Here is a 55595-nt window from a genome sequence, read left to right on the forward strand (position 1 = left end):
GCTCGGGCGGCGACGGCGAGGACGGCGACGGCAAGGGCTCGGCCGCCGACCCGCAGTCGAAGCTGATGGAGCTGGCGTCCGGCACGCACACGCTGCGCGTCGCGGCCGATGGCCCCGACAAGCAGAAGCTGTCCGTCCTGGACGACGCCGCCGAGTACAGCCTGATCCACAACGGCGACGACGTGTGGGCGTACGACAGCAAGTCGAACGAGGTCTACCACTCCGAGTCGGCGGGCAAGGCCGCGGACTCCGGCAAGGGCTCCGGCAAGAAGGACCTCCCCAAGGACGTCCCGTCCACGCCCAAGGAGCTGGCCGAGGAAGCACTGAAGGCGGTCGACGGCACGACGTCGGTGAAGGTGGACGGCACCGCGCAGGTCGCGGGCCGTGACGCCTACCGCCTGGTCATCAAGCCCAAGCAGTCCGGTTCGACGATCGGCCAGATCACGGTCGCGGTGGACTCCAAGACCGGTACGCCGTTGAAGTTCACGCTCACCCCGGCGAGCGGCGGCAGCGCGGTCGTCGACGCGGGCTTCACGAAGGTCGACTTCGGCAAGCCGGCCGCGTCGACGTTCGACTTCACGCCGCCCAAGGGCGCGAAGGTCACGGAGGAGGGCGACGAGGCCAAGGCCGAGAAGCACGGCTTCACGGACGGCGGCAAGGAGTTCGGGGGCAAGGAGTTCGGCGGCAAGGAGTTCAAGGGCGAGGAGGACCTGAACGGCCTGAACGTCATCGGCGAGGGCTGGAACTCCATCGCCGAGCTGAAGCTGCCGGGCGGCCAGGGCCTCCCGACGGGCGGCTCCGGTGATGTCCCGCCGGACGCGCAGCGGCTGCTCGACTCGCTCGGCGACAAGGTGACGGGCGAGTTCGGCTCGGGCACGGTCTTCAAGACCCGCCTGGTCAACGCCCTGATCACCGACGACGGCAAGGTCTACGCGGGCGCGGTCACCAAGGACGCCCTCGTGAAGGCGGCGAACGACGCGAAGTAGCGTGCCGATGCAAGGCGACTGAGCGGCGGGTCCGAGGTGCCGGGCAGGCACCTCGGACCCGCCGTCACGGCTGAATGCGGCTAAGAGCGGCTGAGAGCGGTTGAGAGCGGGGAGGACGAAGGTGCCGGGAAGCAGTGCCGGGGCCACGGCGGAGAGCGTGATCGAGACCGACGTGCTGACCAAGCGCTACGGCAAGCAGCTGGCCGTGGACCGCCTCAGCCTCACCGTCCCCGCCGGAAGCGTCTTCGGGTTCCTCGGGCCGAACGGCTCGGGCAAGACGACCACCATCCGGATGCTGATGGGCCTGATCGAGCCGACTTCGGGCCGGGCCAAGGTCCTTGGCCGCCCGATGCCGCGCGAGACCCGTACGGTGCTCCCGCACGTGGGCGCGCTCATCGAGGGCCCGGCTCTCTACGGCTTCCTCTCCGGCCGCGACAACCTCCTGCGGTACGACGCCGCCGACCCGACCGCCGACCCGCGCACCCGCCGTGTCCGCGCCGAATCGGCCCTGGACCGGGTGGGTCTTACGGCCGCCGCGGGCAAGAAGGCGAAGGCGTACTCGCTCGGGATGAAGCAGCGCCTCGGTCTCGCGGCGGCGCTGCTCCAGCCGCGCAGGCTCCTCGTGCTCGACGAGCCGACCAACGGCCTCGATCCGCAGGGCATGCGCGAGATCCGGTCGCTGGTGCGGGAGTTGGCGTCGGAGGGCACGACGGTCTTCCTCTCCTCGCACCTCCTGGACGAGATCGAGCAGGTCTGCACGCATGCCGCGGTGATGGCCCAGGGCCGCCTGATCACCCAGGGCCCGGTCGCCGAACTCGCCGCCGGTGCGCGCGGACGTCTGGTCGTGACGACACCGGACACGGGCGACGCGGTCCGCGTCCTGAAGGAGCTCGGCGTGCCGGATCTCGTGGTGACGGAGGACCGCGTGACGGGCGAACCGCCGGGCGCGGACACCGGCACGGACCTCGCGGAGCTGAACGCCGCCTTGGTCGGCGCGGGCGTCCGGGTACGCGGCTTCGGCGTCGAACGGGCCTCGCTGGAGGATGCGTTCGTGGCACTGACGGGGGAGGGGTTCGATGTCGCGGGCTGAGGTCGACGACGTACACGACGCAAGCGACGCACAGGGCGCACGCGACGCACAGGACGCACGCGACACACGCGACGACGTGCGGGAGAGCGGTGAAGCGCGTGAGGTGCGTGAGGTGCGGCGGATCTGGACCCTCGGGCTCTTCCGGAGCGAGCTGGGGATCACCTTCCGCCGCTGGCGCACCCTCGCCCTGCTCGGTGTGCTCGCCGCCGTGCCGATCCTGGTGGGCGTGGCCGTCAAGATCGAGACCAGCGACGGCTCGACGGTGGGCGGGGGCGGCGAGGCCGGCGGCCCCGCGTTCATCGCGCAGGTCACGAACAACGGCCTGTTCCTGGTCTTCACCGCGCTCGCCGCGACGCTCCCCTTCTTCCTGCCCATGGCGGTCGGTGTCGTCGCGGGCGACTCCATAGCGGGCGAGTCCAGCGCGGGGACGCTGCGCTATCTCCTGGTCGCCCCGGCGGGACGTACCCGCCTGCTGCTCGTCAAGTACGCGACGACGATGACGTTCTGCCTGGTCGCGACGCTCGTCGTGGCCCTGTCGGCGCTCGCCGTCGGGGCGTTGCTCTTCCCGGTCGGCGAGGTCACCACGATCTCCGGCACCCGGATCGGCTTCGGCGAGGGGCTGCTGCGCGCCCTGCTCATCGCCCTCGTGGTCGCCGCGTCACTGATCGGTGTGGCGGCGCTCGGTCTCTTCGTGTCGACGCTGACCAGCAGCGGCATCGCGGCGATGGCGACGACCGTCGGCCTGCTCATCACGGTCCAGATCCTCGACCAGATCCCGCAACTGCACGCCATCCAGCCGTACTTCTTCTCGCACTACTGGCTGTCCTTCGCGGACCTCATGCGCGAGCCCGTCTACTGGGACGAGCTGGTCAAGAACCTCGGCCTCCAGGGCCTGTACGCGGTGCTGTTCGGCTCGGCGGCGTGGGCGCGGTTCGGGGCGAAGGACATCACGGCGTAGGACGTCATGGCGCGCCCGGCAGCACGGCGTGGTCGGCGTCAGCTGTCGTACGGGAAGCGCGCGAGCGGCGGCTCCTGCGCGAAGAACGTCTTGGCCTCGGTCAGCGCCCGCTCGTCCTTCAGTACGTCGCCGGGCTTGCTGCCGTTGCCGAGCAGTACGCCGCCGAAGCGCATCCCGAGGTACGCGGCGGAGTTGCGCAGGGTGCCGACGAGCGGATCGGCGACGACCCCCTCCTCGTGGGCGAGCGCCGTCACGCCCCACAGATTGCGCCCGGCCATCGTGGCCTTGAAGTCGACGCCGGGGGTGCGCAGCCAGCCCGACCAGTAGTCGAGGTAGCGCTTGGTGGTGGCCGAGACCGAGTACCAGTACAGGGGCGAGGCGATGACGATGTCGGTCGCCTCGACGGTCGCGTCGAGCAGGACCGCGGCACTGTCGCCGCTCGGGCGGACGTGATCGCTGTCGTGGCGGAGGTCCTCGAAGTCCGGCAGCGGGTGGTCGGCCAGGTTCAGCCAGCGCTGCCCGACGTCCGAGGGGAGCTGCTCGGCGGCCCGGCGGGCCAGGATCTCCGTGTTGCCCTCGGGGCGGGAGCTGCCGAGGACGAAGAGGAAGTTGCGGGTCATGGTGGGCCCCCTGGATCAGTGGCGTGGTCGCGCACGGCCGCTCAAGGCCGCGCAATTACCTGCGCATGCACTATATGCACGCGCAGGTAATTGCGTCCAGGGGGTGCTCGGCCGCCCTCGGGCCCCAGGGGGCTACGAGGAGAGCCCCCACACCGCGTACGCCACGGCGTCGCTGTTGTGGTTGAGCGCGGTCCCGTCGACGTTCGACTCCGTGTCGCAGGCGGAGTGGTAGCACTTGTCGAACGGCTCACCGGCCGTGCCGCCCCAGTTCTGGGCCTGCTCGGCGGTCTTCTTGTAGTCGGCGCCGCTGAACAGACCGCCGACCGGGACGCCCGCGTCCTTGAACGGGGCGTGGTCCGAGCGGCCGTCGCCCTCCTCGTCGGGCTCCGTGGCGAGGTCCAGGCCGCCGTAGAAGTCCTTGAAGGTCTTCTCGATCGTGGGGTCGTCGTCGTAGACGAAGTAGCCCGGGTTCGGGGAGCCGATCATGTCGAAGTTCAGATAGCCCTTGATCTTCGAGCGCTCGCCGGCGGGCAGCTTGTCGACGTAGTGCGAGGAGCCGACGAGCCCCAGCTCCTCGGCACCCCACCAGGCGAACCGCAGGTGCTTGGTGGGCTTGTACTGCTCGCGCGCCACGGTGAGCGCGGTCTCCAGGATCGCGGCGGAGCCCGAGCCGTTGTCGTTGATGCCGGGGCCCGAGTCGACGCTGTCGAGGTGCGAGCCCGCCATGACGACCTCGTCGGCGTTGCCGCCGGGCCAGTCGGCGATCAGGTTGTAGCCGGTCTTGCCGTTGGAGGTGAACTCCTGGAGGGACGTGGTGAATCCGGCCTCGTCCAGCTTGCCCTTCACGTAGTCGACGGAGGCCTTGTAGCCCGCGCTGCCGTGGGCGCGGTTGCCGCCGTTGGACGAGGCGATGGACTGGAGCTGCGAGAGGTGGCCCTGGACGTTGGCCACGGAGATGTCGGGGGCGGCCGCCGTGGGGGCGGGGGCCGCGGAGGATATCGCGCTGGTGGTCAGCAGTCCGGTGACGGCTATGACGGCCGCGGCCGTGGCGCGTCCGGGAACGGAGAGCTTCATGTGGGGGGCTCCGTGTTCTGTTGGATCGTTCGGTGGGGGGGTTGGGGGTACGCCAATACCGTGAACGTCGAACAGAATTGGCGTGCCTGATGGTGCTGCTGAGCTTGACCGTGCGTCAAGAGCGCATATCGGGCGCCGTGTTCCGCAGGGCGGTCGAACGGCTCGACTCGGCGGCAGGGGGCGGCAGGAACACCGTCCAGCCGGGCGCGTAGGTGTCCGGCACGGGGTGGCGCCGCCAGTCGCGGGCCCAGCGCGGGGGTTCCTTCTCGCGCAGGACCAGGGCGGCGGGCCGGTGCCGGTCGTCCCGGTGAGCGGCCGAGCATCCGGACACGTACGCGATGGGGATCACCGAAGTGTTGCCCTTCAGGAGGCACGGGGCGCGGACCCCCTGCGCGTACAGGACGTCGGTGATGCGGGCCCAGTCGCCGCGGGCGCCCGTCTGGATACGGGCGTTGCCGAAGGTGAGGGGGAGCTGGACCGCCAGGTGGGCGACGAGGAGGACGGCGAGGGCGACGGTGAGGGCGCGCCGCGCGCGGTCGGCGACGGCGAGGACGCCGACGGCCGCGGGGACGGCGAGGAGGGCGTGGGCGGGCAGGAGGAAGCGCGGGGCGCCGTAGGGGACGAGGAGGAGATAGGGGAGGGCGGCGGCCAGCGCGACGGCCACGGCCAGCCAGAGGGCCCGGCGGGTCGCCCGCTCGGAGCCGTCGACCGCCCTTCGCACGGCCCACAGCCCCGCGGCCACGAGCAGCGGCAGCAGGATCCACCACTCCGCGGCCGGGACCCTGAGCCGGTCGGCGTCGCAGGGGCGGCAGAGCAACGGACCGTCGAGCGCGGTGAACTGGGCCTCGATGGCCGCGAGGGGACGCAGCCCGCCCTGCACGTCGCTCGCGTCGGTGAGCCGCTCGCGTACGCCGCCGAAGCGGACGTACGCCTCGACGATCCACGGCAGCAGACCGGCCGCGACGCCGCCCGCCACGGCGATGATGCGCCCCCGCGTCCGCCAGACGGGCACGGCCAGGGCGGCGAGGAGCAGCGCGGCGGCGACGGCGGCACCGTCGTTGGGACGCATGAGGGCGGCGAGGGCGAGCCCCGCCGCGATCCCCGCGAGGGCGAGGCGCCCGGGGCCCGCCCCGAGGAAGAGCCCGACCGCGGCCGTGACCCCCATGGCGGTGTAGTGGTTCGGCATCGCGGCGTTCGCGTAGAACAGCGCGAACCAGAGGCTTCCGTAGAGCCCGGCGGCCACGCCGACGGCGGCGGGACGGTGCGCGAGGACGCGCAGCCAGGGACGGAAGCCCAGGTAGAGGGCGGCGGTCGCGAGCAGCGTCAGCCAGACCCTGAGCAGGACGACCGAGTCGCTCCAGGCCGCCACGGGGGCGATGAGCACCGGGACGCCACGGGTGCGGGGCGCGCTGAAGGGGGTGGCGGGCGCGTACGGCGGGAAGCGGCTCGCGTAGACGATCTCGTCCCAGCCGAGGGAGAGGGTGAACGGGACGAGGGCCGCGGAGAGGAGGGCGAAGGCGGCGCAGGCGGCGAGGAGGGGGCGGCGGCCACTCGGACGCGGCTTCCGCGGCTTCCGCGGCTTCCACGGCTTCGTCGGTTTCCGCAGCGTCTGCAGTGTCGGCAGTGTCTGCGGCTTCTGCGGCGTCCGCGGCTTCTCGGGCACGAGGGTCTCGACCTCCCGCCGGCCTCGGTCAGGTCATGTCGCTTTCGATCACTTCTGTTCCCTTATGGGGAAGGTAGCGACGATGACGCCGAAATCGCAGGAGGTGGGGCCGACGTGTTCCGCCGGCCGGCCGTCGTGCAGACCACGGCGGCGTCACCCTCCCGCAGGACGCGCGGCTCGCCCGACGCGGCGGTGATCCGCGTGCATCCGACGTCCCCGATGACGCGGCCCGCGCCCTCGCGGACGTCCTGGCCTGGCTGGCGGGGGGCCACAACGCGAAGCCCACGCCGGGCGTACGAGATGTCCTGGGCCGAGAGCCGCGCGATTTCGGCGTCTACGCGAAGGCCGCGGCGAAGGCGAAGGCGAAGGCATGGGGCTGATCTTGCTGCCGGGGGCGCCCCAAAGGGGCGCGGGGAACCGCGCGCCCAGCCACAACGCACTCGCGGCCGCAAGCGGAAAGACCTCGCGACGTCAGACCGCGGACCCCTCCCGCCCCGCAGCGGGAGTCATCGGCTCGGTCTCCCGCCCGGCGGCGGAGGCCGAAGTCGCCGCAACAGCAGCCTGACGCCCCGCGGCGAGCCGCACCGCGTTGCGCCGCGCGGTGCGCAACGCGTCCCACGTCAGCAGCGTCAGCGCCAGCCACACGAGACCGAACCCGGCCCACCGCTCGGGCGGCATCGCCTCATGGAAGTACAGGATGCCGAGCAGGAACTGGAAGACGGGAGCGAGGTACTGGAGCAGCCCGAGCGTCGACAGCGGCACCCGGATCGCGGCGGCGCCGAAGCAGACCAGGGGAAGGGCGGTGACCACACCGGTCGCCGCGAGGAGCGCCGCGTGCCCGAGGCCCTCCGCGCCGAACGTGGCGTCGCCCCGCGCCCCCAGCCACACCAGGAACCCGACCGCGGGCAGGAACTGGATGGCGGTCTCGGCGGCGAGGGACTCCAGACCGCTGAGCCCGACCTTCTTCTTCGCCAGGCCGTACGTGGCGAAGGAGAAGGCGAGGCAGAGCGAGATCCACGGCGGCTGCCCGTACCCGAAGGCCAGCACGAGGACCGCCGCGAGGCCGACGGCGACGGCCGCCCACTGCACGGGACGCAGCCGTTCGCCCAGGAGCAGGACGCCCATGGCGATGGTGACCAGGGGGTTGATGAAGTAGCCGAGGGAGGCCTCCACGACGTGGCCGGAGTTCACGGCCCAGATGTAGACGCCCCAGTTGACGGTGATGACCGCCGACGCGATCGTCACCAGGCCCAGCTTGCGCGGCTGGCGGATCAGTTCGCCCGCCCAGGCCCAGCGCCGCACGATCAGCAGCGCGACGCCGACCACGACGAGGGACCACGCCATGCGGTGCGCGAGGATCTCGCCCGCTCCGGCCGGCTTGAGCAGGGGCCAGAAGAGGGGCACGAGGCCCCACATCCCGTAGGCGGCGAAGCCGTTCAGCAGGCCTATGCGCTGCTCGCTCTTCGACTGCTCAGCTGCGGCAGCGTCCACGGCCCCTCCTTGGTGCACGGCAGCCCCACGCTGCATCCAAGAAGGTAGCGGCCCGGACGCCCCCGTGTCATGCCCGTCTCACGAAAACGGTCATGACCTCCGTCTCGCCCGCAGTCAGTCCCGCGAGCCGCCCGCCGACAGCCCCGTGAGCCGCCCGGCGTCAGCCCTTGAGCGCCACCGCGACCGCATCGGCGAGCGGCGTCGTGGGCCGCCCGATCAGCCGGGCCAGATCGCCGCTCGTACCGGCGAGCAGCCCCCGCTCGATCGCCGAGTCCACGTCGACGAGGATCGCGGCGAACGGCTCGGGAAGACCGGCGCCGGTCAGGATCGCGAGGTTCTGCTCGGCGGAGACGTTCGCGTACGAGATGTCCTTGCCGGTCTGCCGGGCGATCTCGGCTGCGTACTCGGACAGGCTCCAGGCGACGTCACCGCTCAGCTCGTAGACCTTGCCCTCGTGGCCGTCGCCGGTCAGGACGGCGACGGCGGCCGCCGCGTAGTCGGCGCGCGCCGCGGAGGCGACCCGGCCCTCGCCCGCGGAGGCGACGACGGCGCCGTGCTCCAGGACGGGGGCGAGGTTGGCCGTGTAGTTCTCGTGGTACCAGCCGTTGCGCAGGAACGTGTGCGGAAGGCCGGAGTCGAGGACGAGCCGCTCGGTCTCCTTGTGCTCGGCCGCCAGGTCGAAGTCGGCGTCCGGTCCGCCCAGGACGCCGGTGTACGCCAGGAGCGCGACGCCCGCGCCGCGCGCCGCGTCGATCACCGCCGCGTGCTGCGGCACGCGCTGCCCGACCTCGCTGCCGGAGATCAGCAGGACCCTGTCGCCCGCGGCGAAGGCGCCGGCGAGGGTCTCGGGCGCGCTGTAGTCCGCGATCCGCAGCTCGATGCCGCGCGCGGCGAGATCGGCTGCCTTCTCCTTGTCGCGGACGACGGCGGCAATCTGCCCGGCGGGCACCCGCGCGTCGAGCAGCCCGTCGATGACGAGACGGCCGAGGTGTCCGGTGGCTCCGGTGACGACGATGCTCATGTCTGGAATCTCCCTTTGGTGTGGTTCTGGCAACGATCCTACGTCTAGCGCTAACTTCTGGAAAGTACCCACTTTGAAGTAAGGTACTGACATGGCAGTAAGTAACTGGAACCTCGGGGACGAGGGGATGTGCCCGCAGCGCCTCGTCCTGGAACACGTCACGAGCCGCTGGGGCGTGCTCGTCCTGATCGCCCTGGACGAGCGCTCGTACCGCTTCAGTGAGCTGCGCCGGGCCCTCGGCCGGGTCAGCGAGAAGATGCTGACGCAGACCCTCCAGACCCTGGAGCGCGACGGCCTCGTGCACCGCGACGCCAAGCCGGTCATCCCGCCGCGCGTCGACTACTCGCTCACCGACCTCGGGCGCGAGGTAGGCGGGCAGGTCCGTGGCCTCGCCGAGTGGACCGAGCGGCGCCTCGCCGACGTGCAGCAAGCGCGGCAGGCGTACGACGAAGCGCGTCAGGCGTACGACGAGGCCCGGTCCTGAAGGATCAGGACCGGGCCTCGGGACGAGCCGGTCGAGCTAGCCGACGACCGTCCAGGTGTCGCCGCCCGCGAGCAGCGCGGCCAGGTCGCCCTTGCCGTTCTGCTCGATGGCGGTGTCGAGCTGGTCGGACATCAGCGTGTCGTAGACCGGGCGCTCGATGCTGCGGAAGACGCCGATCGGGGTGTGGTGCAGGGTGTCGGGGTCCGCGAGCCGCGACAGCGCGAAGGCCAGCGTCGGCGAGGTCGAGTGCGCGTCGTGGACCAGAATCTGCGACTCGGTCTCAGGCGTGACCGGGACGACTTTGAGGTCGCCGGTGGCCGGGTCGCGCACCACGCCCTTGCCGCCGTCCGCCCCGAAGCGGATGGGCTGCCCGTGTTCGAGGCGGATGACGGCTTCCTCGGCCTGCTGCTTGTCCTTGAGGACCTCGAAGGCGCCGTCGTTGAAGATGTTGCAGTTCTGGTAGATCTCCACCAGGGCGGTGCCGGGGTGTTCGGCGGCCTCGCGCAGCACCGAGGTGAGGTGCTTGCGGTCGGAGTCCACGGTGCGGGCCACGAAGCTCGCCTCCGCGCCGATCGCGAGGGAGACCGGGTTGAAGGGCGCGTCCAGCGAGCCCATCGGCGTCGACTTGGTGATCTTGCCGACCTCGGAGGTCGGGGAGTACTGGCCCTTGGTGAGTCCGTAGATGCGGTTGTTGAAGAGCAGGATCTTCAGGTTCACGTTGCGGCGCAGGGCGTGGATGAGGTGGTTGCCGCCGATGGAGAGCGCGTCGCCGTCGCCGGTGACCACCCAGACGCTCAGATCCCGCCGGGACGAGGCGAGTCCGGTGGCGATGGCGGGGGCGCGGCCGTGGATGGAGTGCATCCCGTAGGTGTTCATGTAGTACGGGAAGCGGCTGGAGCAGCCGATGCCCGAGACAAAGACGATGTTCTCCTTGGCCAGGCCGAGTTCGGGCATGAAGCCCTGCACGGCCGCCAGGACCGCGTAGTCACCGCAGCCGGGGCACCAACGCACCTCCTGGTCGGACTTGAAGTCCTTCATGGACTGCTTGGCCTCGGCCTTGGGCACCAGCGAAAGCGCTTCGATCGTGCTCCCGGTGCCTTCGGTCTTCGTGTCAGCCATTGATGGCCTCCTTGAGAGCCGTGGCGAGCTGCTCGGCCTTGAACGGCATTCCATTGACCTGGTTGTACGAGACCGCGTCCACGAGGTACTTGGCGCGGAGGAGCGTGGCGAGCTGCCCGAGGTTCATCTCGGGAATCACCACCTTGTCGTAACGCTTCAGGACCTCGCCCAGATTCCGCGGGAAGGGGTTGAGGTGGCGCAGATGGGCCTGCGCGACGCTCTCGCCGACCGCCCGCAGCCGGCGCACCGCCGCGGTGATGGGGCCGTAGGTCGAACCCCAGCCCAGGACCAGGAGCTTGGCGTCGCCGGTCGCGTCGTCGACCTCCAGGTCGGGGACCTGGATGCCGTCGATCTTGGCCTGGCGGGTGCGGACCATGAAGTCGTGGTTGGCGGGGTCGTAGGAGATGTTGCCGGTGCCGTCCTGCTTCTCGATGCCGCCGATGCGGTGTTCGAGACCCGGCGTTCCGGGGATCGCCCACGGGCGGGCCAGCGTCTGCGGGTCGCGTTTGTAGGGCCAGAACACCTCGGTGCCGTCGTCCTCGGTGTGGTTGGTCCCCGAGGCGAACTGCACGCGCAGGTCCGGGAGTTCGTCGGTGTCCGGGATGCGCCAGGGCTCGGAGCCGTTGGCCAGGTAGCCGTCGGACAGCAGGAAGACGGGCGTGCGGTAGGTGACCGCGATGCGGGCCGCCTCGATCGCCGCGTCGAAGCAGTCGGCCGGCGTCATCGGCGCCACGATCGGCACCGGTGCCTCGCCGTTGCGCCCGAACATCGCCTGGAGCAGGTCCGCCTGCTCGGTCTTGGTCGGCAGACCGGTCGAGGGTCCGCCGCGCTGGATGTCCACCACCAGCAGCGGCAGCTCCAGCGACACCGCGAGCCCGATGGTCTCCGACTTCAGCGCCACTCCCGGCCCCGAGGTCGTCGTCACCGCGAGCGAGCCGCCGAAGGCCGCGCCCAGCGCGGCGCCGATCCCCGCGATCTCGTCCTCGGCCTGGAAGGTGCGCACACCGAAGTTCTTGTGCTTGGACAGCTCGTGCAGGATGTCGGAGGCCGGAGTGATGGGGTACGAGCCCAGATACAGCGGCAGATCCGCCTGCCGGCCCGCGGCGATCAGTCCGTACGACAGGGCCAGGTTCCCCGAGATGTTGCGGTACGTGCCGGTCGGGAAGGCCGAGGCGGCGGGGGCGACCTCGTACGAGACCGCGAAGTCCTCGGTCGTCTCGCCGAAGTTCCAGCCCGCGTGGAAGGCGGCGATGTTCGCCTCCGCGATCTCCGGCTTCTTGGCGAACTTCGTGCGCAGGAACTTCTCGGTGCCCTCCGTCGGGCGGTGATACATCCACGAGAGCAGCCCCAGCGCGAACATGTTCTTGCTGCGGCCCGCGTCCTTGCGCGAGAGGTCGAACTCCTTGAGCGCCTCGACGGTGAGCGTCGTCAGCGGCACCGGATGGACGCTGTAGCCGTCCAGTGAGCCGTCCTCCAGCGGCGAGACGTCGTAGCCGACCTTCTGCATCGCCCGTTTGGAGAACTCGTCCGTGTTGACGATGATCTCCGCGCCGCGCGGCACATCGGCGATGTTCGCCTTCAGCGCGGCCGGGTTCATCGCCACCAGAACGTTCGGCGCGTCACCCGGCGTGAGGATGTCGTGATCGGCGAAGTGCAGCTGAAAGGAGGAGACGCCCGGCAGGGTCCCGGCAGGAGCACGGATCTCGGCGGGGAAGTTCGGCAGAGTCGAGAGGTCGTTCCCGAAGGACGCCGTCTCCGAAGTGAAACGGTCACCGGTGAGCTGCATACCGTCACCGGAGTCACCCGCGAAGCGGATGATCACCCGGTCCAGACGGCGTACATCCTTCTCACCAGCAGGCTTGCGCTGTTCTCCGACGACTGCCCCATCGGCCTGCTCGGCTGGGCTACTGACCTGGCTGGTCACTGAACTGGACCTCCCTCGGGCGGCTGAGCGGGAAGGGCCGGGCGAGCGACCTCCCCAAGGCCCACCCTACGTCGGTAAGGGTCGCCTACCTGTGGTAGATCGCATGACGGACGCGCTTTTGAGACGCAACGATGCCCCGATTTGTCACGGTGTGCCTCGCCCCCCGGCCCGTCATGGAAGACGCCCCCACTCATCCTTTGGTTCTAGGACTGTTCTCCGTACTCGTGCTGATGCTCGTGCTCGTGCTCGTGCTGGTGCGATCGTGGCGCGATCGCCTCTACGGACACTCAATAGCTGACGAAGTGTCAGATTGCTAGGAGTTCAGATAGGTGAGAACCGCCAACACGCGCCGGTGATCCCCGTCGCTCTGGGAAAGCCCCAGCTTCAGGAAGATGTTGCTGACGTGCTTCTCGACGGCACCGTCGCTCACCACCAGTTGCCGGGCGACCGCGGAGTTCGTCCGCCCCTCGGCCATCAGACCGAGTACCTCGCGTTCGCGCGGTGTAAGCCCCGCGAGGACGTCCTGCTTGCGGCTGCGGCCGAGCAGCTGCGCCACGACCTCCGGGTCGAGCGCGGTGCCGCCCTGCGCGACACGCACCACCGCGTCCACGAACTCGCGCACCTCGGCGACGCGGTCCTTGAGCAGATAACCGACGCCACGGCTCGATCCGGCGAGCAGCTCGGTGGCGTACTGCTCCTCCACGTACTGCGACAGGACGAGCACCCCGAGCCCGGGGAACTGGTGGCGCAGGTGCACAGCGGCCCGCACCCCCTCGTCCGTGTGCGTCGGCGGCATCCGCACGTCGGCGACGACCACGTCGGGCAGCGCGCCCTCCGAGGAGAGTTCGTTGATCGTCTTGATCAGCGCGTCCGCGTCGCCCACCCCCGCGACGACGTCGTGCCCGCGGTCGGTCAGCAACCGGGTCAGGCCCTCCCTCAGCAGCACTGAATCCTCGGCGATGACGACCCGCACTTTGTCCTCCACGTTCACGGCCCCCCGGCATATTCGGTTCTGGTTGTCCCCCGGCACCTCAGTATCGCGCGTACGGAGGGGCGTTACCGCGTTCGTGGACAGTTGGTGGACAGACCCCTTGTCCGCCAGAGGACGGACCCCTCGTCCGCGCCCGCGCATCTGCGGCATGGCGGAACCCACCCGATCCCCCGTGCCGCGGGGTGAACGGGTGGGTGAACGGGTGAGTGAGCGCGCGAAGATCCGCGGCCGCGCCCGCCAGGCGACTAGGCCCGCCAGGGCAGCTCGGCCGTCACCGTCGTGGGCCCGCCCACCGGCGAGTTCACGACCAGGATTCCGTCGACGGCGTCGAGCCGCTCGGCGAGCCCCGCGAGACCCGAGCCGCCGGTCACGTCCGCGCCCCCGGCCCCGTCGTCGGAGACCTGGAGCATCAGCCGGTCCTCGACCTGCCAGACGTCGACCGAACCACGCGACGCCCGCGCGTGCTTGCTGATGTTCTGCAGGAGCTCGGAGACCGTGAAGTACGCGATGCCCTCGATCGCGGCGGCGGGCCGCGCGGGCAGGTCCACCTCGACCTGGACCGGGACCGTGCACCGGGCGGCGAGCGAGGAGAGCGCCGCGTCCAGGCCGCGGTCGGTCAGGACCGCCGGGTGGATGCCCCGGGCCAGGTCGCGCAGCTCCTGGAGGGCGACCTTCACCTCGCCGTGCGCCTCGCCCACCATGCGCGCCGCGGCCTCCGGGTCCTCGGTCAGCTTCTCCTTGGCCAGACCCAGGTCCATGGCGAGCGCCACCAGACGGGCCTGCGCGCCGTCGTGCAGGTCGCGCTCGATGCGGCGCAGGTCGGCCGCCGCCGTGTCGACCACGACACCGCGGTCCGACTCCAGCTCGACGACGCGCGTCGCCAGGCTGGAGGGGCCGAGCAGCCCGACGACCATGACGCGGTCGACGGTGGTCAGGGCCCGGATGATCCAGGGGGTGGCGAGCGTGATCAGCAGGCCGGTGAGGGCGGTGACGCCGATCTCGAAGGGGTTGTCCACGTAGATGCGGTGTCCGTCGTCGCCGTAGAGCTGGATACCGTCCTGACCTGCGTAGACCGGGAAGATCCAGTGCCACAGCGGGTACGTGAGCATCGCCCAGCCGTACGTCCAGAAGATCACCGACACGGTGAAGGAGAAGACCGCCCACGGCATGTGGAGCACGGAGTAGAGGACGTGCCGCCAAGAGACGCCGCTCTTGAGCACGGCCCCCATCCACCCCGTCGGGCCGCCGCTCTTGGGCCGCAGCGGCTCCGGGTCCGCCACCTCCACGTCGAGCAGCGCCCGCGCCCGCACCCGCTCCAGCGAGCCGATGCCGCGGCAGGCGGCGAGCCCGGCGGCGAGCACCGGGATGCCGATGAACGTGATCAGCAGGCCGGCGCCGAGCGACAGCATCGTGACCGCGAACACGAACGTGACCAGGCTGATCGGCAGGCTCAGCAGCACATAGCCGAATTCCTTCCAGGCGCGGGCCTCGATCGGCGCGCGAAGACCGGCGGGGAGACGCCGCCGCCGCTCGTCGAGGTCGGACCCCCGGAACTCCGAACGCTCCATGTGCCCGTACTCCTGTCCGTACTCCGTGGCCATCGGTGTCGTCCGTTTCTGCTCGGTCTGCTCGGGCCGCTCGGCCGTTGTATCTCCAGAGTGTCGGCCGCGGCTGATCGGGACCATGCGGTGCGTAGGTGTCTTCGACCGGGGGTTTTCCCTACCTCGCGTGTCGGCCTGCGTGTCGGCCCGCGTGTCGGCCCGCGTGCCGGCCCGTGTGTCACGCCGCGCGTCGCCCAGCCCGTCATGCCTGGGCGGCGCGGTCGCGGTCCCGCCACGGCAGCTCCGCCGTGATCGTCGTGGGACCGCCCTGCGGAGACTCGATCACGAACAGGCCGTCGACCGCGCCCAGCCGGTCCGCGAGCCCCGCCATGCCCGTGCCCCCGTCCAGGCTCGCGCCGCCCCGGCCGTCGTCCCCCACCTGGATGAGCAGCCGCTGATCGGCACGCCACACGTCCACGGACGCCGAGCGCGCCCCGCTGTGCTTGCTGACGTTCTGCAGCAGCTCGGAGACGGTGAAGTACGCGATGCCCTCGATCGCGGCGGCCGGGCGGTGCGGAAGATCCGCCGTCACCTTCACCGGGACCGTGCACCGGGCGGCGAGCGAGGAGAGCGCCGCGTCCAGGCCGCGGTCGGTCAGGACCGCCGGGTGGATGCCGCGGGCGAGATCGCGCAGCTCCTGGAGGGCGAGCTTCACCTCGCCGTGCGCCTCGTCGACCATCGCCGCCACCGTGTCGTCGGCCTGGCCCTCCAGGAGCTTCTCCTTGGCCAGACCGAGCCCCATGGCGAGCGCCACCAGGCGGGCCTGTGCCCCGTCGTGCAGGTCGCGCTCGATGCGGCGCAGGTCGGCCGCCGCCGTGTCGACCACGACTCCGCGGTCCGACTCCAACTCGACGATGCGCCGCTCCAGTTCGTCGGAGGGCGAGAGCAGGCCGCGCACCATCGCGCGGTCGGCGTTGGTCAGGCCGCGCACGAGGTAGGGGAGCACGGGCCAGAGCACGAAGAGCCCGACCAGGGTGACGGCGAACGTCAGCACGCCCCAGGGCAGCCGCATGAACGAGTACAGCATCGTGCGCCAGCCGACCGGATCCTTCAGGCTCGACCACAGCCAGCTGAAGAAGCCGTGGCCGCGCTGCTTCGGCATCGGGCTCGGTTCGTCGATCCGCAGCCCGAGCAGCTTGCGCGCGCGGGCCCGCTCCGCCCTGCCGAGCAGCCGCGCGCCGAGCAGCGCGCCCGCGAGCAGCGGCAGGCCGACGACCGTCACGGCGAGGGCGCCGCCGGTCGCGAGCGTCGCGACCACGTAGACGAAACCGGCCACTCCCAGCGGGAGGTTGACGAGAAGGTGCGCGATCTCCTTCCAGGTCTGCCGGTCGTATCCCGCGAAGCGCGCGGGCGGCAGCGGGGACGTGGATGAGGACATGGCGCGTGCGGTCATACGCGCTAGGGTGCACGGCTCGCCGCCGTGATGCCATGAGGAGGGCCGCCCGGAGACCCGGGGGATAACCCCACCGCCAGTGGTCCGGCACGGGCGATCAGTCCTTGCCGATGCGTGACGCTCTGCTTACCTCGTCTTTAGCAGGCCCTAGACTCCCGTGCGTACAGATCGTCGAACAGTGCTGAGTGTCAGAGGCGGTCAGGGAGTGAGGGGCTGACGTGCACGTGACGAACGTCGCGGCGAGCTACTACCAGTCGTACTCCGTCGTCGGACTGCTCGCCGTCGTCGGCGTGCTGTTCGTCGCCGTCGCCTTCGGCGCGGGGCGGCTGCTGCGGCCCGTCGTGCCGACACCCGAGAAGCTCCTGACGTACGAGTGCGGCGTCGACCCGGTCGGCGACGGCTGGGCGCACACCCAGGTCCGCTACTACGTCTACGCGTTCCTCTATGTCATCTTCGCCGTCGACTCGATCTTCCTCTTTCCATGGGCGACGGTCTTCGCCGCGCCCGGCTACGGTGCGACGACGCTGGTGGAGATGTTCGTCTTCCTCGGCTTCCTGACCGTGGGCCTGCTGTACGCATACAAGAAGGGCGTCCTCACATGGACGTGACCCCCGCTTCCGCCTCCTCCGCTGCCGCCTCGGTGGACCTGCCGGCGCCGGTGCTGCGTGCCGAGCCCCAGAAGCTCGGCGTGCTGTCCCGTCTCGCGCCCGAGCCGATGAAGGTGGTCCTCAACTGGGGCCGCCGGTACTCGCTGTGGGTCTTCAACTTCGGCCTCGCCTGTTGCGCCATCGAGTTCATCGCGGCCTCCATGGCCCGGCACGACTTCATCCGGCTCGGCGTGATCCCGTTCGCGCCGGGGCCGCGCCAGGCCGACCTGATGGTCGTCTCCGGCACGGTCACGGACAAGATGGCCCCGGCCGTGAAGCGCCTGTACGAGCAGATGCCCGAGCCCAAGTACGTCATCTCCTTCGGCGCCTGCTCCAACTGCGGCGGCCCGTACTGGGATTCGTACGCGGTGACCAAGGGCGTCGACCAGATCATTCCGGTCGATGTGTACGTACCCGGCTGCCCGCCCCGTCCCGAAGCGCTGCTCCAGGGCATCCTCAAGCTCCAGGAGAAGATCGCGCGGGAGTCGCTGGCCGAGCGGTACGGCAACGCCAGCGGCAGCCGTCCCTCGACGGCGGCTCTCCAGAGCGGACTCGTGAAGCCGCCGGCGCCGGCGTCCGGGGCCGCGGCGGGGGAGGGGAAGGCATGACCGGCTGGCTGCCGAGCCCCGTCGATGAGCTCTTCGGCGCGGAGGTGACGGCGGACGAGTCGTACGACCTCCTGACGGTCGACGTCCCGCCCGGCTCGTGGATCGCGGCGCTCGAAACCGCGCGCACGACCCTGGCCTGCACCTACTTCGACTGGCTGAGCGCCGTCGACGAACCGGGCACGGGCTTTCTCGTCTCGGCCCACGTCGTCGCCCTCTCTCCGGTACGTCGCCTCCTCATCCGTACGACCGTTCCGCACGACGCCCCGGTCCTGCCGACCGCGATCGACGTCTACGCGGGCGCGGCGTGGCACGAGCGCGAGACGCACGAGATGTTCGGCGTCGCCTTCGAAGGCCACCCGAACCTGGTGCCGCTGCTGCTCCCGGAGACCTTCGAGGGGCACCCGCTGCGCAAGGACTTCGTCCTGGCGGCCCGGGTCGCGAAGGCGTGGCCCGGCGCGAAGGAGCCGGGGGAGTCGGAGCACGGCGGCCCCAAGCGCCGCCAGATGCTGCCTCCCGGCGTGCCCGACCCGAACGAATGGGGCCCCCTGAAGGGCCAGCTCCCCGCGGCCCCGGCCCGCCCGGCCCGCGGCGCCGCCCGCGCGGCAGGCGACCGCCCGGCCCGCCGGACCCGCACGGCGGGCGAGGGCTCGGCCGGCCAGAGGCCTGCCGGCCCAACGACCGAGGGCACCCAGCCGGAGGCACCGGCTCCGCGCCGCTCCCGCAGTGTGAGCCAGGGCTCGGCCTCGCAGCAGGTGACGGCAGAGCCTGCGGCGGCAGGGCCCGCGGCGGCAGGGGAGACGCGGCCGGAGGCGAAGCCCGGGGGCGCTCTGGCACCCGAGGCGAAGCCTGAGGCCGCTACGGCACCTGAGGCCGCTCCGGTACCTGAGGTCGCTCCGGTACCTGAGGCGAAGCCTGAGGCTGCTCTGGCACCTGAGGTCGCTCCGGTACCTGAGGCTGCTCCGGTACCCGAGACCGCTCCGGCACCCGAGGCGAAGCCCGAGGCCGCTCCGGCACCCGTAGCCGCCCCGCCCGAGCCGAAGCGTGCGAGGCCCGCGGCCGGTTCCGATGCGCCCTGGCACCAGGCCCGCCCGGCGTTCGAGGAAACCGAGAAGCCCGCTCCGGACGCCCCCGAGCAGCCCGCCGACACCCCCGCCGACCCCCCTGTCGACCCCCCGGCCGACAGCCCCGAAGACAACGACCGCCCAGGAGGCACGGAGTGACCGACGCGCTCGACGTCGCCCTGCGTCTCCTCATCGTCTTCGCCGTCTTCCTCGTCCTGCCCCTGGTCGTCGGCCAGACCGAGCACAAGGTGATGGCCCACATGCAGGGCCGCCTCGGCCCCATGCACGCGGGCGGCTTCCACGGCTGGGCCCAGCTCGTCGCCGACGGAGTCAAGTTCGCGCAGAAGGAAGACGTCGTGCCGGCCGATGCCGACCGCCGCATCTTCCAGCTCGCCCCCGCCGTCGCCCTGCTGCCCTATCTCCTCGTCCTGGTCGCCATCCCCATCGGCCCCAGCGAAGGCGCCGTCGGCCAACTCGTCGACGCGGGCATCTTCTTCGTCCTCGCGGTCATGGGCGTGGGCGTACTCGGCTCGCTCATGGCGGGCTGGGCCAGCGCCAACAAGTTCTCCCTCCTGGGCGGCCTGCGCACCGCCGCCCAGCTCCTGGCGTACGAACTCCCGATGCTGCTAGCCGCGGCATCGGTGGCGATGGCGGCCGGCACGGTCTCGCTGCCCGGCATCCTCAACGCCTTCGAGTGGTGGTGGCTGCCCTGGCAGATCGTCGGCGCCCTCGTCTTCTTCGTCGCGGGCCTCGCCGAACTCCAGCGCCCGCCCTTCGACATGCCGGTCGCCGACTCGGAGATCATCTTCGGCGCGTACACCGAGTACACGGGCCTGCGCTTCGCCCTCTTCCTCCTCGCCGAGTACGCCGGAATCGTCGTCCTCTGCGGCCTCACCACCGTCCTTTTCCTCGGCGGCTGGCACGGCCCCTGGGGAGCCGACGGCCTCGGCTGGGTCTGGACCCTCCTGAAGACGGGTGTGCTCGCCTTCCTCGTGATCTGGCTGCGCGTCAGCTACCCCCGTCTCCGCGAGGACCAGCTCCAGAAGCTCTCCTGGACCCTCCTCGTCCCGCTCGCCCTCGCGCAGATCGCGCTCACCGGAATCGTGAAGGTGGCGATCAACTGATGCCTCCGATCCCCGGGTCCGGCCTGGCCAAGGGCCTCGCCGTCACCCTCCGCACGATGACGAAGAAGACCGTCACCGAGCAGTACCCGGAGCACCAGCCCGATCTCCCGCCCCGCACCCGGGGCGTCATCGGGCTCTTCGAGGAGAACTGCACGGTCTGCATGCTCTGCGCCCGGGAGTGCCCGGACTGGTGCATCTACATCGACTCCCACAAGGAGACGGTCCCGGCGGCCGTCGAGGGCGGCCGCGAGCGCAGCCGCAACGTCCTCGACCGCTTCGCCATCGACTTCTCCCTCTGCATGTACTGCGGCATCTGCATCGAGGTCTGCCCCTTCGACGCGCTGTTCTGGTCCCCGGAGTTCGAGTACGCCGAGACCGACATCCACGAACTCACCCACGAGCGCGACAAGCTCCGCGACTGGATGTGGACGGTTCCCGCCCCGCCGGCCCTGGACCCCGCGGCCGAGGACCCCAAGGAGATCGCCACCGCCCGCAAGGCGGCGGAGAAGCTGGCCGCGGCCCAGGAAGCCAAAGCCCAGGAAGCCGAAGCCGCCGGACCGGAGGGATCCGCGTGAACCTCCTCGCAGCCCACGCCCCTCTGGCGGCCAACGCCCCTCTGGCAGCCGACGCCCCCCAGGGCTTCCTCTCCCCGACCGGCGTGGAGATCGCCTTCCTGCTGGTCGGCCTCGTCACCCTCGGCTCGGCGATCGTCACCGTCACCACCAAGCAGCTGGTGCACGCCGCCCTGTGGCTGGTGGCGACGCTCGGCGGCCTGGCCGTCGAGTACCTCCTGCTCACCGCCGAGTTCATCGCCTGGGTGCAGGTCCTGATCTATGTCGGCTCCGTCGTCGTACTCCTCCTCTTCGGTCTGATGCTCACCCGCGCTCCCATCGGCCGCTCCCCGGACGCCGATTCGGGCAACCGCCCGGTGGCGCTCGCGGTGGCCGTCCTCGCCGCGGCCTCCCTGGTCTGGGTGGTCGTCGACGCGTTCCGCACCGAATGGATCGACCTCGACCGCGCCGCCGACGAGGCCCAGGGCTCCACCGCCGTGACCGGCGAGTTCCTCTTCAAGCACTGGGTGCTGCCCTTCGAGGCCCTCTCGGTCCTGCTCCTCGCCGCCCTGGTCGGCGCGATCGTCCTCTCCCGCAGGAACGCCCGCATGACCCGCCTGAACGACGCCCCCGGCGACACCCGAACGACCGGTGCCCGCAGCGACGCCCCCAGCGACAAGGAGCAGCGCTGATGCACCTCGCCTATCCCGCCGTCCTGGCCGTCCTCCTCTTCTGCGTAGGCCTGTACGGAGTGCTCGCCCGCCGCAACGCGATCCTGGTCCTGATGTCCGTCGAGCTGATGCTCAACGCCGTCAACCTCAACCTGGTCGCCTTCGACGTCTGGCTCCGCGACGCCCTCCACTCCGGCCAGGCCCTGACCCTCTTCACCATCGCCATCGCCGCGGCGGAGATCGGCATCGGCCTCGCGATCGTCCTGGCGGTCTACCGCAACCGCGGCTCCTCCGCCGTCGACGAACTCCGCGACACCGCCGAGGGCCCCGACGACGACACCGAGGCCGCCGAGGCCGCCGAGGACACAGCCGGCGAAGAGCCCGCCCCGGCACAGAAGGCTGAGGCCACCGCGTGACCACGACCACCCTCGCCGTACTCGTCCCCCTCCTGCCGTTCCTCGGCGCGGTCGCCGGCCTGCTGCTCGGCCGCACCGCCCCGGGTCTCGTACGCCCCCTCGCCGTGCTGCCCACCCTGGCGGCGCTGGTCATCGCCGTCCTGGTCGCGGCCCGCCACGGCGGCGGCACCGACATCGACTCCGCCACCGAGCTCACCCCGACCGGCTCGGTCCCCATCGAGCTCGCCCTGCACATCGACGGCTTCGCCGCCCTGGTCGCCGTCCTGGTCGGCGTCGTCGCCTCCTGTGTGCAGATCTACTCGACGGGCTACCTGCGCGACGACCCGCGCTACCCCTCGTACGCCGCTCTCGTCTCCCTCTTCACCTCCGCGATGCTGCTCGTCGTCTACTCCGGCGACCTGATGGTGCTCCTGGTCGGCTGGGAGATCATGGGCATCTGCTCGTACTTCCTCGTCGGTCACTACTGGGAGACGCCCGAAGCCCGCGCCGCCTCCCTCAAGGCCTTCCTGGTCACCAAGCTCGGCGACGTCCCCTTCCTGATCGGCCTGTTCGCGCTCGCCGTCGACGCCGGGTCGTTCCGCATCACGACGATCCTCGCGAAGGTCGCGGACGGCGGCCTGGACCACCCGACGCTGATCGCCCTGCTGCTCCTGGCCGGTGTAGCGGGCAAGTCCGCGCAGTTCCCGCTGCACACCTGGCTGCCCGACGCGATGGCGGGCCCCACGCCCGTCTCCGCGCTCATCCACGCCGCGACGATGGTCGCCGCCGGTGTCTACTTCGTGGCCCGGCTCCTCCCCGTCTTCGCCGCATCGGCGGCAGCCCTGGTCGTCCTCGCCGTCATGGCCGCCGTCACGATGGCCGGATCGGCCCTCGCGGCGCTCGCCCAGGACGACATCAAGCGCGTCCTCGCCTACTCGACGATCGGCCAGCTCGGCTATCTGACCGGCGCACTCGCCGTCGGTGACCGCGGCGCCGCCGTCTTCCACCTCCTCTCGCACGGCGCCTTCAAGGCGCTGCTCTTCCTCGGCGCGGGCGTGATCATCCACGCCGCCGGCACCAACTCCCTCGCCGCGATGTCCCGCATGAAGGGCCTGCGCGACCGGGTCCCCGACGCCTTCTGGACGATGACCGTGGCGCTCCTCGCGCTCGCCGCGATCCCGCCGTTCAGCGGCTTCTTCTCCAAGGAAGCCGTCCTGGGCGCCGCCGAGCACGCCGCCACCGGACACTCCGAGACCGCCCCCACCGCGGCGGGCTGGATCGTCCTGGTCGCCGGTCTCCTGACCGCCCTCCTCACCGCCGCCTACGCGACGCGTCTGTGGCTGCTCGCCTTCAACGGCCGGGGCCCCGATGCCCCCGACCACGGCCGCCAGCCCGTCACGATGACCGCCGTGCTGTGGGTGCTCGCCGTCCCGTCACTCGCCTTCGGCCTCACCGTCGGCGCCCTGCCGGACTGGTTCGACGGCCACTCGCTCACCCCGACCCTCACCACCTCCGTCCTGGGCACGGGACTCGCCCTGGTCGGCGGGCTCGTCACGTACGGGGCATGGCGCCACACCACGGCGCTCGCCGTCCGCCACCCCATGGGCGCGGTCGCCGTCGACTCGGGAGCCGACGGAGGCCTGGTCGAAGCCGAGGCCATCGCCTCGCACGAACCCGCCTACGGAGACGTGGCCGCCGCCCACGACCCGGCCGACCCCGGCCGCCTCCTGCTCGGCCCGCTGCACCGGCACGCCGCCGTCGGCTTCCACCTCGACGCCGTCTACGCCGCCCTGTTCGTGCGCCCCGTCCAGGCCGCCGCGAGCCTCGTCCGGTTCCTGGACCGCGAGGTCGTCGAGACGTACGTACGCGGCGCGGGCACCGCACCCCGCTGGCTCGGCGCGGCCGTCCGCCGCGCGCAGACCGGCAATGTGCAGACCTACCTGAGCGCGCTGCTCGCAGGCACCGTCGTCCTGGCTGTCGCCGCCGTCCTCGTCGCCACCGCCGGAGCGTGAGCAGCCGTGATCGATATCAGTGAATCCGTGATGCAGCTTCTTCTGGCGTTGATCGTGGTCGGCCCGCTCATCGGCGCCGTGGCCGCCCTGCTCCCGGCCCCGCCCGGACTGAAGGGGAAGTCGCCCGACCAGGCGGTACTGCGCCACGGCGTGATCGTCACCGGCGTCATCCTCATCGCCGCGATCGCCCTGGCGCTCGGCTTCGACCATGACCACCCGTCAAAGATGCAGGCCACGACCGATATCAGCTGGATTCCCGCACTCGACGTGCGCATCCACCTCGGCATCGACGGCATCTCGCTCCCCCTCCTGGTCCTGACCGCGCTGCTGACCTTCCTCTGCGCGCTGTACTCCTACTTCAAAATGCCGTCGGGCCCGTCTCCCAAGGCATTCGTCGCGCTGATCCTCGTGCTCGAGTCCGGCACCCTCGCGACCTTCGCCGTCCTCGATCTGCTGCTGTTCTTCCTGGCGTTCGAGATGGTCCTCATCCCGATGTACTTCCTCATCGCACGCTGGGGCGGTGCCCAACGCACGCAGGCCGCCTGGAAGTTCATCCTCTACACGCTGCTCGGCTCCGTCGTGATGCTGCTCGGTCTCCTCCTCATCGGCCTCAAGTCCGGCACATTCGACATGGTGGCACTCGCCACTGACAACGGCCGGGGCCTGACCACATCCGTGCAGGTCATCGCCGTTCTGGCGATCGGGATCGGGCTCGCGGTCAAGACGCCGATGTGGCCGCTGCACAGCTGGCTGCCGGACGCCCACACCGCCGCGCCCACCGTCGGTTCGGTCCTGCTGGCCGGCGTGCTGCTGAAGATGGGCACGTACGGATTCGTCCGGATCCTGCTGCCGATCACGCCGGACGGGATGCGGACCTTCGCGCCGTACCTCGCGGCCTTCGCGGTCGTCGGGATCATCTACGGTTCGCTCGCCTGCCTCGCCCTCGCCAAGCCGGGCGCGAAGGGCGACCTCAAGCGCCTCATCGCGTACTCGTCCGTGGGCCACATGGGCTTCGTGCTGCTCGGCATCTCGACGATGAGCCCGACCGGCGTGAACGGCGCGCTGTTCGCCAACATCGCGCACGGCCTCATCGCCGGCCTGCTGTTCTTCCTCGTCGGCGCGCTCAAGGACCGCACCGGCACCAGCGACCTCGACACCCTCGCCCAGGAATCGGGCGCCGCGCTCTACGGCAAGGCCCCCCGCCTCGGCGGCCTCCTCGCCTTCGGCGCCGTCGCCTCGCTCGGCCTGCCGGGCCTGGCCGGGTTCTGGGGCGAAATGCTCGCCCTGTTCGGCGCGTTCAAGCCCGCCGACGACCTCAGCCGCCCCGCCTTCCTCACCTTCATGGCGATCGCCGCCTTCGGCACCCTGCTCACCGCCGCGTACATGCTCATCGTCGTACGCCGCGTCTGCATGGGGCCGGTGGCTCAGGGGCCCCAGGGCGCCGCCGCGACCGAAACCTCGGCGCTCGCCGACGTCCAGGGCTACGAGTTCGCCGCCTGGACCCCGCTCGTCGCCCTCACCGTCCTCGCCGGACTCTGGCCCGCCGCTCTGCTCGGCCTCACCGACCCGGCCGTGCAGCAGCTCCTCTCAGGAGGCAAGTCGTGACCGTGGCCGCCGAAAGCGCCGCCGGCGTCGTCCAGTCCGTCGACTGGCTCGCGATCGCTCCGCCCACCATCGCGGCGGTCGTCGGTCTCCTCGTGCTCGTCGCCGACCTCTTCGTGGGCGACAACAAGAAGGCGCTGCTCGGCTGGATCTCCGTGGCCGGGCTCGCCGCCGCCGGGCTCTCCCTGCTGCCGATCCGAGACGACGACCGGTCGACGTTCTGCCTGACCGGCGGCGCGGAGTCCTGCAGCTACACCGCCGACCGCTTCACGCTCGTCATCCAACTGCTCGTCATCGGCGGCGCCCTGCTGGCCGCGCTGCTCTCGATGACCGCGCTCAAGGACGCGAACGGCACGGAGAAGGAACTCCCCGAAGGGGAGTTCTGGTTCCTGCTGCTCTCCTCCGCCGCGGGCGCCGCGCTGCTGCCCGCCTCGCGCGACCTGGCGACCCTGATCGTCGCCCTCGAAGTCGCCTCACTGCCCGCCTTCGCGCTCGTCGGCCTGCGCCACGGCGACAAGCGGTCCTCCGAAGCGGCCCTGAAGTTCTTCCTCTCCTCCGTCACCGCCACCGCCGTGACGCTGATGGGCGTCAGCTTCGTGTACGCCGCGACCGGCACCCTGCACCTCACGGAGATCGCCGCCGAGCTCCGGCACGTCGACGGGCAGCTGGACACGCTCGCCCAGACCGGCGTCGCCCTCACTCTCGTCGGCTTCGCCTTCAAGGTGGCCGCCGTGCCCTTCCACTTCTGGGTGCCCGACACCTACGTGGGTGCGCCGCTGCCGGTCGCCGCGTACCTCTCCGTCGTCGGCAAGGCGGTCGGCTTCACCGGCCTGATCCTCGTCACCGTCGTCGCCTTCCCCTCGTACGCGGACGTGTGGGGCCCGGCCCTTGCCGTGCTCGCCGCCCTCACCATGACCGCGGGCAACGTGGCGGCACTGCGCCAGCAGGCCACGCGCGCGTACAGCGCGGTACGCCTGCTCGCCTGGTCCTCGGTCGGCCAGGCGGGATACCTCCTGGTGCCGATCGCGGCGGCCGGATACGCCGACAACGCCGCGGAGGCGGAGAAGGCCATCGGCTCCACCGTCGCGTACGCCCTGATGTACGCGGCCGTGAACCTCGGAGCCTTCGCCGTCGCCGCCCTCGTCGGCCGCACCCAGCGCCTGAACCGCGTCAGCGACTACCGCGGCCTGTACGCCAGGAGCCCCCTCGCGGCCCTGGTGCTCGGCTTCTTCCTGCTCTGCCTCGCGGGCCTGCCGCCGGGCATCATCGGCCTCTTCGCGAAGGTCACCGTCTTCTCGGCGGCGGTCGACGCGGGCCTGGGCTGGCTCGCCGTGGTGATGGCCGTGAACGTCGTGATCGCCCTCTTCTACTACCTCCAGTGGACCGCGCTGCTGTTCCGCGCCCCCGAGGGCGAGCCGGTCAAGCACCGCGTCCCGGCCCCCCTCACGGCGGCCATCGCCCTGACCGCGGTCCTCGGCATCGCGCTCTCCGGAGCGCCGCAACTCGTCCTGAGGTTCTCCGACACCGCCCTGTTCTGACGGGCCTCGTCCCCGCAGGGCCGCTCGGGCATCACCCGAGCGGCCCACATCGCACCGGCGCCGCTCCTGCGCGCACAAGGGAACTAGTGCTCCCCGCCTGGCGTTGACCAGTACGGGAGGGTCCACTGAAGAGTGGAAGCACCAGCAGACAGAGGGTTCCCCCACGCACCACAGGAGGGCGTACCGTGCACCGCCGGCACAACGGGCTGAAGACCGCCGTACTCCTCGGGGGACTGTCCGCTCTCATCCTCGTCATCGGCAGTTTCTTCGGACGTACGGGCCTGATCGTCGCGCTCTTCGTGGCGCTCGGCACCAATGCGTACGCGTACTGGAACAGCGACAAGCTCGCCCTGCGCGCCATGCGCGCGCGCCCGGTGAGCGAATTCGAGGCCCCCGAGCTGTACCGCATGGTCCGCGAGCTCTCCACCCAGGCCCGCCAGCCCATGCCCCGTCTCTACATCTCGCCCACCGAGGCGCCGAACGCGTTCGCGACGGGCCGCAATCCGCGCAACGCGGCGGTGTGCTGCACCGACGGCATCCTGCGGCTCCTGGACGAGCGCGAGCTGCGCGGCGTCATCGGCCACGAGCTCAGTCACGTCTACAACCGCGACATCCTGATCTCGTCGGTCGCCGGCGCACTCGCCTCGGTGATCATGTTCCTGGTCAACTTCGCCTGGCTGATCCCGATCGGCAGATCGAACGACAACGAAGGCCCCGGCATCTTCGGCATGCTCCTGATCATGCTCCTGGGCCCGCTGGCCGCCTCCGTGATCCAACTCGCGATCAGCCGCTCCAGGGAGTACGAGGCCGACGCGTCCGGCGCACAGCTGACGGGGGACCCCCTGGCCCTCGCCAGCGCCCTGCGTAAGCTCGACGCGGGCACCAAGCAGCTTCCGCTGCCGCCCGAGCCACGCATCGAGACGGCGAGTCACATGATGATTGCGAACCCTTTCCGTCCGGGGCAGGGCATGTCCAAGATGTTTTCCACGCATCCGCCGATGGCGGAGCGCATTGCCCGGCTCGAGCAGATGGCAGGTCGCCACCAGTGAAGACAATCCTGAACGTCATATGGCTCGTCCTGTGCGGCTTCTGGATGTTCCTCGGCTATCTCCTGGCCGGGGTGATCCTGTGCATCACGATCATCGGCATCCCGTTCGGGTTCGCCAGCTTCCGGATCGGCCGCTATGCCCTGTGGCCCTTCGGCTACACGACAGTTGAGCGCCGCGACGCGGGCGCGCCGTCCTGCATCGTGAACGTCCTGTGGCTGATCCTCGCGGGCTGGTGGCTCGCGCTCGGCCACATCGTCACGGGCTTCCTCCTGTGCGTCACGATCATCGGCATCCCGCTGGGCATCGCCAACTTCAAGCTGATCCCGGTGTCGTTGATGCCGCTCGGCCGCGAAATCGTGCGCACGGACCAGCCGTTCGCACAGCGCTGACGCGAGCACACGCGCCCGACCGCACGCCCCCGAACACACGCCCCGGAGCCCGGGCCGAGGCTGTGGCATACGCCGCACCTGGCCGATCACCGCAACCGCGCCCCTCCTTGGTGACGTCCTTCAGGACAACAGCACGACAGAGGGGCAGGTTCACCGCATGGGCATCATCAGCTGGATCGTTCTTGGGCTGCTCGCCGGTGTCGTGGCCAAGGTCCTGCTGCCCGGCCGCGACCCGGGCGGTTTCATCGGCACGACCGTCATCGGCATCGCAGGCGCCTTCATCGGCGGCTGGCTCTCCGCCCGCTACTTCGACCGCCCGATAGCCACCGACATCTACGACGGCGCGACCTGGGCCGCCGCCATCGGCGGCTCACTCGTCCTGCTGGTCGCCTACCGCATCCTCTTCGGCCACTCGCGCCGCTGAGGCCATGCGCGCCCGCTGAGGCGCCATCCCCCGATCTGCGGCCAGCAGCAAGGGCGGGCACCCGAACCGGGTGCCCGCCCTCCGCTTCGTACGCCGCGAACCGGACTACCGGTAGTTCGCGAACTGCACGTCGAAATCGAAGTCCTGCCCCTTGATCAGCGCCTGTACGGCCTGCAGGTCGTCGCGGCTCTTCGAGCTGACCCGCAGCTCGTCGCCCTGGACCTGCGCCTTGACGCCCTTGGGGCCCTCATCGCGGATGATCTTGGCAACCTTCTTCGCGTTCTCCTGGGAGATGCCCTCTTCGATCGAGGCGAAGATCTTGTACTCCTTGCCGGACAACTGCGGCTCGCCCGCGTCCAGCGACTTCAGGGAGATGCCGCGCTTGATCAGCTTGGACTGGAAGATGTCGAGGATCGCCTTGACCCGCTCCTCGCCGTTCGCCTCCATCAGGATCTTCTCGCCGGACCAGGCGATCGATGCACCCGTGCCCTTGAAGTCGTAGCGCTGCGAGATCTCCTTGGCGGCCTGGTTGAGGGCGTTGTCGACCTCCTGCCGCTCGACCTTCGAGACGATGTCGAAACTGGAGTCGGCCATGTCCTGTGGCTCCTTGTATCGGGGTCTGCGTACTCAGCTGGTGCACGGCCTTCGGTCCCTGGCCGCATCCGCAAAGCCTAGCCACCGCCCCCGCGCCGGGTACTGATCAATCGGGTGGCGAAGCACCCCTGTGCATCAGGTATCGTTTACGTCGTTGCCACGGAGCGCCGCGCTAAGCGAACGATTCCAGGCAGCGACCCAGGCGGTGTGCCCGAGCGGCCAAAGGGAGCAGACTGTAAATCTGCCGGCTCAGCCTTCCCAGGTTCGAATCCTGGCGCCGCCACACTGGGGAAAACCCCCTCCGAACTGCGGAAACGCAGCGCGGAGGGGGTTTCTTTTTATTCGAACGGCACCGTTCGGCGAGAGACCGAAATGCGAGGCTTGTCTCACCTCGTATCGGCGATATCCCAAGCCTGACCAGCGCGTATGGGGCAGCCGTGGGGCAGCCCCACGGGGGACGTCACTGCTTCAGTGCCTCCTCGATCCGGGCGTTCGCCGTGGAAGCGGCGTTGTCCAAGCACTTGGCGTAGACCCGGAACAGCACCGCGACGCTGTGGCCGGCGCGCTGCGCGACGACCTGAGGCTCCACCCCCGAACTGAGCCAAGTGGACACAGCGGCGTGACGTAGGTCATACGGACGCTTGGCCAGAGGAGACGCGAATTGCACGGATGTGAGCGCGCGTCGTCGCGCTTCCGCCCACACCTCTCCGTATCCGGTGTCCTGGATGAGGCCGCCCCGAGAGGTCCGGAAGAGCCTTCCGTCCGGCGCCGCGCCGTACGCGGTGACGTGCCATCGGAGGAGTGCCACCAGATCCGGAGGGATAGGAACCACCCGGACGGCCTTACGCGGCCGATGCTTGAGCCCTCGCCGGTCGTGTGGGGCGGACGTGTCGGTCCAGGCCGCTCCGGAGCGCGGGCGCGTCTCACGGAGCCGCAGGACTCCCCACCCGCGGCGCGGCAGGTGGCAGTCCTCCTTGCGCAGGCCGATGACTTCGGCCGGGCGGGCCGCCGCGAAGTACATGCAGCCGAAGAACGCCACCAGGTGACGGCCGCGGGAGCTCTGAACCCGGACGGCTCTGAGTAGCGCCGCAGCTTGCCGAGGACCCGGAACGCACGCGGGGTCGACCTCGTCCGCGACCTGCTCCGGGGCTTTCCATTGCACCTGCGGCAGCGGATTGTTCGGCAGGCGCTCAGCATCGACCGCGTAGCCGAGCGCATTGTGGAAGATGGCGCGCTTTCTGCGGATGGTGCTTGCGGCGGCCGTGGTGCCATCGAGCCGCTTGGTGAGGGCATTCAGGGCTGCTCGGACGTTCATCCGGTCCGAGAGAGCCGAAGTCGGCAGGGACTTCCGCTCGAACCACGCGAGGACCTGCGCCACATCGGCGGGGGGTTCCTCGTCACGGCGCTTCATGTTGAACGCCCACCCGTACAGGGCGGTCCGAACGGCCTGCGGATCGGCCATGCCCTTGGTGTCCTTCACAAGAGCGGGCGTCACGGTGGCCATCGCTTCGGCGAGGGTGCGGCGAGTGGAACCGGGGGAGTGCGGCCACTTCATGGCGATGTAGTCGAGAGCGTGCTGGTACCAAGTGACGTCGTTCCGGTCGCGCAGTTCCTTGACGGTTACGCCCGTCTCCTCGTCGAACGGCTCGCCGGCGTGCACGGCGCGCAGCAGCTCGGCTCGGCGTCCGTCGGCGAGGGTCTTGGTCTGGAAGGTCTGAGAGTGCGGGGTCTCGCCTGTCTTCCAACGCAGCTCGGCGGAAGCCTGCTTGCGGTCCTTGCGCTGCCGGACAGCCCAGATCCGAACGTCGTACGTCGTGCCCATACATGGCCTCTCAGGCGGAAGGGCCCGCCGTGTGGCGGGCCCTTCGGGTTGGCGTGGGTCGGGGACTCAGGCGGCGGCCTGCTCGCAGCGCTCCCACCAGGCGTCGAGGTCGGCGCGGCTGACGCGGAGTTGGCCGTTGGGGAGCTTGCGGAGCTTCGGCGCTTGGCCGCGGGCGCGCATGCGGTAGAAGGCGGCGCGGCTCATGTCGATCTCTTCGAGGACTTCGGGGAGCTTGAGCATCTTGGGGCGAGCCATCGTTGCAACTCCTCGTCTCTGGCCTTCTGGGAATCCGCAACATCCGCCACGCCGCAACATTGCTGGTCAGCGGCTTGAATCTGTGGCGGATGCCGGTTGTGTTGCGGATAGGTGCCGCCACGCGCGGGCGCGGCGGCACCGGTTGGGCGCGGGTGTCAGCCGACGCTGCGCAGGGGGCGTGTGTCGGTTTCCGCGGACCTGTGGCGGCTGTCGAAGAGGCCTTCCGCCACGGATTCGCCCCCGTTGACCTGCGATGTTGCGGATGTTTCGGCTGTTGCGGATTCTCCGGGGGGAGGGGGGCAGTAGCGGGCCCACGCGTCGCTGAGGTCTTCCGCGTAGTAGCCCTTGGGGGTGCCGCTCCCGACGCGGATGCCGCGGGGGCGGATCGGGGTGTTGTCGGGGCGGACGTACTGGCTCAGGAGCTTGGACAAGGCGCGCGCGGTGAGCGGTTTGGTGGACTGTCCGTCGTCGCTCATGTCGGACCAGGGGGCGTCGTCAAGTCCGAGGAGCACTTCGAGGATGGCGGCGGTGGGCATCCGGTCGGCGCCGCAGAACACGTGGTCGCGCAGGTCGGTGAGCAGCCGCACCCCGAGGGAGGCTTCATCGCCCTGCGTGGCGGCCTTGATGAGTGCGACGCAGGCGGCGCGGGCCCTCTCGGGCCAGTGCCCGCCGGCCGCGTCGGCCACCGCGAGGAGCGGCTCCCACACGTCCGCGGGCCGGTCCGAGACGCCCTCGGGCATCTCCGGCCAAGCCTCGGAGACCTGCTCGTGGAGGGTGGCGGTCCAGTCGGCGAGCTTGTCGCGCAGGGCGTGGCCCTGTTTCTCGTGGGTGCGGCGCCGGTAGGGCTCGCACTGCTCGTTGGGGGCCTTCTTGCGCATGCGGATGATGACGGAGCGGGTGAGGATCGTGTCCGGCAGGGAGCCGAGACCGGCCATGGCCACCGCGCAGAACGAGGAGAACCATTCGGTGGTCTGGTTAGAGCCGTCCCCCACGCAGCGCAGGGACTTCGCGCCGCGCCGGTAGCCGGAGTTGAGGAACCCGCGGACCTCCTCGTTGCCGCCGGCCTTCTGGCCGAACACGGTGTCGATCTCGTCGAAAAGGATCGTGGGCGTTCCCCCGTCGGCCGCGACCAGCCGGAACAGGGCGTTGGCGGACGCGTTGACGGTGGTTGCCGCGCGCGGGGTGAGTGTTTCGACGATCTCCAGGGCGCGTGACTTCCCCGAGCCCGGTTCGGGGCTGAGGAAGGCCAGGCGGGCGGTGCCGTCGAGCGCGTCCATCAGGTGCGCGTGCGCGTCCCACAACGTCACTGCGACGTAGGCGTGTTCGGTGGGGAAGATGTTGAAGCGGCGGTGGAACGCTTCGACCTCATCGAGCAGGGCTGCGCCGTCAATGGACGGCGTGGGCGGGGTGGGGCTGGTCATGCGGCGTTCCTCCTTTCCCGGGGAGTGCGGAGCGGGCAGTGATCGCGGTGGGCGGTGTGGTCGTCGATCAGGGCGAGCACCTTGCGGCGGCCTACGGCGCTGCGGTCCCGGCCGCACAGGCACGTGGAGGTGGCGGTGGGGGTGGCGCCGCGGGGTGCGCGGATGTGGAGCCAGGCCACGGGATAGCGCCCATCCCCGGCAGGCGGGGCGCTTGGGTGCTGTCCGGCGGGAAGGGCTGAAAGGACGCCCTGACGGGCGACCTTCTCTCGGCCGCCCTCCCGAACCGGGCCTGCCGCGCTGTTCGCGGAGTCGAGCCGGGACGACGTGTCGGGTAGGCTTTTCAGGCGCGGGCGGGGCGGGGTGGTCATGCCGTCTCCCGTGGGCGGGCGGTGCGGATCGACCAGTTCAGGGCGCTGCTGATGGTGGTCGTGCACTCGGAGGCGGACAGGCCGGCCGCCTCCCCGGCCGCCTGAAAAGCTTCCTCCACCACCTGCCGGGGGATCTCGCCCCACGCGACGAAACGCCCCAGCGCGCGGGCGCCCGCCAACAGCCGCTGATTGCGGCCCCCTTCACCCGTCCCCGCCACTCCCGCGGCCTCCCGTTCCAGGGCCACGCTCGCGCGGCGGCTGGCCGTGCCGGGCACGAGCAGCGGCGCCAACCGCCCCGCACCGGGCGCGGCGGACCGGGCCCGCAGGAGAGCGTGGAGCCAGTCGGGCAAGTCCGCAGCCGGGCCGTCGACGTCGACCGTGTAGGCGCCGTGGGGGGTGTGGCTTCCGGCGGCGACGATGTTGCCGCCCCAGGCGCGGGTGTCGATGCGTTCGGCGAGGGTTCCCGCCGTGCTCGGCAGCCGATAGGGGGTGTGGAAGTACAGGTGGAGGCCGCCGCTGGGGGTCCGCACCGTGTAGGTGGCGGGCCAGGGGGCGCCGGCGCGCTCGCAGAGCGCTTGGAAGTTCGTCGCGCCGCAAGGCGCGTCCGCACTGTCTTGTCCCTTGGGGATGTCCAGGTCGACGACCAGGAGGCGGGCGGGGCCGGGGGCGATGCCGACGTTGAACGCACCGGTCTGCCATGTGCGGCGGATGCGCTCGACGTCGGTTGTGGCCCGCTGTTCCCACTTCACGTGGCTGTTCGTGCAGGGGCTGCGGCCGGTGCACGAGCGTTCGCCGTGGAGTGCGGAGCCCTTGCCGCCGGGACGCAGGGGATGGACGGGCCAGCCGCGGGCGGCGGCCGTCAGGGCGGCGGTCAGCAGGTGTGCGGTCATGCGGCGGTCCTCCATTCCTGCCGCGTGGGCGCGTGGGCGCCTTGGAGCAGGCGGTAGGCGTGGTGGGCCTGTTGGGGTACGACGCCGTTGCCGATGATGCGGAGCTGTTCCTTGCGGGGGATGTCGGGCACGGCAGTGACCCAGCCGGCGGGCAGGCCCATGAGCCATTCGGCGAAGTCGGGGGCCAGGCGGCGGTTGCCGCGCATGCCGGGCTCGGTCGGGCAGGGAGCCGCCCGGCCGGTGGCGTGCTCCCAGCGGCGGATGGCCGGTCCGTAGTCGGTGCCGTCGGTGGACACCCAGCGTTCGTCCAGGCGGACGGCTTGGCCGGGCAGGTAGTAGTTGCCCTTGGTGTCGCGCTGGTTGGGGCCGCCGTGCGGTCCGTCCGACGCCTTGGGCGTGGGCAGGAGCTTCAGCCGGTGGGTGGGGGCGGCAGTTTGGTCACGGCGGTGCGCAGGTTCATCCCGCCCCGGCGTTTGGGGGAGGTGCCGGGGCCGCCGGTGCCATCCGCCGTGGTCGGGGTCGGCATCAGCGGGATGGGCGATGGCGAACCAGCGGTCGCGTTCGTGCGGGGCGCCGATTTCGGGGTCACCAGCTCGTAGACATGTCCAGCGCGCGTCATACCCGAGCGCGGCCAGGTCCGCGGCGACGACGTCCAGCCCCCGCGAGCGGAGCGCCGCCACGTTTTCCAGGAAGACGAGGCGCGGTCCAAGGACGCCCACAGCCTCAGCGACGTTTTTCCAGACCTTCGACCACTGGCCATTGATCCCATCCCTTCGTCCGGCATTGGAGGTGTTGCGGCAGGGGAAACCGGCGCCGACCACGTTGGGCCGGTACAGGTCGCGGACCTGCTGCCAGTCGGCGCGGGTGATGTCGCCGAGGTTGGGGACACCCGGATGCCGGGCGGCGTAGACGGCGGCGGCGTAGGGGTCGTTCTCCGCGCACGCGACGACCTGGCCGCCGATGCGGGCGCGGACGGCGGCTTCCAGGCCGCCGTAACCGGCGCACAGGCCGATGATGCGGGGCGGCGAGCCGGGGGCTCGCCGGATGTCGGTCGGTTGAGTCATGCTGTAGGTCTCCAGTTCTGTTGTGGATGCTGGTGGACAAGGGCGGCCCCGGTTCTTTGGCGAGATGCGGGGGCCGCCCTTGGCGCAGCTAGAACGGGGGCTTGTCGCTGAACTTCGAGTCGCCCGAAGGCTGATCGGTGGACCACGCGTTGTCGGACGCGTCCGCGGCGGGCTGTCGGCCGTTGATGGCGACGGTGGTGAAGCGCAGCGAGGCGCCGATCTCGTCGACCTCCAGGGCGAGCATCGAGCGGTTCTCGCCCTCCGGGGTCTGCCAGTTGTGCTGGCGGATCCGGCCGGACGCCACCACGCGGGAGCCCTTGGTCAGCGATTCGGCGACGTGTTCGGCCAGGGAGCGCCAGGCGGCGCAGCGGAAGAACGTGGACGTGCCGTCCTTCCACTGGTTGGTCTCGCGGTCGAAGATGCGCGGCGTGGAGGCGATGGTGAACTTCGCCAGCGCGGCGCCGGACGGGGTGAACTTCACCTCGGGGTCGGCGGTCAGGTTGCCGATCACGGTGATCGGGGTCTCTCCTGCGGACATGGCTTACTCGCTTTCCGGGGCGTTGGTGCGGATGACGGCGAACGCGTCGTGGATGGCGTCGTAGTGGACGTGGACCGGGCGGCCGGGGGCGCTGGCTCGTGCCTGGGTGGCGCGGTGTGCAGCGCGCAGGGAGGCGCGGGGGTTGCCGGCGGGGTAGGCGTCGATGCGGATGGGGTGGTGTCCGGTGCAGTAGCGGCAGGTCATGGCGCTACTCCTTCGCGGTGGGGTCAGCCGTAGAAGCGGTTGCGCTTGATGACGGCCTTGCGGATGTTGACCGTCGTTCCGCCCGGTCGGCCCGTGCCGAGGATCTGGACGGCGATGTAGCCGCCGAAGATGACCGCGGCCAGGATGATCAGTTGCTGGACGAGCGCGGCGAGCGCGGCGATGAACCCGGTGAGCAGGAGCAGGCCGCCGCAGACCGCGGCGAACCCGATCCCTCCGAGCGCGACGTTCACTGCGGTCCGCGAGACAGCCGCACGGGGCTCGGCTGCGGCCGGTGCCGGGGCGGACGGTGCGGGAGTGAGGGTGTAGCCGGTGACCACGCGGCCGTCCGGCAGAACGACGCTCTGCACCGCGGGCGCGTGTTCCGGATGCACGGGCGCGAGCGGCGCCGCGTGGAGGGCGACGGGTGTGATCGGTATGGGGTGGTGGACTTCGACGGCCGCGGGCCGTTCGGGGTGGGCCATGGAGTCTCCTGCGGGATGCCTGCGGGCCCGCTCCGGATGGGGTGCGGGCTCGCAGGGGGTGAGGTGTCATGGCGGAGTGTCAGGGGGTGTCACGGCGTGCTGTCAGAGGGCGTGACACGTGCGCCTGCCTGAGGGTTTGGGTGTCAGGGCGCCGTGACGGTGTCAGGAAGTGTCAGGCGTCAGGCGGCCGTCAGGGTCGGCTCGGGCTGGGGGATGATCCGCCACCGGCCGGTCTTGCTGGTCGGCTCCAGACGGCCCTGGATGGCGGCCTCCTTGAGGCGCTCGGAGACCCACGGGCGGGAGAGGTGGTGGGCGTCGCACCAGTCCATGAAGTCCTTCGGGCCCACCACCATGCGGCCCTCCTGCTCGAACTGCGCGAGCGCCTGCGCGAACAGGCGCCGGGCCTCCTCCGGTCCGGGCTTGCGGCCCTGCTCCTGCCCGAACAGCGGGGTGTCGTCGCCGGGCTGGTTGGCGGGGAGCTCCTGCTCGGGGTCGATGTGCTCGTCCTCGGGGTCCACGTCGGGCCCCTGCTCGTCGTCCACCTCGTCCTCCTGCGGCAGGTCGTCGGCCGGGCTGTCGGGCCGGGGGCGGTCGGTGTAGGCGCGTCCGGCGACGCCGGCCGCAGCGGACGCGGTGACGGTGTCGAGGGGCATGCGGTGGCCGGCGAACTCGCGGGCCACCCATTCCAAGGTCACCGGGTCGTTGCGGAAGGTGCGGCCCGGGTTGGCGTACAGCTCCTCCTCGATGCCCGCGGCGACCAGGTAGCAGTAGCCGGGCCTGCGGTTCTTCCACACGCCGGGGTTGGCGCCCGCTTCGAGTACCTCGGCCGGCAGCGCGAAGATGGCGTCCTTCTCGTCCACGCCGAAGCACAGTGAGGACGGCAGGCTCGCGCGGGTGTCGGTGCTGATCTGGTAGCCGCTGGCCCGCTGCATGGAGATGACCAGCGAGATACCGGCCGAGCGGGCTTCCTGCGCGATCGTGGTGAACACGTCGTCGTCCAGCTGCGCGAGGGTGTTGGCGGCCTCCTCGAACCAGGACACCAGGTAGGGCATGCCCTGGCAGCCGCACGCGGTCTTGTCCTTGCGGCAGGAGTGCGCCGGCTCGTTCTGCACCCCGGCGGCCTCGCGGCACCAGGAGCGGTAGCCGTGGGCCCCGAGCCAGGCGGTGCGGGCCGGGATGGCGGCCTTGACCGCCTCGATCATGATCTCGGTGTCTTCCGGGGTGAGGGCCACCCAGTCGCACGCGGGGAAGACCTCGGCCAGGTCCTGGCCCTTCTTGACGTGATCGGAGAGCCACACCACCGCATCCGAGCGGGTCAGGACCTCCGCGAGGATGTCCAGGGCGCCCTCGGTCTTGCCCGCGCCGGTCTGGCCCATGATGAGCAGGTGGATGGCCTGCGGCAGCGTCAGCAGGAGCGGGCTGCCGTCGTCGTAGAGGCCGATGACCAGCGGGTCGGCGATCGACCCGCCGGGCGTCGAGGGGCCGGGGTACCAGGTGACCTGCTTGAGCATGTCCTCGGGCACGATGACCAGTTCGCCGCGACGGGCCGAGTCGGGGTCCGGGCGGTAGCGGACCGCGTTGGGCGGCACGTCCAAAGCGCCCGCGAGCTTGGGCAGTGCCCTGGCCATGTCCTCGTTGGTGGCCTCCCCGGCGGGCAGCGCGTAGGGGGCGGTGACGCGGTTGGGCTCCACCTTGGCCGCACCGAACCGCATACGGGCCAGGCCGACCTTCTCCAGCAGCCCCGCATCCGCGCCCTCCCCGGAGGCGTCGGGATTGTGGCGCATGAGCATGCGCACGTTCCACGACAGCGCGACCGCCGGACCGCCCATCAGGTAGAGGTCATCGAGCGGGCCCGCGGTGGGCCCGGCCAGGCAGGCGGCGGTCACCCAGGCCGAGCCGAGCCCGGTCGTGATCGCGCTGTGCAGGCGGCGCTGTTTGCTGGTGGTCTTGCCGATCACGTAGGCGCCGCCGGACAGCGCCACCGACGTCAGGGTCAGACCGACCGCGGCCGGCGTGCTCTCGGCCCAGCGCATGTGGCCCAGGACGCCGGCCAGGCCGACGCCGGCGGTGCCCAGCCACGGCGGGATGTGCGGCTTGGCGCGGTGCAGCAGGTAGGCGCCCACGCCGCCGCTCTCGGGGTTGCCGCGCTGGGTCTCCATCAGCTGCAAGAGTTGGTGCTGTTCGTCGTCGCTGCGCTTCATCATGGCCCGTGCTCCTTACTGGTCGGCCCAGTTCATGACCGGCGCCTGCGGGCGGCGGGCACGGTGGCGGACCCGGTTGATCTCCTCGTCGAACTCCTGCTGGAAGGCGGAGTAGGCGGCGGCCGCGTTCTTGGCCGCGGACTTGAGGTTGTCGGCGGCTTTGTTGACCTTGCGGGCCACCTTCGCCGCGCGGATCCGCGAGCCGAACGCGCGGCCCTCCGGGTCGGGCACCTGCGCCAAAGTGGCCTTGAGGATCTCGGCGCCCATGGACACCTCGATGGACATCGTCACGGCCGCCGCCCGCAGCGTGTTGCAGTAGGCGCGCACCTGCGCGGGCGAGCCGAAGTCCGCAGCCGGCAACAGCGACCGGTTGCCGGATCGATTGCCGTTGCGGCTGACGTTCTTGTTGTTGTTCACGGTGACGTTGATCGGCGGAACGAAACTGCCGCCCATCGCGCCCATGAACCCGCCGGCCGCGGCGCCCGCGTTGGCGAACTTGTTGCCCTTGTCGCCCACGCTGCCGTTGGTGTTGCCGTTCGGCCGGTAGGGCTGCTGGGCCTGCTGACGCCGGAAGTTGTCGGTCCGGCTGGTGCTCCTGGTGCCTGCCATCAGGCGATCTCCTCAGGTCAGTGCGAGCGGCGGACGATGAGCCAGGTGGTCTGCGCGGCGATCAGGGCGAGCAGCCAGATCAGGTCCAACGGCCCGGTAAGCGGCCCGAACGCTGCGGCGAGCGCCACCCATGCGTTGGCGGCGGTGGCCAGCAGCGCCAGGCCGATACGCCAGCCCCACACCGTGCGGTCGGCCGCCGGGCGGCGGCGCTGGGTCAGTGCGAGCCAGACCAGCGGGCCGGCAGCCAGCGGGGCCAGGACCAGGCCGGACCACCAGGCCAGGACGTGCAGCACGGCGGTGACGGGCAGCGCCAGGAGGGCCAGGGCGAGCGGGGCGAGCGCGCGGCGGTGCTGCCACAGCAGCCGCCCCAGGAAGCCGAGCGCTCCGCGGGACAGCGACGGACGCTCGGGGACGACCACGATGAACGGCTGAGCAGAGCGGCGGCCGCGCTGGCGCGGGATACGGACGGTGGTCGCGCCGGCGGGCACCTTCACGGCGCCCCGGCGGGTACGGGTACGACTGGACACAGCGGAACTCCTCGCAGAGAGGGAAGGGTTGGGGGTGCTGTGCAGGTCAGGCGGCGTGCTTTTCGTCCGGGTAGGCGCAGGGCACGCACATGCCGAGCGAGGTGGGCAGGCAGTAGCTGTAGACCACGCCGCAGACCGGGCAGGTACGCCGGACGAGCATCGCCAGCGCGAGCGCACCGCACCGGCGCGACGTCATCGGCCGTACCGGCTTCGCGCGGTCCACGCGGTAGAGGTAGGCCACCTTCGCCCCGGACTTGCGGCCGCGGTGGCGCAGCATGACCTGCGCGGCAATCGCCTGGCCGCCCGGCCGCAGCCCCTGCGCGCGCAACTGCCGGCGAGTCGCCAACCCGTCCGGGGCGTAGCGCCACGGGTAGGTCGGAATCCCGAAGCGGGCGCCGGTGGGGTCATGGCACTTGCTGTAGGCGGTGGACATCAGCCCCCACCTCCGGGAACCAGGGCCAGCTGCGCGGGCCCCTGCCCGCGCTCGTTGAGCCGGGCGTAGACGGTCTGCACGTAGGAGGGGGAGCGGGTGGACCGGCGGGCGGCCGTCCGGATGGACGCCCCCTGTTCCCAGGACTCCTCGATCACGATCAGCGCCTGTTCAGTGGACAGCCGCGCCACCTCCCGACCGCTCTCGGACGCTTCGTCCGGGCGCGGGGGGACGGGCAGGGTGTACACGTTCTGTGCACCGCAGATGACCAGCGAAGACGCGTCCGGAACCGCCCGTTCCACCGGGGTCGGTGCGGGCGGGATGGACGGGGCGGACACCGGGGGTGCGGCGGAGGTGTCCACCTTCGGGTGCGGGGTGTCCACCTGGTCACGCAGGACCGCGATGCGGTCCAGGATCGCGCGCCGGTAGAACGTGATCGCCTCCGCCAGAACGATCAGCAGGACAGGCGGAATCGAGTGCAGCACCAAGCCCGCCGGATCCACCTGCCGCGGCACCCCGAAGGGCGCCCCCGAGGGCCATAGGGAGGACCAGCAGTTCATCAGCCACGTGCTCAGGCCGGTGAACCAGCGCAGCCCGGTGGCCCATCCCGAGGGGTGCACCCCGTGCTCGGAGAGCCGCCCGTCCACGATCAGGACGGCGCCCAGGGCGACGGCCACGATCGGATCGAGCAGCCACGCGATCACGGCGGGGATGTGGTGCTCGATGGCGAACAGCGTCACGTTCGTCGCGGTAAAGGCCATCGCCACCACCGCGACCGCGACCAGCACGCGCGTCAGATTGGACTGCAGGTCCTGCAACGCATGGATCTGCTCGGCCGGCGAGTGCTCACGTCGCATCGCAGCCCCCCACCATCGGGAGGGGGCGGCGCAGCACATCGCCAAAGGCGAGCAGCTTCACGCGGGCGCCGGCGTAGTCGACGGTGGCGCACAGCACCCACGTCCGGCCCTCGCCCTGAGTGCGGAAGTTGATGTCCTCGCGGGCGATGCGCAGCGCGGCCCGCCACGGCTCGAACGCCCCCAAGTCGCAGTGCAGGGAGAGTTCCAGCAGTGTCGGGTCGATCGGCGAGACGTGCACGGTGGGCGCCGGAAGCTCCGGAAAGTCCACCGCCAGCAGGCGCAGCGCCGTCAGAGCAGGCGCCAGGCCATGCAGCATGCCGGCGTTGCTCATGCCGCGACCGCCAGGCCCTGCATGCTGCACGCGGCCGGCCGATGGCCCCGGCGGGCCCTGCGGGGCCGCGGCGCCCGCCGGGGCAGGTCGCTCACCTTCAGCAACTCCCTGGCGTACGCGGCGGCGATCGGGTCCACCGCGTTCAGCTCCGCCACAACTTCGCGGGCCACGTCCAGCCGGGCCGCCCGGTCCTGCGCGGACTCCGCGGCCGTGCCGACGAACAGCTCCACGTCGATCCCCGCCGAACGCTCGGACAGGCCCAACGCCAGCTCCGCGAACTCGGCCGCCGTAACGGCGGTATGACCAGCAACGATGCACTTCATGGGTCGTGTCTCCTTAGAGGGTGCAACGGCCCGAACAGCGCCCCCGGAGTAGCCGCTCCGGGGGCGCCCGCCGTTGAGAGGAAGCCGCTGTCACGGCGGCGCGGCCGTCATCGCGACGGCCACAGAGCCCCGACCGGGAGTCGAACCCGGCCAGGGCGATGAGCAGTTTCGGTGCGGCTTTACCGCTCTCCGTTGCCACGGAGAGCGGCCCCGAGCCGCGAGGGTCGGGCGCGTCATCGTCACTGCTCTGACGCCAGCAGGGCGGCGCGCACCAGGTGGCACACCAGGGGCTGACCTCCAGTGATGGAGGGATCATCCCGAGGAGCGTTCTCCAGAGCTGACACGCAGGACAGGACACGTTCACCTGCCGCAGAGGGGCCGCCGGACGACCATCACCCGGCCGTCACGGGGACGGGGACTCTCACCCCGTCGACTTGTCACGCTGTTCAGTTCTCAAGCCGCTTTCGCTTCCTTCGAGGCAACCCGCCTGATACGGACCCCTCCGGGCGTTGGTGCAGGTCAAGCAGATTTCACTGCCGTTGATGAAGCCCTTCCGGGTTTCACGTTCCGGCGTGACTCCAGATTGACCCAGGTCAATCTGGCTGTCAAGAAGGTTCGCCGAAGGACCTGAGATTGACCTAGGTCCGGTTACCCTCGGGGGCATGGATCTGAGTCCCGAAGCGCCCAAGCAGACGGCCAAGGAGATCGCTGCTGAGTACCGCGCGAAGATTGCGGACCCGAACAACGAGGACTACTCGCCAGGGAAGCAACTGCCGGCCGCGCGCCAACTCGCCAAGAAGCTTGGCGTGCAGCTCATGACGGTGCAGAGCGCGTACAGCCAACTCCGTGATGAAGGCTTGGTTCTCACCCAGCAGGGGCGCGGGACGTTCGTACGCGACCCGGCGGCGCCGCTCGGTACTGAGCCCGGCAGTAGCCCCGCTTTCACAGCCCTGGCGGGAGAGCTCAGCTCGATCCATGACGCTCTCCGACTGCTCGGCGAGCGGATGGACCGGCTTGAGGAGATCGTGAGTAGCGAGACGCCACCTTCGCGGTGAGTACGTCAGCGCGCCTCAGCAGCCCATCGACGGTGGCGCGCGCCTCACGCAAACTCGCCTCGACCAGCGCGAGTTCAGCGGACGTGAGGCCTGCTAACTCATTCTCTCGCTCATTGATCCCTGGCATGCAACGAGCATGAGTCCGCGAACGGCAGAGGGCCCGGACAGTCTGTCCGGGCCCTCTTTCTTTGCAGGTAAACGGGGTTGACGGCCCGTCATCGAGTTACTTCATCAACGGCATCCAGCACCGCAGCCCATGGAAGCTCACGCCCCGGAGGCGCGTCACGAGGCTCGTACAGCGGCCATACGTCCGGACCGTAGACCAGGCGGACACCGGCCTCCCGCAGGGCTTCGACGTGACGCTGCCACGCCGGGTGGCGAGCATGCGCCGCGTTCACGCGGGGGAAGACGACGATCGGCAGCCCGAGAGTGCCGATGGCCTCGCCCACCTGCGTCAGGGCTTGATTGTCCATGAGGCCGCTCGCGAGCTTTGCGACCATGTTTGCCGACGCGGGAGCCACGACGTAGCAGTCAACGGTTGGGTGTGGTCGCGCCTCACCGGGCAAACGGGGCTCGTCACGGACGGGGAGGCCGGTCAGCTTCTCCAGCCGCTCGATTTCGCCGCTCAACCGGAGCCAGCTACCCGCTGTGGGTGTCAGCGTTACGGCCGTCTGCCATCCACGTTCCATCGCTGGTTCGACGAGGTCAGTGCGGAGCGACTCCACACCGCCGGCTGCCGATCCGACGACACCCAGTACTCCGCGCTTGCTCGAACTCACTGCACCGCCCTGCACCGTTGAGCCATTACGAACACCTCGGATGAACGAGCACCGCCGCTCACGGGTGACTGTTTGACTAGGTCCCGTAGCGTCTCGCGCACCCTGGGATTGTTCCGCACGAGCTGCGGAGCTGTGCGCTCAGCGGCGCGCAGCTCAGTGAACGCGTCATCGCCACGTCCGGCGAGCGAGAGCGCACGGCTGTAGTCGATGCGGTGGGAGACGCTGCGCTCTTGAGGCATGTGCTCAACGTCGATGTGCCCGTTCTCCACCACGTAGGACACGTTGTCCAGATCGAGCTCGATCGAGAGCCGGTGAAGGATCACGTTCGTAGGGCCGAAGCCTGTCTGCCAGTAGTTTTCGTCTGAACCGAGGTCGTCAGCAAGCTCCTCTGCGCGATCCAGCAGTTGGGTGGCGGTCGAGCGGTCCTGGTGCCGAGCGGCGGCGACAGCGGCGCGCAGATGGATCATGCCCAGCAAACTGAGTGCGGATGGGTCGCTCTCCGCCACCTGCGAGGCCAACCACGTTGCCGTAGTGTTGCCCAGCTCCATAGCCGCCTCATAGCGGCCGTTGGCAAGCAGCGCATGCGTACCGGACCGCGCTGCTGAGGCAAGAACCAGAGGATTGTCGGACTCGTCTGCCGCTCGCATCGCACGTTCTGCGGCTAGCCACGAGACGTCGGACTCGCCGATCTTCGCGAGCGTCGTGGCCGCCAGGTGATGCGTGCGCGCAGAGACTGCCCAGCAATCGCGGCGGTCCTCTCCCCGGCGGGACGCGCGGTCCTCAAGCTCCTGCGCGGTCTGGAGAAGCGCAGGAAGGGCCGCGATCACGCTCCCAAGCCGCCCGGCCTGGTAGTCGTTCCAAGCTTGCTCCACGCGCACGGCCACCGGAGCAGGAGTGGGGAGCTGTACGTCGACTTCTGGCCCGAAGAGCAGGCGCGAGAGCCGCCGGGGGCTCATCAACGCGTCCCGCACAGCTGGTACGTCGTCCTGGTGCTTCTCGTCCTCCACCAGAAGGGTTTGGCCGAGCAGATCGCCAAGTGGCACGCGCAGGACGCGTGCCAGCTCCGTGAGCATGTCGATCCGCGGCGGCTTCCTGCGACCCGTCTCGGCTTTCGCTAGCCAATCAGTGCTACGCCCGACGAGGCCGGCCAAGACCTCCTGCGTGTAGCCGCGACGCTTCCGGTAGAACGCGATTCGTTCGCCGATGCTGAGGTGATCTCCAAGGCCACGCATTGAGTGCTGCCTCCAGCTGCTTGAAGGGGCCTGTTTCACGGTACAGAGCCGGTCTCGGGGCGGGTAGACGGTCTTGCTGCGGACTGCAGTTACGACCAGGGTGCGCGTCTGCCGGTACTAGCGCCCGGACGGAATGTCAGGGTCTGCGGAACGACCTGGGTAGGCGCACGTTGTGCCCTGTAGACGGCCTCTGAGAGCCGAGACGCCCACGGCAAGGCTGGAGGCAGAAGAGGCGGGAGCGATCCATGCACCCCAATCACGAAAGTGCATAGCGGGAGCTGGTCACGCACTGGATACTAGTGAGTGCAAGGCAATGAGCAGGCATTTGAAGTCGACAGGAGGCGGCATGGCCATGTCGAACGCAATACAGTGGGCCGAGATTAGTCCGGCCAAGATTGAGGACATTATATCTGTCCTGATCAGTCGACTTCACCCTAATGCTCAGCGGATTGACGGCTCAGGAGGGGACGGCGGGAAGGACGTACAGGTCCCTTTGAGGGACGGCCTGATCATCTACGAAGTGAAGAGCTTCACGGGGAGGCTCAATAAATCCCGCAAGGATCAAATAAAAAGATCCCTGAAGGCGGCTTCAGCGCACAATCCTAAGCACTGGCACCTGGTCATGCCGCTCGACGTAACACCCGGTGAGCTGGAATGGTACAACGGACTGAAAAGCGACTATCCGTTCATAAGTGACTTCACCCGCGGGCGAACATGGCTGGACTCTGAGCTATCTAGCCGCCCAGAGATTGCGCGCTACTACACAGGAGATAGCAATTCTGAAATTGTAGATTTCCTCCGGGAAATTCATAAAGAGGAGGCAGCCCTCACCAATGGCGTCCCTGATGCAATAGATCGAATCAAGCGCGTAATATCTCAATTGAACGAAGTTGATCCACACTATGTGTTCGGGTTTCATGTAGGACCAGACGGTGCTGTGACCACCGAATCGCACCCTAGGTATCCGGGCGCGGAGATCGACCGCCCTACGATCATAAAAGCAACTTTCGCTTTTCCAAAGACACCCGAAGGCGAGGCGGCGGCAGCCGAGTTCAGGGATTCACTTGACTATGGCGTTCCCGCGGAGTTGGCCGGGGACTTTGTGCAGTCGATCGAAGTGGACGCGCCCGCCGGTAGTGGCGGCAAGTGGTCTGGAGGCACGTTCGCCCTGAGCGGGGTGGCACAATCGGAACCGGATGGGCTTAGGTATTCAGTCGTTGTGGCTGACACGCACGGGCACCCACTAGCGGCCATTCCGTTGAAGCTTACTAGGCGCTCCCGAGGCGAAAAGGGGGCGCAAGTTGAATTTACCGATCTTTCAGGGTTCTTCGGTGTTCGCTCCCGCCTGAATGTTGCGGAAAGGACTGCCGCGCACACATTCAGTTTTGAGTATCGAGAGGGTGTCTTGCCCTCGGTTTTGCTGCCCACGCTCAGATTTCTGGGATACCTAAAGCCTGGGAATCGATGGGGGCTGGCGGTGAATGATGATGTTGCGCAGCTGAACGAGCTTTCTGATGAGTTCATGCCCGACCTTGTGGAGTACGGGCGGTATGTAGTCATACTGGCCAAACTGCAAGACCATACAGGATTCCCGTTTCCAATTCCGGAGGTATTGGAGGATGGAGACGTGGCGCGCCTCAAGTTGGCCAACCACCTCGTAAGCGGCAAAGAGCTGACTAATAAATGGAATCAACTCCGCGTTACATTCACCCGTGAAGGCGTGGAGAGGTGGCGTGCGACTACCGGCGAAGGGTTTGGCGACTTTCGACTGAGGGAAGATTTTTACACAGAAATCTGTGGAAACCGTATCTACGTTGGCCAGGTGTACAGGACCATAAACTCGGCCAGGGTGGAAGACTTGCCGGACATCGAGCAGGCAGTTCCGGGCGAGGGTGAATTCCCGGTGGTACTCGTGCCCGGTGAAGATGCCACGGTCAGGACTAAATTGCTCCCGCGCGGAGATGCGGGGTTTTGACGGTTCCGCCACTCTCGGGCTGCAGGAGGCCGCGCCGGCTTCCTAGCCTCGGCCTTTTCCGAGACGCGGCGCCGACGAAGTGCGACAAGCCCGGACGCAGCGAGTTTGGCACGTTGAGAGTGTTCGTCGCGATGCCAAGCGTGCACCCATCCGCTCGTAGGGGCATCGAGACCTCTGTGGCACAGGATCAACGTCCTGACCAGCGGGAAGGAACCCGCTGGTCACCCAATCGCCACCTCAACATCCAGATCGGCGCTGACTCCCGTCCTCAGGACTGGAAGAAGGGTTGGTACGCCTGGATTAGATGTAGCGCTGGGACATCCCGCGGGTCACCGAGATCAGCTGCGGCGCAGGTTGCGGGCAGTGTATGGCGGCGGTCGGCCTTTAAGCCTTCTGACATTGGGGCCGCAATGTCAGAGGCCGGGTCTACAGTGCGGCGCGTGAATGATCTCCTGAGCAAGGTTCTTGAGCTTCAGCCGTCGTGGACGGCCGCGAACACAGAGGAGATGAAGGCGCGGGGTGTCGTCATCAGGCAAGAGCTTCCCGAGCTTCTTCGGATGCATGGGCCCGCCCTGGCAGACGCCCTCGGCACACCGCCCGACAACCTGGGTGTTGAGGGGCGGGACGGTACGGGCCTCAAGACCGAAGTCCCGTGGGTCCGGGTCTTCGGCCGTGAGCAGTCGCCGAGCGCGACAACCGGCTGGTACGTGGTCTACCTGTTCAGCGCTGGCGGTGACCGCGTCTACCTGTCCCTGCTTCAAGGCACGACCGTCTGGAGCGGCGGCGAATTCAAGGCACGCAAGGTCGAGGACCTCAGGGCCCGAGTCGGGTGGGCGCGCCCGGTTCTCGCCGACCAGATTGCCGAGCGGCCGGGACTTCATGAGGAGATGCGGCTTGATGCGACCCGTGAGCTTGGCCGTGGCTATGAGCCGGCGAACGTCCTCGCCATCGAGTACTCCCGTGATGCGCTGCCTTCGCAACAGGTGCTGATCGGGGACCTGTTGTTCATGCTCGGCTTGCTTCGCACGGTCTATGAAGCTGAGCGTCTGGCTCCGCACATCCCCGGTGACCCGGCTCCCGAGTTGCTGGAAGCCGAGCGCGCTGCCGCCGCGGCGGCGGGGCGGCGCACCCGCAGGGCCGCGCGTCCCATGCGGTCCGGCCAGGGCTTTCGGCTCACCGCAGGGGAGCGGAGCGCGATCGAGCGGCACAGCGTGGCTGCGGCGACGGCGTACTTCGAGGCGCAGAGGTGGAACGTTAAGGACGTCGGCAATCGGGAGTCCTACGACCTTGAGTTGAAGCGGGGCGAAGAGCTCCTGCGTGTGGAGGTCAAGGGGACGACCTCGGCCGGCAACGACGTCATCTTGACCAGGGCCGAGGTGGAGAAGCAGCGGCGGTACTACCCGGCCAATGCGTTGGTCGTCGTCCACTCCATCGTCCTCGATCGCACCGCGGCAGAACCGGTCGCCTCAGGCGGGGTGCTGCACTGCACGTCGCCCTGGGAGATCGCGGACGACGACCTGACGGTGATCTCTTACGCGTACCACACCGCCGTTGGAGGCGAGGGGGCGAGCCAGGGCGTCATGAGCGTTCTCGCGCACGGGTCTCAAAGTGCCGAGCCGAGCGAGTCCCTGACCCCGTAACAGAGCTGTCTGCCAGGTCCAGTGGGGCAGGCGTAGGGCGGAACGAGGGGCGCATACAAGAACGCAGTCAGGTGGCGCCAGTCCAGGATACTGCTCAGTTCACGCACGTACGGGACATTCTGGCTCGTTCTGGGTATCGGGTCGGCATCGTGTCGCTACCGTCACGAGTGAACTGACGGGGCGCCGCTGTTCCGTCGATACAAGCCTGATCAGGCTGTGATGTGAAGGGTGGGTGGCCTGGTGCCGTTGACGGGGGCAGCACGCGTAGTGGTGTGGATGGCGGCTGTAGTCACCGGTCTAACGGCGGTCGGTCTGATCCTGCTAGCTGTATTGGAGGATCTGGACACGGCTGGGCAGACTGCGAGTGTGGTCGGCGTTGTCGTCAGCTTGGCCGCGCTGCTGGTCTCGGTCATTTCCCTATTCCGTACTGGCGGCAGCGGCGGTGGGGGTGCCGCTGTTAGCCGACGGGTACGGGCCGGCCGTCGTGGGATCGCGGTTGGCGGCAACATCACGGGATCCGCGCTGGGCACGAACTCCAAGGTGACCGGTCCGCCCACCACACCAGGTTCCACCACGCCCGCACGAGACAACGGAGACGTGCGAGCGCTTCGGGACGGAATCGCGACTGGCGGTGACGTTACTGATAGCGCTCTGGGCGAGGGGAGCGAACGATGAGCCCGCTCCCCCGGCCGCGACGTAGAAAGCCCACCTTGGGAGAAGACGGAGGAGTGCCGACCGAGGGGTCGTCTGTGGTGTCGGCGGGTGCGGACGGCGTGGCTGCAGGCCGAGACATTAAGGCCGCGGCCCTGGGCGACAACAGCTGCGTCACGTATGTCGAGAAGCAGTTCGTTACGGCGGCTCACACGCCAGTGCGATGGCCGAAAGTGGTGGGGAGGGTGCCTGTGTTGGCATCGGCGTTCCAGCCGCGTGACGGGTTGCGCCGTACCATCGACGCGGCCCGAGGGCGCAGCCAGAGCGTGGTCCTGGCCAGCGGCAACACCGAGTCAGCCCAGACGGCTCAGTCGGCAGCGGGAATCCGAACCTCCGTGCAGGTGATGTCCGGTGGGGGCGGAGTGGGCAAGTCCCAGCTAGCAGCGGCTTACGCCCGCGAAGCCCTCCACGATGACACCGATTTGCTCCTCTGGGTGCCAGCGACCGACCTGCAGCAGATCCTCACCGCCTACGCCCAGGCTGCGTTCCTAGTCCAGGCACCCGGCTGCACTGGTCGCGACCTCGAAGCGGATGCGCGGGCTTTCCTCGAGTGGCTGGCCGCCACGGACCGCCGGTGGCTGGTCGTCCTGGACGACATCACCGCCCCAGAAACGATCGAGCCGTGGTGGCCGGATAATCCGCGTGGCACCGGCTGGGTACTAGCTACAACCCGACTGAAAGACCCGCGGCTGACGGGCGGCGGCAGGACTCGCATCGATGTTGACGCCTATACCCCTCAAGAGGCAGCCGATTATCTAACCACGCGCCTAGCCGGCGAGGGGAAGGCCCACCTTCTCGATGACGAGGCCATTGTTCTCGCACAGGCCCTCGGGTACCTGCCTCTGGCCCTTGGGCATGCCGCTGCATACATGCTTCGCGAGAGCACCCCCTGCCGTGCATATCTGCAAGAGTTCACCGACCGCGCCGCACGCCTCGACGATCTCCTGCCCCGCTGGGCGGACACCGAACGTTACGGTCGGCAAATCACTACCACCCTGCTGCTTGCCCTCGATGCCACCGACCAAAGCCCTCTAGGCTTCCTGGCTCGTGCCGCCCTCCACCTCGCTGCGGTACTTGACCCCGAGGGACACCCAGCCGTTGTGTGGGAGACCTCAATCTTGACTTCCCATCTCGCCTGGCACCGTCGCGCGTCCTCGCCGAAGAGAACTATCAGGTGGCGTTGGCGAAGGGCAGCGTTGAAGCCCGTCACCGGTCACGAAGCACGTGCGGCACTTCGGCTGCTAGACAGGTATGGACTGATCACATATGACGGATCTGTCGACGGACTTCGGGCCGTGCGTATCCATGCCCTAACTGCCCGTGCGGTGCGCGAAACCACTTCGGAAGAATCACGTCACATGATTGCCGTAGTGGCAGCTGAGGCTCTCATCGACGTGTGGCCCGACCCTGACCATACGCAGCGTGAGCTCGCTGGTGTGCTCCGCGCCAATACCGCCGTGCTCAACGAACACGCCCGCAGCACGCTTTGGGCGTATGGGTGCCACCCTGTGCTTTTTTGTGCTGGCCGTAGTTTCCTCAACGCCCGCCTGGACAGCGCAGCCTTGGCCTATTGGGGAAGCATGGTGACTGACTGCGAATCGATGCTGGGCAACAGTCACCCCGACACCCTGTCCGCCCGAAACAACTTCGCCACCTCATACCAGCAGGCCGGACGGTCCAGCGAAGCGATCGATCTACTGCAACAGGTTGTCACTGACCGAGAGGAGATCTTGGGCGATGACCATCCACAGACTCTGATCTCTCGCGCGAACCTCGCCGTCTCCTACCAGCAAGCCGGGCGGACCAGCGAAGCCATCGAGTTGTTGGAGAAAACCAAAACAGACAGTGAACGCCTCCTGGGCGACAGCCACCCCGAGACCCTGACCTTGTGCATCAATCTTGCTGCCTCATATCAGCAGGCCGGGCGGTCCAGCGAAGCTATCGAGCTGTTGAGGCAAGTCATCACAAAAAGTGAACGCATCTTGGGCGCCAACCACCCTCGTACTTTGGCCGCCCGCTCCAGACTCGCCTTCTCTTACCGGCATGCCGGGCAAATCGGCAATGCCATCGAATTGTCTAAGCGCGTTGTAGCCGACAGCGGACGCCTCCTAGGCCACAGCCACCCCGAAACCCTGGCTTCTAGCATCGACCTCGCTGCCTCTTACCAGCTAGCTGGGCGGACTAGCGACGCTATCGAGCTGCTGGAACAGATCGTCACCATCCATGAACAACTGCACGGCATGGACCACCACGAGACCCTGAACGCTCGCGTCAACCTTGCCATTTCCTACCGGCATGCCGATCAGACGAAGAAATCTATCGAGTTGTTGGAGCAGGTTGTCGTCGACAGTGAACGCGTCCTGGGCGACACGAACCACTACACCCTGAACGCCCGCGCCGACCTTGCTGTCTCCTACCTGCATGGGGGGCGGACCAGCAGGGCCATTGGTCTCCTGGAACAAGTCTTTGCCAGCGGCAAACGAGATTTTGACACCGACCATCCCAACGTACTGGCTTACCGAGGCAACCTCGCTAAGGCCTATTGGCAAGCAGGGAGAATCAGCGAAGCCATCGTGATCGAGGAAGAGATGGTCGCGGCCTTTGAACGCGTCATGGGCAGCGATCACCTTCAAACCTTAACCGCGCGTAACAATCTGGCTATGTCATATCACCAGGTGGGGCGGCTCGAAGAGGCAGTCGACCTACTGAAGCAGGTTGTCTCTGGCCGTGCGCGGGTGTTGGGCAACAGCCATCCCTACACACTTGATGCGGCCGCAGGGCTGGTCCAGTTGCTCGGCGAAGGCTGACCTTGTCATCTGCTCGGTGGGGCACGTGTGGGGAACTCTGGCGGCACCGCACAAGAATGCCAGGTCAGGCTGCACGGATCAGGGGGACTGTAAATCTGCCGGCTCAGCCTTCCCAGGTTCGAATCCTGGCGCCGCCACACGAAGGAGACCCTCTCCGGTCTTGCGGAAACGCAAGTCGGAGGGGGTCTTTTCGTACGCTGAGGCCATGTCGTCCACGTCGTCCATGCCCTCCCTCCCGTCCACCTCGTCGCGCCGCAGGAACTGCCCCGAGTGCCGCCGTGAAATCGCCGTCGTCGGGGGTCGGTTCGCCCGCCACGATCCGCCGGGCCAGCGCGCCAGCGGTGACCTCGTCTCCTGCCCGGGTTCGCGCAGGCAGGCCATGCTGGGCGCCGCACAGCCCGCTCTGGACGGTTACACGGTCCCGGACTTCCCCGGCCAGCTCCCGCTGTTCTGAGGCGCTCTCAGGGCCCTTCAGGGCGCCGTGAGGGCCCTGGGAGCGGTCACGGCTGCCGTACGTCCATCCGGCTCACCAGGCCGTCGTCACGGAACGTGTAGACGTGCTCGACCGTCGTCGGCGCCCAGTGGTCGCCCGTCTCGTCCCGCAGCCCGGGCCGCACGGTCGCCACGACCCGCCGCCCGTCGTCGTCGAGCCGCAGCCGCTCCAGGTGCACCAGGGGGTGCATCACCGCGAACTGCCGTGCCCAGTAGGCACGGACCGCCGGGATGCCGCGGGCGCGGGTGTTGTCCAGGAGGTTCGGCCAGTCCACGTCGGGCGCCAGGGAGCGGGGGATGAACGCGTCGCGCTCTTCGGTACTGAAGACGGCGTACATCCGCCGCAGGAGAGCTTCCTGCGCGGCGGGCACATCGGAAGCGGGCATGGCGTTCCTCACGTAGGCGGCACTCTCAAGCCAAGCACCGCCCCGCCCGTGGGACATCCCTCAGAAGACCGACTTCGCCGTACGGACGTCAGTTCCCCGCAACGGACTTGACCGCCACGGACACCGGCGTGGACCCGCTGACCAGCTCAAGGGTCAGACCTGCCGTCGCCGACGAGTCGACGAGCTCCGCGAGTACCGCGGCCACGTCGTCACGCGGGATCGGCCCGCGCCCCGTGGAGGCCTCCAGGCGCACGAGGCCGGTGCCCGCGTCGTCCGTCAGCATGCCGGGGCGCAGGATCGTCCAGTCCAGGGCCTTGCGGCCGCGTACGGAGGCGTCGGCCTCGCCCTTGGCCCGCAGATAGGCGTCGAAGATCTCGTCGCCCTGGTGCGCGGGGTCCGCGCCCATGGACGACACGACCACGTGACGCCGCACTCCGGCGCGCTCCGCGGCGTCCGCGAAGAGCACGGCGGCGTCGCGGTCCACGGTTGTCTTGCGGTCGGCCCCGCTGCCCGGCCCCGCGCCGGCGGCGAAGACCGCCGCGTCGGCGCCTTCCAGGACCTTGGCGACCTCCTCGACGGACGCCGACTCCAGGTCGCACAGGGCCGCTTCGGCACCGGCGGCCCGCAGGTCGCCTTCCTGCCCGCTTCTGCGGACGAGCCCGACGACCTCGTCACCCCGCGCGGCGAGCAACCGCTCGAGCCGCAGCGCGATCTGACCATGACCTCCAGCGATGACAATGCGCATGTCTCCGACCGTACGGCAGCCCCCGCAAGATCGCCCCGCGCACGCGGGAGCACGTCAGGAAGTGTCACCCGCCCTCACGAGGGCCCCGCGTCCTCCGACCGCCCCGCCCTCACGACGGTTCCGCGCCCTTCGGCCGCCCCGCCTTCACGACGGTTCCGCGCCCTTCGGCCGCCCCGGGCCGTCCCCCTTCGAGCGGCCCTGCCGCGGCAGGTCGAGCGCCACGGCGGCAGCCGAGTCGCAGTACTCCCGCACCGCGCTCGTCCGTGCCACCACGCGCCCCCGGTGCACCACGATGCGGCTGTACGCGAGCGAGAGCGCCCCCGCGAGGTGGTCGCCGCGCACCGCGAGCAGCTCGGCGGGGAAGCCCGCCTCCACCCGCACCTGGGGAAGCCCCATGGCCGCCCGCGCCGCCCCGCTCACCGCGCCGTACGCGTCCTCGGGGCGCAGCCCGCACCGCGAGGCCAGCAGGTAGGCCGCCTCCAGCGGATCCCCGCGCCCCACGGGGTTCGACACGTCCCGCATGGCCCCGCTGCCCGCGGCCACCCGCACCCCGGCCGCCCGCAGCAGCCGGACCGGAGCCACGGCGCCCCGCCGCTCCACGCTCCCGCAGCCGCCCTGCGGCAGGCACACCACCGTCACGCCGGCCGCCGCCAGCTGTTCCGCGGTCCGCGCGGCCACGTCCGACGGCAGCCGCCCGAGCCCCCCGCACGGCCCGATCGTCACCCCGGGGCGCAGCCCGCCCGCCATCGCGGCGAGCCGCCCGAGCCGCGCCGGATCGCTGCCGTCCGTGTGCAGATCGACGGGGCAGCCGTGCTCGGCGGCGACTTCGAGCACCGCCTCCACGTACCCGGTCGGATCGGGGTCCAGATCGGGGCAACCGCCCACTACGGAGGCGCCCATCTTCACCGCGTCCCGCAGCATCGCGAGCCCGTCGGCGCCGGCCACCCCGGTCAGCAGGCGCGGCACGGCCACGGTCGTCAGGTCGACCAGGCCGCGCAGCGAACGGCGCGCCTGCAGCACCGCCTCCATCGACGTGAGCCCCGGGACGTCGCCGATCCGCACGTGCGAGCGCAGCGCCGTCGCGCCGTGCCCGAGCTGCAGCAGGGCGGCTTCGGTGGTCCGCCGCTGGACGTCGGCGAGTTCGTACGAGACCGGGCCCTCCGCGTCCGCGGACAGTGCCGTGTCGCTGTGCGCGTGGGGTTCGGCAGCGGCCGGCAGCAGGAGATAGCCGCCGAGGTCCACGCGCGCGGCGGTCGCGGTCAGGCTGCCCGCCGTGCCGACCGCTTCGATGCGCCCGGAGCCGAGCCGCACGTCCACGGTCCTGCCGTCGGTCAGCCGGGCGCCGCACAGGAGCAGCGCGGTGGCGTCGGCGTCATCACCTGAGGAACCGGAAGAGCCGGAGGAGCCGGAGGAGTGGGGCTGCGGCTGACTGTCGGGCATCGCGCTCCTGAGGTTCGGGGGCGGCTGCGGGGCGTGACGGATCCGGCACCGGGGGTCCGGGACCGGAACGTCCAAGATCACGCAGCGTGGGTCGAGCCTAGGGCGACGACCGGCCCTCTTCGAGGAGGAGCCAAATAGTCGTACCGGCGTGGTGCGGGGCTCCGTGTCGGCGTGGCGCGGGGCTCCGAACAGGAGTGGCGGGAGGGGCCGAACCGGTGTGGCGCGAGGCACCGAAGTGACGTGCTGAGGCGGCCGGGACGCCTGCCGACATGCCCCCGGACAGCCCCGGCGAAACGGATTTGGGCGATCGGCGACCAACCGTGTAATGTCTTCATCGCTCGCCCCAATAGCTCAGTCGGTAGAGCGTCTCCATGGTAAGGAGAAGGTCTACGGTTCGATTCCGTATTGGGGCTCTGATGTCGAGTGATCCTCGCCTTCGGGCGAGGGGATCCGGCATCTACAGCGGTGTAGCTCAGTCGGTAGAGCAAGCGGCTCATAATCGCTGTGTCACCGGTTCAAGTCCGGTCACCGCTACTCAATTGGTAGCCGATTGTGGGGTCGGACCTTCGATCGGCTACTCTTTTTTTGCGTTCATCCGTCCATCCGTCCGTCAAGGAGCACTCACGTGGCTGCCACAGACGTCCGCCCGAAGATCACGCTGGCCTGCGTGGAGTGCAAGGAGCGGAACTACATCACCAAGAAGAACCGGCGTAACGACCCGGACCGTCTTGAGATGAAGAAGCACTGCCCGCGCTGCAACGCGCACACTGCGCACCGCGAAACGCGCTAGATACAGGCTCGTACACGAGGCCGTCCCCGATTCTGGGGGCGGCCTCGCGTCGTTTACCCATACCTGCAGGAGGTGCCGAGTCCATGGCGCTCGACCAGTCCTTCGTAGGGCGGTCCTACCCGCCCACCGATCCGTATGAGG

55 protein-coding genes and 4 tRNA genes (2 of these 59 running past the window's edge) are annotated in these 55595 nt (G+C 69.6%); 28 read left to right on the forward strand and 31 right to left on the reverse strand.

The features are described 5' to 3' along the window. The 3 genes from ACZ6ZP_RS38745 to ACZ6ZP_RS38755 all read left to right on the forward strand — a co-directional run. A protein-coding gene (locus tag ACZ6ZP_RS38745; protein ID WP_351170278.1) for a LolA family protein crosses the window boundary here: on the forward strand, positions 1–986 show its 3' portion. The gene continues 304 nt to the left of window position 1, outside the view; only the last 986 of its 1290 coding nucleotides appear in the window; its start codon lies beyond the left edge, outside the window; it ends in the stop codon at positions 984–986. Positions 987–1107: 121 nt separating this feature from the next. After that, positions 1108–2076, forward strand: a complete 969-nt coding sequence (locus ACZ6ZP_RS38750; protein ID WP_351170281.1) for an ABC transporter ATP-binding protein — start codon at positions 1108–1110, stop codon at positions 2074–2076. Beyond that, a complete protein-coding gene (locus ACZ6ZP_RS38755) occupies positions 2063–3034 on the forward strand; it encodes an ABC transporter permease (protein WP_469410289.1) in 972 nt (323 codons plus the stop codon). Before ACZ6ZP_RS38750 ends, ACZ6ZP_RS38755 begins: the two co-directional genes overlap by 14 nt. A 38-nt stretch (positions 3035–3072) precedes the next feature. On the opposite strand, the gene ACZ6ZP_RS38760 is transcribed toward ACZ6ZP_RS38755, so the two are convergent. The 5 genes from ACZ6ZP_RS38760 to ACZ6ZP_RS38780 all read right to left on the reverse strand — a co-directional run bounded on the left by ACZ6ZP_RS38760 (position 3073) and on the right by ACZ6ZP_RS38780 (position 8903). Next, on the reverse strand, positions 3073–3654 hold the full coding sequence (locus tag ACZ6ZP_RS38760) for a flavodoxin family protein (protein ID WP_361469015.1): 582 nt from the start codon (positions 3652–3654) through the stop codon (positions 3073–3075). 132 nt (positions 3655–3786) lie between these two features. After that, positions 3787–4728, reverse strand: coding sequence for a M28 family metallopeptidase (locus tag ACZ6ZP_RS38765; protein ID WP_351170287.1), 942 nt, complete (start codon positions 4726–4728; stop codon positions 3787–3789). A gap of 115 nt (positions 4729–4843) precedes the next feature. After that, positions 4844–6391 carry a hypothetical protein gene (locus ACZ6ZP_RS38770; protein ID WP_469410290.1) on the reverse strand — a complete coding sequence of 516 codons (1548 nt, stop codon included), beginning with the start codon at positions 6389–6391 and terminating at the stop codon, positions 4844–4846. 471 nt (positions 6392–6862) lie between these two features. Then, positions 6863–7882, reverse strand: a complete 1020-nt coding sequence (gene rarD / locus ACZ6ZP_RS38775; protein WP_469410291.1) for an EamA family transporter RarD — start codon at positions 7880–7882, stop codon at positions 6863–6865. 160 nt (positions 7883–8042) lie between these two features. After that, the gene (locus ACZ6ZP_RS38780) at positions 8043–8903 is read right to left on the reverse strand and encodes an SDR family oxidoreductase (protein WP_361469003.1); all 861 of its coding nucleotides are present in this window, start codon (positions 8901–8903) and stop codon (positions 8043–8045) included. A 91-nt stretch (positions 8904–8994) separates the two neighbouring features. On the opposite strand from ACZ6ZP_RS38780, the gene ACZ6ZP_RS38785 reads away from it, so the two are divergent. Next, positions 8995–9387 carry a winged helix-turn-helix transcriptional regulator gene (locus tag ACZ6ZP_RS38785; RefSeq protein WP_351170299.1) on the forward strand — a complete coding sequence of 131 codons (393 nt, stop codon included), beginning with the start codon at positions 8995–8997 and terminating at the stop codon, positions 9385–9387. 36 nt (positions 9388–9423) lie between these two features. Here the strand turns inward: ACZ6ZP_RS38785 and ACZ6ZP_RS38790 are convergent, their stop codons facing one another. The 5 genes from ACZ6ZP_RS38790 to ACZ6ZP_RS38810 all read right to left on the reverse strand — a co-directional run bounded on the left by ACZ6ZP_RS38790 (position 9424) and on the right by ACZ6ZP_RS38810 (position 16415). After that, positions 9424–10506 (reverse strand): 2-oxoacid:ferredoxin oxidoreductase subunit beta, encoded by a 1083-nt coding sequence (locus tag ACZ6ZP_RS38790; RefSeq protein WP_469410292.1) that lies wholly within the window; start codon positions 10504–10506, stop codon positions 9424–9426. Beyond that, positions 10499–12430 (reverse strand): 2-oxoacid:acceptor oxidoreductase subunit alpha, encoded by a 1932-nt coding sequence (locus ACZ6ZP_RS38795; protein ID WP_351170305.1) that lies wholly within the window; start codon positions 12428–12430, stop codon positions 10499–10501. The genes ACZ6ZP_RS38790 and ACZ6ZP_RS38795 overlap by 8 nt, the downstream gene beginning before the upstream one ends. 313 nt (positions 12431–12743) lie before the next feature. Next, a complete protein-coding gene (locus ACZ6ZP_RS38800; protein ID WP_351170452.1) occupies positions 12744–13403 on the reverse strand; it encodes a response regulator transcription factor in 660 nt (219 codons plus the stop codon). Between the two features lie 263 nt (positions 13404–13666). Then, positions 13667–15022: a sensor histidine kinase gene (locus tag ACZ6ZP_RS38805; protein WP_351170308.1), complete on the reverse strand. Its 1356-nt coding sequence runs from the start codon at positions 15020–15022 to the stop codon at positions 13667–13669. A 202-nt stretch (positions 15023–15224) separates the two neighbouring features. Next, entirely contained in the window at positions 15225–16415 is a 1191-nt protein-coding gene (locus tag ACZ6ZP_RS38810) for a sensor histidine kinase (protein WP_361468998.1), read from the reverse strand. A gap of 218 nt (positions 16416–16633) precedes the next feature. Between ACZ6ZP_RS38810 and ACZ6ZP_RS38815 the strand changes: the two genes are divergently transcribed. The 13 genes from ACZ6ZP_RS38815 to ACZ6ZP_RS38875 all read left to right on the forward strand — a co-directional run bounded on the left by ACZ6ZP_RS38815 (position 16634) and on the right by ACZ6ZP_RS38875 (position 28486). Beyond that, positions 16634–17023: an NADH-quinone oxidoreductase subunit A gene (locus ACZ6ZP_RS38815; protein ID WP_351170314.1), complete on the forward strand. Its 390-nt coding sequence runs from the start codon at positions 16634–16636 to the stop codon at positions 17021–17023. Then, on the forward strand, positions 17014–17670 hold the full coding sequence (locus tag ACZ6ZP_RS38820) for an NADH-quinone oxidoreductase subunit B (RefSeq protein WP_351170317.1): 657 nt from the start codon (positions 17014–17016) through the stop codon (positions 17668–17670). The genes ACZ6ZP_RS38815 and ACZ6ZP_RS38820 overlap by 10 nt, the downstream gene beginning before the upstream one ends. Beyond that, positions 17667–18890 (forward strand): NADH-quinone oxidoreductase subunit C, encoded by a 1224-nt coding sequence (locus tag ACZ6ZP_RS38825; RefSeq protein WP_469410293.1) that lies wholly within the window; start codon positions 17667–17669, stop codon positions 18888–18890. The genes ACZ6ZP_RS38820 and ACZ6ZP_RS38825 overlap by 4 nt, the downstream gene beginning before the upstream one ends. Then, a complete protein-coding gene (locus ACZ6ZP_RS38830) occupies positions 18887–19855 on the forward strand; it encodes a complex I subunit 1/NuoH family protein (protein ID WP_351170323.1) in 969 nt (322 codons plus the stop codon). The genes ACZ6ZP_RS38825 and ACZ6ZP_RS38830 overlap by 4 nt, the downstream gene beginning before the upstream one ends. Beyond that, complete coding sequence (locus tag ACZ6ZP_RS38835) at positions 19855–20430, forward strand: NuoI/complex I 23 kDa subunit family protein (protein WP_469410294.1); 576 nt, start codon at positions 19855–19857, stop codon at positions 20428–20430. Before ACZ6ZP_RS38830 ends, ACZ6ZP_RS38835 begins: the two co-directional genes overlap by 1 nt. Further along, positions 20427–21098: an NADH-quinone oxidoreductase subunit J family protein gene (locus ACZ6ZP_RS38840; RefSeq protein ID WP_383820266.1), complete on the forward strand. Its 672-nt coding sequence runs from the start codon at positions 20427–20429 to the stop codon at positions 21096–21098. Before ACZ6ZP_RS38835 ends, ACZ6ZP_RS38840 begins: the two co-directional genes overlap by 4 nt. Next, on the forward strand, positions 21098–21493 hold the full coding sequence (gene nuoK, locus ACZ6ZP_RS38845) for an NADH-quinone oxidoreductase subunit NuoK (RefSeq protein WP_351170332.1): 396 nt from the start codon (positions 21098–21100) through the stop codon (positions 21491–21493). Before ACZ6ZP_RS38840 ends, nuoK begins: the two co-directional genes overlap by 1 nt. Beyond that, positions 21490–23484 (forward strand): NADH-quinone oxidoreductase subunit 5 family protein, encoded by a 1995-nt coding sequence (locus ACZ6ZP_RS38850; RefSeq protein WP_469410295.1) that lies wholly within the window; start codon positions 21490–21492, stop codon positions 23482–23484. Before nuoK ends, ACZ6ZP_RS38850 begins: the two co-directional genes overlap by 4 nt. A gap of 6 nt (positions 23485–23490) precedes the next feature. Further along, positions 23491–25089: an NADH-quinone oxidoreductase subunit M gene (locus ACZ6ZP_RS38855; RefSeq protein ID WP_469410296.1), complete on the forward strand. Its 1599-nt coding sequence runs from the start codon at positions 23491–23493 to the stop codon at positions 25087–25089. Beyond that, positions 25086–26624 carry an NADH-quinone oxidoreductase subunit N gene (locus ACZ6ZP_RS38860; RefSeq protein WP_399980278.1) on the forward strand — a complete coding sequence of 513 codons (1539 nt, stop codon included), beginning with the start codon at positions 25086–25088 and terminating at the stop codon, positions 26622–26624. Before ACZ6ZP_RS38855 ends, ACZ6ZP_RS38860 begins: the two co-directional genes overlap by 4 nt. A 185-nt stretch (positions 26625–26809) precedes the next feature. Beyond that, positions 26810–27673, forward strand: a complete 864-nt coding sequence (gene htpX, locus ACZ6ZP_RS38865) for a zinc metalloprotease HtpX (protein WP_351170344.1) — start codon at positions 26810–26812, stop codon at positions 27671–27673. Further along, on the forward strand, positions 27670–28062 hold the full coding sequence (locus ACZ6ZP_RS38870; protein ID WP_351170347.1) for a YccF domain-containing protein: 393 nt from the start codon (positions 27670–27672) through the stop codon (positions 28060–28062). The genes htpX and ACZ6ZP_RS38870 overlap by 4 nt, the downstream gene beginning before the upstream one ends. A 157-nt stretch (positions 28063–28219) precedes the next feature. Further along, positions 28220–28486: a GlsB/YeaQ/YmgE family stress response membrane protein gene (locus ACZ6ZP_RS38875; RefSeq protein WP_190084388.1), complete on the forward strand. Its 267-nt coding sequence runs from the start codon at positions 28220–28222 to the stop codon at positions 28484–28486. A gap of 105 nt (positions 28487–28591) precedes the next feature. On the opposite strand, the gene ACZ6ZP_RS38880 is transcribed toward ACZ6ZP_RS38875, so the two are convergent. Further along, positions 28592–29080 carry a YajQ family cyclic di-GMP-binding protein gene (locus tag ACZ6ZP_RS38880; protein WP_351170350.1) on the reverse strand — a complete coding sequence of 163 codons (489 nt, stop codon included), beginning with the start codon at positions 29078–29080 and terminating at the stop codon, positions 28592–28594. 201 nt (positions 29081–29281) lie between these two features. Here ACZ6ZP_RS38880 and ACZ6ZP_RS38885 point away from each other — a divergent pair. Next, positions 29282–29363, forward strand: a tRNA-Tyr gene (locus ACZ6ZP_RS38885). Between the two features lie 177 nt (positions 29364–29540). On the opposite strand, the gene ACZ6ZP_RS38890 is transcribed toward ACZ6ZP_RS38885, so the two are convergent. From ACZ6ZP_RS38890 to ACZ6ZP_RS38960, 15 genes are all read right to left on the reverse strand, one after another. Continuing rightward, a complete protein-coding gene (locus ACZ6ZP_RS38890) occupies positions 29541–30902 on the reverse strand; it encodes a tyrosine-type recombinase/integrase (RefSeq protein WP_469410297.1) in 1362 nt (453 codons plus the stop codon). A gap of 66 nt (positions 30903–30968) precedes the next feature. Beyond that, complete coding sequence (locus tag ACZ6ZP_RS38895) at positions 30969–31157, reverse strand: helix-turn-helix transcriptional regulator (RefSeq protein WP_469410298.1); 189 nt, start codon at positions 31155–31157, stop codon at positions 30969–30971. 155 nt (positions 31158–31312) lie between these two features. Then, positions 31313–32578, reverse strand: coding sequence for a DUF3631 domain-containing protein (locus tag ACZ6ZP_RS38900; RefSeq protein WP_469410299.1), 1266 nt, complete (start codon positions 32576–32578; stop codon positions 31313–31315). A gap of 364 nt (positions 32579–32942) precedes the next feature. Continuing rightward, complete coding sequence (locus ACZ6ZP_RS38905; protein WP_469410300.1) at positions 32943–33836, reverse strand: bifunctional DNA primase/polymerase; 894 nt, start codon at positions 33834–33836, stop codon at positions 32943–32945. After that, positions 33833–34900 (reverse strand): DNA cytosine methyltransferase, encoded by a 1068-nt coding sequence (locus ACZ6ZP_RS38910; protein ID WP_469410301.1) that lies wholly within the window; start codon positions 34898–34900, stop codon positions 33833–33835. Before ACZ6ZP_RS38910 ends, ACZ6ZP_RS38905 begins: the two co-directional genes overlap by 4 nt. Before the next feature lie 88 nt (positions 34901–34988). Next, positions 34989–35438: a single-stranded DNA-binding protein gene (gene ssb, locus ACZ6ZP_RS38915; protein ID WP_469410302.1), complete on the reverse strand. Its 450-nt coding sequence runs from the start codon at positions 35436–35438 to the stop codon at positions 34989–34991. A 3-nt stretch (positions 35439–35441) separates the two neighbouring features. Then, positions 35442–35642 carry a hypothetical protein gene (locus tag ACZ6ZP_RS38920; protein WP_469410303.1) on the reverse strand — a complete coding sequence of 67 codons (201 nt, stop codon included), beginning with the start codon at positions 35640–35642 and terminating at the stop codon, positions 35442–35444. 23 nt (positions 35643–35665) lie between these two features. Further along, positions 35666–36124, reverse strand: coding sequence for a hypothetical protein (locus ACZ6ZP_RS38925; protein ID WP_469410304.1), 459 nt, complete (start codon positions 36122–36124; stop codon positions 35666–35668). 179 nt (positions 36125–36303) lie between these two features. Next, a complete protein-coding gene (traB, locus tag ACZ6ZP_RS38930) occupies positions 36304–38328 on the reverse strand; it encodes a plasmid transfer protein TraB (protein WP_469410305.1) in 2025 nt (674 codons plus the stop codon). A 12-nt stretch (positions 38329–38340) separates the two neighbouring features. Next, a complete protein-coding gene (gene traA, locus ACZ6ZP_RS38935; RefSeq protein WP_469410306.1) occupies positions 38341–38934 on the reverse strand; it encodes a plasmid transfer protein TraA in 594 nt (197 codons plus the stop codon). 17 nt (positions 38935–38951) lie between these two features. After that, positions 38952–39461: a hypothetical protein gene (locus tag ACZ6ZP_RS38940; RefSeq protein WP_469410307.1), complete on the reverse strand. Its 510-nt coding sequence runs from the start codon at positions 39459–39461 to the stop codon at positions 38952–38954. Positions 39462–39507: 46 nt separating this feature from the next. Then, positions 39508–39894, reverse strand: coding sequence for an RRQRL motif-containing zinc-binding protein (locus tag ACZ6ZP_RS38945; RefSeq protein ID WP_469410308.1), 387 nt, complete (start codon positions 39892–39894; stop codon positions 39508–39510). Then, a complete protein-coding gene (locus ACZ6ZP_RS38950) occupies positions 39894–40748 on the reverse strand; it encodes a hypothetical protein (protein WP_469410309.1) in 855 nt (284 codons plus the stop codon). The genes ACZ6ZP_RS38945 and ACZ6ZP_RS38950 overlap by 1 nt, the downstream gene beginning before the upstream one ends. Further along, the gene (locus ACZ6ZP_RS38955) at positions 40738–41079 is read right to left on the reverse strand and encodes a hypothetical protein (protein ID WP_469410310.1); all 342 of its coding nucleotides are present in this window, start codon (positions 41077–41079) and stop codon (positions 40738–40740) included. Before ACZ6ZP_RS38955 ends, ACZ6ZP_RS38950 begins: the two co-directional genes overlap by 11 nt. After that, positions 41076–41402 carry a hypothetical protein gene (locus ACZ6ZP_RS38960; RefSeq protein WP_469410311.1) on the reverse strand — a complete coding sequence of 109 codons (327 nt, stop codon included), beginning with the start codon at positions 41400–41402 and terminating at the stop codon, positions 41076–41078. Before ACZ6ZP_RS38960 ends, ACZ6ZP_RS38955 begins: the two co-directional genes overlap by 4 nt. 662 nt (positions 41403–42064) lie before the next feature. Here ACZ6ZP_RS38960 and ACZ6ZP_RS38965 point away from each other — a divergent pair. Continuing rightward, positions 42065–42457, forward strand: a complete 393-nt coding sequence (locus ACZ6ZP_RS38965; protein ID WP_469410312.1) for a GntR family transcriptional regulator — start codon at positions 42065–42067, stop codon at positions 42455–42457. Between the two features lie 215 nt (positions 42458–42672). Here the strand turns inward: ACZ6ZP_RS38965 and ACZ6ZP_RS38970 are convergent, their stop codons facing one another. Next, positions 42673–43236 (reverse strand): flavoprotein, encoded by a 564-nt coding sequence (locus tag ACZ6ZP_RS38970; RefSeq protein ID WP_469410313.1) that lies wholly within the window; start codon positions 43234–43236, stop codon positions 42673–42675. Continuing rightward, a complete protein-coding gene (locus ACZ6ZP_RS38975; protein WP_469410314.1) occupies positions 43233–44468 on the reverse strand; it encodes a helix-turn-helix domain-containing protein in 1236 nt (411 codons plus the stop codon). The genes ACZ6ZP_RS38970 and ACZ6ZP_RS38975 overlap by 4 nt, the downstream gene beginning before the upstream one ends. 346 nt (positions 44469–44814) lie before the next feature. On the opposite strand from ACZ6ZP_RS38975, the gene ACZ6ZP_RS38980 reads away from it, so the two are divergent. The 5 genes from ACZ6ZP_RS38980 (at position 44815) to ACZ6ZP_RS39000 (ending at position 52055) form a co-directional block, all read left to right on the forward strand. Further along, on the forward strand, positions 44815–46443 hold the full coding sequence (locus ACZ6ZP_RS38980; protein WP_469410315.1) for a hypothetical protein: 1629 nt from the start codon (positions 44815–44817) through the stop codon (positions 46441–46443). Positions 46444–46883: 440 nt separating this feature from the next. Beyond that, positions 46884–48083: an MrcB family domain-containing protein gene (locus ACZ6ZP_RS38985; protein ID WP_469410316.1), complete on the forward strand. Its 1200-nt coding sequence runs from the start codon at positions 46884–46886 to the stop codon at positions 48081–48083. A 728-nt stretch (positions 48084–48811) separates the two neighbouring features. Continuing rightward, on the forward strand, positions 48812–51601 hold the full coding sequence (locus ACZ6ZP_RS38990) for a tetratricopeptide repeat protein (protein ID WP_469410317.1): 2790 nt from the start codon (positions 48812–48814) through the stop codon (positions 51599–51601). 39 nt (positions 51602–51640) lie between these two features. Beyond that, positions 51641–51738, forward strand: a tRNA-Tyr gene (locus tag ACZ6ZP_RS38995). Positions 51739–51806: 68 nt separating this feature from the next. Then, positions 51807–52055: a hypothetical protein gene (locus ACZ6ZP_RS39000; protein ID WP_351170353.1), complete on the forward strand. Its 249-nt coding sequence runs from the start codon at positions 51807–51809 to the stop codon at positions 52053–52055. Positions 52056–52101: 46 nt separating this feature from the next. Here ACZ6ZP_RS39000 and ACZ6ZP_RS39005 read toward each other — a convergent pair whose 3' ends face one another. From ACZ6ZP_RS39005 to ACZ6ZP_RS39015, 3 genes are all read right to left on the reverse strand, one after another. Continuing rightward, positions 52102–52479 carry a nuclear transport factor 2 family protein gene (locus tag ACZ6ZP_RS39005; RefSeq protein WP_351170356.1) on the reverse strand — a complete coding sequence of 126 codons (378 nt, stop codon included), beginning with the start codon at positions 52477–52479 and terminating at the stop codon, positions 52102–52104. 88 nt (positions 52480–52567) lie between these two features. Then, positions 52568–53224, reverse strand: coding sequence for an NAD(P)H-binding protein (locus ACZ6ZP_RS39010; protein WP_351170359.1), 657 nt, complete (start codon positions 53222–53224; stop codon positions 52568–52570). Between the two features lie 144 nt (positions 53225–53368). Next, complete coding sequence (locus ACZ6ZP_RS39015) at positions 53369–54664, reverse strand: amidohydrolase family protein (protein ID WP_351170362.1); 1296 nt, start codon at positions 54662–54664, stop codon at positions 53369–53371. Between the two features lie 340 nt (positions 54665–55004). On the opposite strand from ACZ6ZP_RS39015, the gene ACZ6ZP_RS39020 reads away from it, so the two are divergent. The 4 genes from ACZ6ZP_RS39020 to ACZ6ZP_RS39035 all read left to right on the forward strand — a co-directional run. Beyond that, positions 55005–55077, forward strand: a tRNA-Thr gene (locus tag ACZ6ZP_RS39020). Positions 55078–55125: 48 nt separating this feature from the next. Continuing rightward, positions 55126–55198 (forward strand) — tRNA-Met (locus tag ACZ6ZP_RS39025). A 91-nt stretch (positions 55199–55289) separates the two neighbouring features. Then, positions 55290–55454 (forward strand): 50S ribosomal protein L33, encoded by a 165-nt coding sequence (gene rpmG / locus ACZ6ZP_RS39030; RefSeq protein ID WP_004571794.1) that lies wholly within the window; start codon positions 55290–55292, stop codon positions 55452–55454. 83 nt (positions 55455–55537) lie between these two features. Beyond that, a protein-coding gene (locus ACZ6ZP_RS39035; RefSeq protein WP_351170364.1) for a MaoC family dehydratase N-terminal domain-containing protein crosses the window boundary here: on the forward strand, positions 55538–55595 show its 5' end (the start). The gene runs 407 nt beyond the window's last position; 58 of the gene's 465 nt are visible here — the first part of the coding sequence; it begins with the start codon at positions 55538–55540; the stop codon falls past the right edge of the window.

Source organism: Streptomyces sp. NPDC054047 (assembly GCF_055585065.1).

Coding starts and splice junctions, on each gene's coding strand:
- ACZ6ZP_RS38895 (WP_469410298.1), bottom strand. CDS start 31,157: ATGGCTCGCCCCAAGATGCTCAAGCTCCCCGAAGTCCTCGAAGAGATC.
- ACZ6ZP_RS39015 (WP_351170362.1), bottom strand. CDS start 54,664: ATGCCCGACAGTCAGCCGCAGCCCCACTCCTCCGGCTCCTCCGGCTCT.
- traA (WP_469410306.1), bottom strand. CDS start 38,934: ATGGCAGGCACCAGGAGCACCAGCCGGACCGACAACTTCCGGCGTCAG.
- ACZ6ZP_RS38765 (WP_351170287.1), bottom strand. CDS start 4,728: ATGAAGCTCTCCGTTCCCGGACGCGCCACGGCCGCGGCCGTCATAGCC.
- ACZ6ZP_RS38880 (WP_351170350.1), bottom strand. CDS start 29,080: ATGGCCGACTCCAGTTTCGACATCGTCTCGAAGGTCGAGCGGCAGGAG.
- ACZ6ZP_RS38925 (WP_469410304.1), bottom strand. CDS start 36,124: ATGGCCCACCCCGAACGGCCCGCGGCCGTCGAAGTCCACCACCCCATA.
- ACZ6ZP_RS38810 (WP_361468998.1), bottom strand. CDS start 16,415: ATGACCGCACGCGCCATGTCCTCATCCACGTCCCCGCTGCCGCCCGCG.
- ACZ6ZP_RS39010 (WP_351170359.1), bottom strand. CDS start 53,224: ATGCGCATTGTCATCGCTGGAGGTCATGGTCAGATCGCGCTGCGGCTC.
- ACZ6ZP_RS38820 (WP_351170317.1), top strand. CDS start 17,014: ATGGACGTGACCCCCGCTTCCGCCTCCTCCGCTGCCGCCTCGGTGGAC.
- nuoK (WP_351170332.1), top strand. CDS start 21,098: ATGCACCTCGCCTATCCCGCCGTCCTGGCCGTCCTCCTCTTCTGCGTA.
- ACZ6ZP_RS38980 (WP_469410315.1), top strand. CDS start 44,815: ATGGCCATGTCGAACGCAATACAGTGGGCCGAGATTAGTCCGGCCAAG.
- ACZ6ZP_RS38825 (WP_469410293.1), top strand. CDS start 17,667: ATGACCGGCTGGCTGCCGAGCCCCGTCGATGAGCTCTTCGGCGCGGAG.
- ACZ6ZP_RS38890 (WP_469410297.1), bottom strand. CDS start 30,902: ATGGGCACGACGTACGACGTTCGGATCTGGGCTGTCCGGCAGCGCAAG.
- ACZ6ZP_RS38905 (WP_469410300.1), bottom strand. CDS start 33,836: ATGACCGCACACCTGCTGACCGCCGCCCTGACGGCCGCCGCCCGCGGC.
- ACZ6ZP_RS38755 (WP_469410289.1), top strand. CDS start 2,063: ATGTCGCGGGCTGAGGTCGACGACGTACACGACGCAAGCGACGCACAG.
- ACZ6ZP_RS38760 (WP_361469015.1), bottom strand. CDS start 3,654: ATGACCCGCAACTTCCTCTTCGTCCTCGGCAGCTCCCGCCCCGAGGGC.
- ACZ6ZP_RS38950 (WP_469410309.1), bottom strand. CDS start 40,748: ATGCGACGTGAGCACTCGCCGGCCGAGCAGATCCATGCGTTGCAGGAC.
- ACZ6ZP_RS38945 (WP_469410308.1), bottom strand. CDS start 39,894: ATGTCCACCGCCTACAGCAAGTGCCATGACCCCACCGGCGCCCGCTTC.
- ACZ6ZP_RS38875 (WP_190084388.1), top strand. CDS start 28,220: ATGGGCATCATCAGCTGGATCGTTCTTGGGCTGCTCGCCGGTGTCGTG.
- ACZ6ZP_RS38835 (WP_469410294.1), top strand. CDS start 19,855: ATGCCTCCGATCCCCGGGTCCGGCCTGGCCAAGGGCCTCGCCGTCACC.
- ACZ6ZP_RS39005 (WP_351170356.1), bottom strand. CDS start 52,479: ATGCCCGCTTCCGATGTGCCCGCCGCGCAGGAAGCTCTCCTGCGGCGG.
- ACZ6ZP_RS38960 (WP_469410311.1), bottom strand. CDS start 41,402: ATGAAGTGCATCGTTGCTGGTCATACCGCCGTTACGGCGGCCGAGTTC.
- ssb (WP_469410302.1), bottom strand. CDS start 35,438: ATGTCCGCAGGAGAGACCCCGATCACCGTGATCGGCAACCTGACCGCC.
- ACZ6ZP_RS38805 (WP_351170308.1), bottom strand. CDS start 15,022: ATGGCCACGGAGTACGGACAGGAGTACGGGCACATGGAGCGTTCGGAG.
- ACZ6ZP_RS38785 (WP_351170299.1), top strand. CDS start 8,995: ATGGCAGTAAGTAACTGGAACCTCGGGGACGAGGGGATGTGCCCGCAG.
- ACZ6ZP_RS38920 (WP_469410303.1), bottom strand. CDS start 35,642: ATGACCTGCCGCTACTGCACCGGACACCACCCCATCCGCATCGACGCC.
- ACZ6ZP_RS38955 (WP_469410310.1), bottom strand. CDS start 41,079: ATGAGCAACGCCGGCATGCTGCATGGCCTGGCGCCTGCTCTGACGGCG.
- ACZ6ZP_RS39000 (WP_351170353.1), top strand. CDS start 51,807: ATGTCGTCCACGTCGTCCATGCCCTCCCTCCCGTCCACCTCGTCGCGC.
- ACZ6ZP_RS38780 (WP_361469003.1), bottom strand. CDS start 8,903: ATGAGCATCGTCGTCACCGGAGCCACCGGACACCTCGGCCGTCTCGTC.
- ACZ6ZP_RS38975 (WP_469410314.1), bottom strand. CDS start 44,468: ATGCGTGGCCTTGGAGATCACCTCAGCATCGGCGAACGAATCGCGTTC.
- traB (WP_469410305.1), bottom strand. CDS start 38,328: ATGATGAAGCGCAGCGACGACGAACAGCACCAACTCTTGCAGCTGATG.
- ACZ6ZP_RS38910 (WP_469410301.1), bottom strand. CDS start 34,900: ATGACTCAACCGACCGACATCCGGCGAGCCCCCGGCTCGCCGCCCCGC.
- ACZ6ZP_RS38900 (WP_469410299.1), bottom strand. CDS start 32,578: ATGACCAGCCCCACCCCGCCCACGCCGTCCATTGACGGCGCAGCCCTG.
- ACZ6ZP_RS38790 (WP_469410292.1), bottom strand. CDS start 10,506: ATGGCTGACACGAAGACCGAAGGCACCGGGAGCACGATCGAAGCGCTT.
- ACZ6ZP_RS38965 (WP_469410312.1), top strand. CDS start 42,065: ATGGATCTGAGTCCCGAAGCGCCCAAGCAGACGGCCAAGGAGATCGCT.